Source organism: Streptomyces sp. NPDC047515, assembly GCF_040643055.1.
In the GTDB taxonomy this organism is placed as follows: domain Bacteria; phylum Actinomycetota; class Actinomycetes; order Streptomycetales; family Streptomycetaceae; genus Streptomyces.
The window spans coordinates 1-56,921 of record NZ_JBEYTM010000017.1 but is presented as its reverse complement, the minus strand read 5'-3'; the positions used below and the strand labels follow the sequence as shown (position 1 = coordinate 56,921).

The 56,921-nt window shown below is 71.2% G+C and carries 50 protein-coding genes and 1 pseudogene (1 of these 51 running past the window's edge); 25 read left to right on the top strand and 26 right to left on the bottom strand.

Annotated features, from left to right (window positions below; genetic code table 11):
* The 4 genes from ABZ826_RS16800 to ABZ826_RS16785 form a co-directional block, all read left to right on the top strand.
* Positions 1-1,097 carry the 3' end of a bifunctional YncE family protein/alkaline phosphatase family protein gene (locus ABZ826_RS16800; protein ID WP_361447898.1) on the top strand. 1,726 nt of this gene lie to the left of the window's left edge, so only the last 1,097 of its 2,823 coding nucleotides appear in the window; its start codon lies off the left edge, out of view; its stop codon occupies positions 1,095-1,097.
* A gap of 308 nt (positions 1,098-1,405) precedes the next feature.
* Complete coding sequence (gene tdh, locus ABZ826_RS16795; RefSeq protein WP_361447895.1) at positions 1,406-2,434, top strand: L-threonine 3-dehydrogenase; 1,029 nt, start codon at positions 1,406-1,408, stop codon at positions 2,432-2,434.
* A gap of 37 nt (positions 2,435-2,471) precedes the next feature.
* Positions 2,472-3,665 carry a glycine C-acetyltransferase gene (locus tag ABZ826_RS16790; RefSeq protein WP_361447892.1) on the top strand — a complete coding sequence of 398 codons (1,194 nt, stop codon included), beginning with the start codon at positions 2,472-2,474 and terminating at the stop codon, positions 3,663-3,665.
* A gap of 109 nt (positions 3,666-3,774) precedes the next feature.
* A complete protein-coding gene (locus ABZ826_RS16785; protein ID WP_361447889.1) occupies positions 3,775-4,707 on the top strand; it encodes a LysR family transcriptional regulator in 933 nt (310 codons plus the stop codon).
* A gap of 122 nt (positions 4,708-4,829) precedes the next feature.
* Here the strand turns inward: ABZ826_RS16785 and ABZ826_RS16780 are convergent, their stop codons facing one another.
* Positions 4,830-7,406 (bottom strand): FtsX-like permease family protein, encoded by a 2,577-nt coding sequence (locus tag ABZ826_RS16780; protein WP_361447886.1) that lies wholly within the window; start codon positions 7,404-7,406, stop codon positions 4,830-4,832.
* A gap of 53 nt (positions 7,407-7,459) precedes the next feature.
* Entirely contained in the window at positions 7,460-8,182 is a 723-nt protein-coding gene (locus ABZ826_RS16775; RefSeq protein WP_361447883.1) for an ABC transporter ATP-binding protein, read from the bottom strand.
* Between the two features lie 168 nt (positions 8,183-8,350).
* Between ABZ826_RS16775 and ABZ826_RS16770 the strand changes: the two genes are divergently transcribed.
* Both ABZ826_RS16770 and ABZ826_RS16765 read left to right on the top strand, forming a co-directional pair.
* Complete coding sequence (locus tag ABZ826_RS16770; protein WP_361447880.1) at positions 8,351-9,577, top strand: sensor domain-containing protein; 1,227 nt, start codon at positions 8,351-8,353, stop codon at positions 9,575-9,577.
* On the top strand, positions 9,565-10,221 hold the full coding sequence (locus tag ABZ826_RS16765; protein WP_361447877.1) for a response regulator transcription factor: 657 nt from the start codon (positions 9,565-9,567) through the stop codon (positions 10,219-10,221). The genes ABZ826_RS16770 and ABZ826_RS16765 overlap by 13 nt, the downstream gene beginning before the upstream one ends.
* A 19-nt stretch (positions 10,222-10,240) precedes the next feature.
* On the opposite strand, the gene ABZ826_RS16760 is transcribed toward ABZ826_RS16765, so the two are convergent.
* Positions 10,241-10,627, bottom strand: coding sequence for a VOC family protein (locus ABZ826_RS16760; protein ID WP_361447874.1), 387 nt, complete (start codon positions 10,625-10,627; stop codon positions 10,241-10,243).
* Positions 10,628-10,782: 155 nt separating this feature from the next.
* Between ABZ826_RS16760 and ABZ826_RS16755 the strand changes: the two genes are divergently transcribed.
* Together ABZ826_RS16755 and ABZ826_RS16750 are read left to right on the top strand one after the other, a co-directional pair.
* Positions 10,783-11,418, top strand: coding sequence for a nucleoside/nucleotide kinase family protein (locus tag ABZ826_RS16755; RefSeq protein ID WP_361447871.1), 636 nt, complete (start codon positions 10,783-10,785; stop codon positions 11,416-11,418).
* A 71-nt stretch (positions 11,419-11,489) separates the two neighbouring features.
* Positions 11,490-12,617 (top strand): aminopeptidase P family protein, encoded by a 1,128-nt coding sequence (locus tag ABZ826_RS16750; RefSeq protein WP_361447868.1) that lies wholly within the window; start codon positions 11,490-11,492, stop codon positions 12,615-12,617.
* Positions 12,618-12,802: 185 nt separating this feature from the next.
* Here ABZ826_RS16750 and treZ read toward each other — a convergent pair whose 3' ends face one another.
* The gene (gene treZ, locus ABZ826_RS16745) at positions 12,803-14,584 is read right to left on the bottom strand and encodes a malto-oligosyltrehalose trehalohydrolase (RefSeq protein ID WP_361447865.1); all 1,782 of its coding nucleotides are present in this window, start codon (positions 14,582-14,584) and stop codon (positions 12,803-12,805) included.
* A gap of 169 nt (positions 14,585-14,753) precedes the next feature.
* Between treZ and ABZ826_RS16740 the strand changes: the two genes are divergently transcribed.
* Positions 14,754-16,151: a GH1 family beta-glucosidase gene (locus ABZ826_RS16740; RefSeq protein ID WP_361447862.1), complete on the top strand. Its 1,398-nt coding sequence runs from the start codon at positions 14,754-14,756 to the stop codon at positions 16,149-16,151.
* Here ABZ826_RS16740 and ABZ826_RS16735 read toward each other — a convergent pair.
* Positions 16,140-17,369, bottom strand: a complete 1,230-nt coding sequence (locus ABZ826_RS16735; protein ID WP_361447859.1) for an MFS transporter — start codon at positions 17,367-17,369, stop codon at positions 16,140-16,142. The genes ABZ826_RS16740 and ABZ826_RS16735 overlap by 12 nt on opposite strands.
* Before the next feature lie 96 nt (positions 17,370-17,465).
* Here ABZ826_RS16735 and ABZ826_RS16730 point away from each other — a divergent pair, with 96 nt between their 5' ends.
* Positions 17,466-18,596, top strand: coding sequence for an alpha-L-fucosidase (locus ABZ826_RS16730; protein WP_361447851.1), 1,131 nt, complete (start codon positions 17,466-17,468; stop codon positions 18,594-18,596).
* Between the two features lie 50 nt (positions 18,597-18,646).
* Here ABZ826_RS16730 and ABZ826_RS16725 read toward each other — a convergent pair whose 3' ends face one another.
* Entirely contained in the window at positions 18,647-19,600 is a 954-nt protein-coding gene (locus ABZ826_RS16725) for a GNAT family N-acetyltransferase (RefSeq protein WP_361447848.1), read from the bottom strand.
* Between the two features lie 180 nt (positions 19,601-19,780).
* Here ABZ826_RS16725 and ABZ826_RS16720 point away from each other — a divergent pair, with 180 nt between their 5' ends.
* Positions 19,781-20,347 carry a DUF1707 and FHA domain-containing protein gene (locus ABZ826_RS16720; protein WP_361447845.1) on the top strand — a complete coding sequence of 189 codons (567 nt, stop codon included), beginning with the start codon at positions 19,781-19,783 and terminating at the stop codon, positions 20,345-20,347.
* A 27-nt stretch (positions 20,348-20,374) separates the two neighbouring features.
* Here the strand turns inward: ABZ826_RS16720 and lpdA are convergent, their stop codons facing one another.
* A complete protein-coding gene (gene lpdA, locus ABZ826_RS16715; protein WP_361448094.1) occupies positions 20,375-21,778 on the bottom strand; it encodes a dihydrolipoyl dehydrogenase in 1,404 nt (467 codons plus the stop codon).
* Positions 21,779-21,958: 180 nt separating this feature from the next.
* Here lpdA and ABZ826_RS16710 point away from each other — a divergent pair, with 180 nt between their 5' ends.
* Positions 21,959-22,861: a LysR family transcriptional regulator gene (locus ABZ826_RS16710; protein WP_361447842.1), complete on the top strand. Its 903-nt coding sequence runs from the start codon at positions 21,959-21,961 to the stop codon at positions 22,859-22,861.
* 125 nt (positions 22,862-22,986) lie between these two features.
* Positions 22,987-24,150, top strand: a complete 1,164-nt coding sequence (locus ABZ826_RS16705; RefSeq protein ID WP_361447839.1) for a cytochrome P450 — start codon at positions 22,987-22,989, stop codon at positions 24,148-24,150.
* Here the strand turns inward: ABZ826_RS16705 and treY are convergent.
* Positions 24,110-26,506, bottom strand: coding sequence for a malto-oligosyltrehalose synthase (treY, locus tag ABZ826_RS16700; protein ID WP_361447836.1), 2,397 nt, complete (start codon positions 26,504-26,506; stop codon positions 24,110-24,112). The two genes, ABZ826_RS16705 and treY, sit on opposite strands and share 41 nt — an antisense overlap.
* 211 nt (positions 26,507-26,717) lie before the next feature.
* Complete coding sequence (gene glgX / locus ABZ826_RS16695) at positions 26,718-28,883, bottom strand: glycogen debranching protein GlgX (protein WP_361447833.1); 2,166 nt, start codon at positions 28,881-28,883, stop codon at positions 26,718-26,720.
* A gap of 357 nt (positions 28,884-29,240) precedes the next feature.
* On the opposite strand from glgX, the gene ABZ826_RS16690 reads away from it, so the two are divergent.
* Both ABZ826_RS16690 and ABZ826_RS16685 read left to right on the top strand, forming a co-directional pair.
* Positions 29,241-30,473 (top strand): SAV2148 family HEPN domain-containing protein, encoded by a 1,233-nt coding sequence (locus ABZ826_RS16690; protein WP_361447830.1) that lies wholly within the window; start codon positions 29,241-29,243, stop codon positions 30,471-30,473.
* A 78-nt stretch (positions 30,474-30,551) separates the two neighbouring features.
* The gene (locus ABZ826_RS16685) at positions 30,552-31,280 is read left to right on the top strand and encodes a 3'-5' exonuclease (RefSeq protein WP_361447827.1); all 729 of its coding nucleotides are present in this window, start codon (positions 30,552-30,554) and stop codon (positions 31,278-31,280) included.
* Positions 31,281-31,367: 87 nt separating this feature from the next.
* Here the strand turns inward: ABZ826_RS16685 and ABZ826_RS16680 are convergent, their stop codons facing one another.
* Positions 31,368-32,234, bottom strand: a complete 867-nt coding sequence (locus tag ABZ826_RS16680; RefSeq protein WP_361447824.1) for an aminoglycoside phosphotransferase family protein — start codon at positions 32,232-32,234, stop codon at positions 31,368-31,370.
* Positions 32,235-32,359: 125 nt separating this feature from the next.
* On the opposite strand from ABZ826_RS16680, the gene ABZ826_RS16675 reads away from it, so the two are divergent.
* The 6 genes from ABZ826_RS16675 (at position 32,360) to ABZ826_RS16650 (ending at position 38,179) form a co-directional block, all read left to right on the top strand.
* The gene (locus ABZ826_RS16675) at positions 32,360-33,310 is read left to right on the top strand and encodes a sugar ABC transporter permease (protein ID WP_361447821.1); all 951 of its coding nucleotides are present in this window, start codon (positions 32,360-32,362) and stop codon (positions 33,308-33,310) included.
* Complete coding sequence (locus ABZ826_RS16670) at positions 33,307-34,146, top strand: carbohydrate ABC transporter permease (protein ID WP_361447818.1); 840 nt, start codon at positions 33,307-33,309, stop codon at positions 34,144-34,146. Before ABZ826_RS16675 ends, ABZ826_RS16670 begins: the two co-directional genes overlap by 4 nt.
* Positions 34,146-35,444, top strand: a complete 1,299-nt coding sequence (locus ABZ826_RS16665; RefSeq protein ID WP_361447816.1) for an extracellular solute-binding protein — start codon at positions 34,146-34,148, stop codon at positions 35,442-35,444. The genes ABZ826_RS16670 and ABZ826_RS16665 overlap by 1 nt, the downstream gene beginning before the upstream one ends.
* A 442-nt stretch (positions 35,445-35,886) precedes the next feature.
* Entirely contained in the window at positions 35,887-37,089 is a 1,203-nt protein-coding gene (locus ABZ826_RS16660; protein WP_361447813.1) for a S8 family serine peptidase, read from the top strand.
* Positions 37,090-37,211: 122 nt separating this feature from the next.
* Complete coding sequence (locus tag ABZ826_RS16655) at positions 37,212-37,787, top strand: DUF1697 domain-containing protein (RefSeq protein WP_361447810.1); 576 nt, start codon at positions 37,212-37,214, stop codon at positions 37,785-37,787.
* Positions 37,784-38,179, top strand: coding sequence for a nuclear transport factor 2 family protein (locus ABZ826_RS16650; protein WP_361447807.1), 396 nt, complete (start codon positions 37,784-37,786; stop codon positions 38,177-38,179). Before ABZ826_RS16655 ends, ABZ826_RS16650 begins: the two co-directional genes overlap by 4 nt.
* A 246-nt stretch (positions 38,180-38,425) precedes the next feature.
* Here the strand turns inward: ABZ826_RS16650 and ABZ826_RS16645 are convergent, their stop codons facing one another.
* Both ABZ826_RS16645 and ABZ826_RS16640 read right to left on the bottom strand, forming a co-directional pair.
* A complete protein-coding gene (locus ABZ826_RS16645; protein ID WP_361447804.1) occupies positions 38,426-39,280 on the bottom strand; it encodes an ATP-binding cassette domain-containing protein in 855 nt (284 codons plus the stop codon).
* Between the two features lie 14 nt (positions 39,281-39,294).
* Positions 39,295-40,164, bottom strand: coding sequence for an aldo/keto reductase (locus tag ABZ826_RS16640; protein WP_361447801.1), 870 nt, complete (start codon positions 40,162-40,164; stop codon positions 39,295-39,297).
* Between the two features lie 39 nt (positions 40,165-40,203).
* On the opposite strand from ABZ826_RS16640, the pseudogene ABZ826_RS16635 reads away from it, so the two are divergent.
* From ABZ826_RS16635 to ABZ826_RS16625, 3 genes and pseudogenes are all read left to right on the top strand, one after another.
* Positions 40,204-40,579, top strand: a pseudogene (locus tag ABZ826_RS16635) (ketopantoate reductase family protein); the annotation flags it as partial.
* Positions 40,580-40,650: 71 nt separating this feature from the next.
* Positions 40,651-41,235 (top strand): TIGR03086 family metal-binding protein, encoded by a 585-nt coding sequence (locus ABZ826_RS16630; protein ID WP_361447798.1) that lies wholly within the window; start codon positions 40,651-40,653, stop codon positions 41,233-41,235.
* Positions 41,236-41,303: 68 nt separating this feature from the next.
* The gene (locus ABZ826_RS16625; protein ID WP_361447795.1) at positions 41,304-41,936 is read left to right on the top strand and encodes a DsbA family protein; all 633 of its coding nucleotides are present in this window, start codon (positions 41,304-41,306) and stop codon (positions 41,934-41,936) included.
* Positions 41,937-42,028: 92 nt separating this feature from the next.
* On the opposite strand, the gene ABZ826_RS16620 is transcribed toward ABZ826_RS16625, so the two are convergent.
* The 14 genes from ABZ826_RS16620 to ABZ826_RS16555 all read right to left on the bottom strand — a co-directional run bounded on the left by ABZ826_RS16620 (position 42,029) and on the right by ABZ826_RS16555 (position 55,618).
* On the bottom strand, positions 42,029-42,781 hold the full coding sequence (locus ABZ826_RS16620) for a sirohydrochlorin chelatase (RefSeq protein ID WP_361447792.1): 753 nt from the start codon (positions 42,779-42,781) through the stop codon (positions 42,029-42,031).
* 8 nt (positions 42,782-42,789) lie between these two features.
* Entirely contained in the window at positions 42,790-43,668 is an 879-nt protein-coding gene (locus ABZ826_RS16615; RefSeq protein ID WP_361447789.1) for an ABC transporter permease, read from the bottom strand.
* Positions 43,655-44,443: an ABC transporter ATP-binding protein gene (locus ABZ826_RS16610; protein ID WP_361447786.1), complete on the bottom strand. Its 789-nt coding sequence runs from the start codon at positions 44,441-44,443 to the stop codon at positions 43,655-43,657. The genes ABZ826_RS16615 and ABZ826_RS16610 overlap by 14 nt, the downstream gene beginning before the upstream one ends.
* A gap of 35 nt (positions 44,444-44,478) precedes the next feature.
* Positions 44,479-45,594: an aliphatic sulfonate ABC transporter substrate-binding protein gene (locus ABZ826_RS16605; RefSeq protein ID WP_361447783.1), complete on the bottom strand. Its 1,116-nt coding sequence runs from the start codon at positions 45,592-45,594 to the stop codon at positions 44,479-44,481.
* A gap of 283 nt (positions 45,595-45,877) precedes the next feature.
* Complete coding sequence (locus tag ABZ826_RS16600) at positions 45,878-47,230, bottom strand: GTP-binding protein (protein ID WP_361447780.1); 1,353 nt, start codon at positions 47,228-47,230, stop codon at positions 45,878-45,880.
* A 1-nt stretch (position 47,231) separates the two neighbouring features.
* Positions 47,232-48,167: a sulfate adenylyltransferase subunit CysD gene (gene cysD / locus ABZ826_RS16595; protein WP_361447777.1), complete on the bottom strand. Its 936-nt coding sequence runs from the start codon at positions 48,165-48,167 to the stop codon at positions 47,232-47,234.
* Positions 48,164-48,709 (bottom strand): adenylyl-sulfate kinase, encoded by a 546-nt coding sequence (gene cysC / locus ABZ826_RS16590; protein ID WP_361447774.1) that lies wholly within the window; start codon positions 48,707-48,709, stop codon positions 48,164-48,166. Before cysC ends, cysD begins: the two co-directional genes overlap by 4 nt.
* 23 nt (positions 48,710-48,732) lie before the next feature.
* Positions 48,733-49,446 carry a phosphoadenylyl-sulfate reductase gene (locus ABZ826_RS16585; RefSeq protein WP_361447771.1) on the bottom strand — a complete coding sequence of 238 codons (714 nt, stop codon included), beginning with the start codon at positions 49,444-49,446 and terminating at the stop codon, positions 48,733-48,735.
* Complete coding sequence (locus tag ABZ826_RS16580) at positions 49,443-49,622, bottom strand: hypothetical protein (protein ID WP_361447768.1); 180 nt, start codon at positions 49,620-49,622, stop codon at positions 49,443-49,445. The genes ABZ826_RS16585 and ABZ826_RS16580 overlap by 4 nt, the downstream gene beginning before the upstream one ends.
* The gene (locus ABZ826_RS16575; RefSeq protein ID WP_361447765.1) at positions 49,619-51,316 is read right to left on the bottom strand and encodes a nitrite/sulfite reductase; all 1,698 of its coding nucleotides are present in this window, start codon (positions 51,314-51,316) and stop codon (positions 49,619-49,621) included. The genes ABZ826_RS16580 and ABZ826_RS16575 overlap by 4 nt, the downstream gene beginning before the upstream one ends.
* A 114-nt stretch (positions 51,317-51,430) precedes the next feature.
* Positions 51,431-51,514 carry a putative leader peptide gene (locus ABZ826_RS16570; protein ID WP_311203059.1) on the bottom strand — a complete coding sequence of 28 codons (84 nt, stop codon included), beginning with the start codon at positions 51,512-51,514 and terminating at the stop codon, positions 51,431-51,433.
* Positions 51,515-51,682: 168 nt separating this feature from the next.
* On the bottom strand, positions 51,683-52,276 hold the full coding sequence (locus ABZ826_RS16565; protein WP_361447762.1) for a GNAT family N-acetyltransferase: 594 nt from the start codon (positions 52,274-52,276) through the stop codon (positions 51,683-51,685).
* 82 nt (positions 52,277-52,358) lie between these two features.
* Positions 52,359-53,603: a GAF domain-containing protein gene (locus tag ABZ826_RS16560; protein WP_361448090.1), complete on the bottom strand. Its 1,245-nt coding sequence runs from the start codon at positions 53,601-53,603 to the stop codon at positions 52,359-52,361.
* Positions 53,604-53,980: 377 nt separating this feature from the next.
* Positions 53,981-55,618 carry an acyl-CoA dehydrogenase family protein gene (locus tag ABZ826_RS16555; RefSeq protein WP_361447759.1) on the bottom strand — a complete coding sequence of 546 codons (1,638 nt, stop codon included), beginning with the start codon at positions 55,616-55,618 and terminating at the stop codon, positions 53,981-53,983.
* A 17-nt stretch (positions 55,619-55,635) separates the two neighbouring features.
* Here ABZ826_RS16555 and ABZ826_RS16550 point away from each other — a divergent pair, with 17 nt between their 5' ends.
* Positions 55,636-56,814: a YihY/virulence factor BrkB family protein gene (locus ABZ826_RS16550; RefSeq protein WP_361447756.1), complete on the top strand. Its 1,179-nt coding sequence runs from the start codon at positions 55,636-55,638 to the stop codon at positions 56,812-56,814.
* The last annotated feature ends 107 nt before the right edge of the window (positions 56,815-56,921 follow it).

The window sequence follows — 56,921 nt, the reverse complement described above, 5'->3', positions numbered from 1 at the left end:
CCTGGTACCGCAGTTACCCCTCGCTCGGCAACGACGCACTCGCCTACCAGCGCAGCGGATTCCTCTGGAACACCGTGGAACGGGCCGGCAAGTCCGTCGACAACTTCAGCGAGTACGCGGGCAACATCGCCCTCCCGGCGACCGGCGCACCCACCTGGGCGCAGTGGTACCACGACTCCCAGGTGCTGGAGGGCAAGGAGACCGGGGAACTCAACACCCCCATCGGGGCGTACCCGTCGACCTCCGACGTCCCCTCCGTCAACAGGATCAACCACCCGGAGTACCCGACCTTCGACACCGACATCCCCGACCAGTACCGGGTCGACATCTGGCAGCGGTACTTCAAGGACTACGAGAAGAAGGGCGAGCTGCCGAACTTCACCATGATGGCGCTGCCGCAGGACCACACCAACGGCACCAGCGGCATCGACCCGTACCCGACCGCCATGGTCGCCGACAACGACCTCGCCGTCGGCCGGGTCGTCGACACGATCTCGCACAGCAAGTTCTGGAAGGACACGGCGATCTTCGTCGTCCAGGACGACTCGCAGGCCGGTGTCGACCACGTCGACGGACACCGCGCGCCCCTCTGGGTGATCAGCCCCTACGCCAAGCGCGGAGCGGTCACGTCCACGTACTACACCCAGATCAATGTGGTGAAGACCATCGAACAGATGCTCGGCGCCCAACCGATGAACCAGATCGACCGGGCCGCCGAGCCCATGCGCGACCTGTTCACCGAGAAGCCCGACTTCACGCCGTACAACAGCCTGCCCAACCGGATACCGCTGGACTACGGCCTCAAGAAGCCCGCCTCGGCGGCTGCCGCCAAGGCGGCGGACAGCGGTGCGCAGCGCCCGCAGGTGCCGGCACATCTGCGGGAGGTCGCCGCGCAGTGGGAGGCCTGGAGCGCGATCCAGGCGAGGAGCACGGGGGGTTCCCACCCCGTCGAGGACCAGGTGAACCCGGCGCAGCTGAACCGGATCACCTGGTACGCCTCCACCGGATGGACCAAGCCGTACCCGGGCGACAGCCGCGTCCTGGCGCCCAATGAGGTGCCGGGCCGCGACAACCCGCCGCAGGAAATCGGCGACTGATCACGAGGAGGTGCGAGGGCCGGTCGCCTGTTCGGGGCGGCCGGCCCTTGCGGCCGTGCCGTACGGAGAGCAACCCGTACGGAGGAACCGGGCATGAAGCACAGCTGCGGGCGCGCTTAAGAAAACCTCGATGGACCTGTGGCGCGGGGTGCGGCAGATTTCTCGGTGACGGAAGAGGATGGTGCGCGGCAGCCGATCGACGCGCGCTGCCATGCCGTCCCTCTCATTCCTCCCCGGGCCGCAGGCTTCCCCCAAGGCTGCCCCCGGCCCGGGGTACACCACGCCGTACAGCGCAGGGAGCCGCAGCCGTGAAGGCACTCGTGAAGCAGAAGGCCGAGCCGGGACTCTGGCTGATGGACGTGCCCGAGCCGGAGATCGGCCCCTCGGACGTACTGATCAAGGTGCTCCGCACCGGCATCTGCGGCACCGATCTGCACATCCGGAACTACGACGGCTGGGCCCAGCAGGCGGTACGCACCCCGCTCGTCCTCGGGCACGAGTTCGTCGGTGAGGTCGCGGAGACCGGCGCCGATGTCCTCGACATCAACGTCGGCGACCTGGTCAGCGGCGAGGGACACCTGGTCTGCGGGAAGTGCCGCAACTGCCTGGCCGGACGCCGCCACCTGTGCCGTTCCACGCTCGGGCTCGGCGTCGGCCGGGACGGGGCGTTCGCCGAGTACGTCGCCCTGCCCGCGTCCAACGTCTGGGTGCACCGGGTCCCCGTCGACCTCGACGTCGCCGCGATCTTCGACCCGTTCGGCAACGCCGTGCACACCGCGCTGTCGTTCCCGCTGGTCGGCGAGGACGTACTGATCACCGGCGCCGGACCGATCGGCATCATGGCCGCCGCCGTCGCCCGGCACGCGGGCGCCCGTCACGTCGTCATCACCGACGTCAGCGAGGCCCGGCTGGAACTGGCCCGGAAGGTCGGCGTCAGCCTCGCTCTCAACGTCAGCGAGCAGACCATCTACGAAGGGCAGAAGCGCCTCGGACTGCGCGAGGGCTTCGACATCGGCCTGGAGATGTCCGGGCGGCCCGAGGCGATGCGCCACATGATCGAGAACATGACGCACGGCGGCCGGATCGCCATGCTCGGGCTCCCGTCCGAGGAGTTCCCCGTCGACTGGTCCCGCATCGTCACCTCGATGATCACCATCAAGGGCATCTACGGACGCGAGATGTACGAGACCTGGTACGCCATGTCGGTACTGCTGGAGGGCGGCCTCGACCTCGCCCCCGTGATCACCGGCCGGTACGGCTACCGCGACTTCGAAGCGGCCTTCGACGACGCGGCGAGCGGCCGCGGCGGCAAGGTCATCCTCGACTGGACCGCCTGACCTCGACCGCCTCCGTACTCAGCTGGGAGACACCCTCATGTTCGAATCCGTACGCGACGACATGCGCACCACCCTCGACGAGATCCAGGCCGCCGGACTCCACAAGCCCGAGCGCGTGATCGGCACCCCGCAGTCCGCGAGCGTCGCCGTCACCGCGGGCGGCCGGCCCGGTGAGGTGCTCAACTTCTGCGCCAACAACTACCTGGGCCTCGCCGACCACCCCGAGGTGATCGCCGCCGCCCACGAGGCCCTGGACCGCTGGGGCTACGGCATGGCCTCGGTCCGCTTCATCTGCGGCACCCAGGAGGTCCACAAGGAGCTGGAGCAGCGGCTCTCCACGTTCCTCGGCCAGGAGGACACGATCCTCTACTCCTCCTGCTTCGACGCCAACGGCGGTGTCTTCGAGACCGTCCTCGGCCCCGAGGACGCGGTCATCTCCGACGCCCTCAACCACGCCTCCATCATCGACGGCATCCGCCTCTCCAAGGCCAAGCGCTTCCGCTACGCCAACCGCGACATGGCCGACCTGGAGACGCAGCTCAAGGAGGCGTCCGGGGCCCGGCGCCGACTCGTCGTCACCGACGGCGTCTTCTCCATGGACGGCTATGTCGCCCCGCTGCGCGAGATCTGCGACCTGGCCGAGCGCTACGACGCCATGGTCATGGTCGACGACTCGCACGCCGTCGGCTTCGTCGGCCCCGGCGGACGCGGAACGCCCGAGCTGCACGAGGTGATGGACCGCGTCGACATCATCACCGGCACCCTCGGCAAGGCGCTCGGCGGTGCGTCCGGCGGCTACGTGGCGGCCCGCGCCGAGATCGTCGCGCTGCTGCGCCAGCGCTCCCGCCCGTACCTCTTCTCCAACTCGCTCGCCCCGGTCATCGCGGCGGCCTCGCTCAAGGTCCTGGACCTGCTGGAGGCCGCGGGCGACCTGCGCGAGCAGCTCAATGCCAACACCGCGCTCTTCCGTACCCGGATGACCGAGGAGGGCTTCGACATCCTGCCCGGCGACCACGCCATCGCCCCCGTCATGATCGGGGACGCGGCGAAGGCAGGCCGGATGGCGGAACTGCTCCTGGAGCGCGGTGTGTACGTGATCGGGTTCTCGTACCCGGTCGTCCCCCAGGGTGCGGCCCGGATCCGCGTCCAGCTCTCCGCCGCGCACTCCACGGCGGATGTGAACCGGGCCGTGGACGCGTTCGTCGACGCGCGGGCCGCGCTGGGGGAGTAGCGGTGCCGAGGGCGGGGCGCCGTACGGCGCCCCGCCCGCGTCCTCGTCCTCGTCCGGGAGCCTCACCCGGGCGGCCGGGTTCCCTCCGTGACCTGGGACAATGGGGCACATGATCGATGCACGGCGGCTGCGCATTCTCCGTGCGGTGGCTGACCACCGCACGGTGACCGCCGCAGCCGCCGCGCTGTACCTCACGCCCTCCGCGGTCTCCCAGCAGCTCGCCGCACTGGAGCAGGAGACCGGGCACCGACTGGTCGAACGCAACGCGCGCGGCGCCCGCCTGACCCCCGCCGGGGAGATCCTGCTGAACCACACCAACGCGGTGCTGGCCCAGCTGGAACGGGCCGAGGCGGAGCTCGCCGCGTACAGCGCGGGGGACGCCGGTACGGTCACGGTCGCCGCGTTCGCCACCGGCATCGGCCTGGTGCTCGCCCCCGCGATCGCCGAACTGACCCTCACCGCACCCGGCATCCGGGTCCGTGTCCAGGACGCCGAGGGCGATGCGAGCGTGCCGATGGTGCTGGACCGGCAGGTGGATGTCGCGGTCGCCGTCGAATACCGGGGCGCGCCGGGCGAGGACGACCGACGGCTGACCCGGGTGCCGCTCTACTCGGAACCGTTCGACGCGGTGCTGCCGGTGGGGCACCGGCTGGCCGACCGGGAACAGGTGGCGATCGCCGACCTGGAGAAGGACCCGTGGATCGGCCCGTACCCCGGCAATCCGTGCCATGACGTGGTGGTCCTGGCCTGCGAGTTCGCCGGGTTCCAGCCGAGGCTGGAGCACTCCTCGGACGACTTCCGCGCGGTGGTGGCGCTGGCCGGCGCGGGTGCCGGGGTGGCACTGGTGCCGCGGTCGGCGTTGCAGGGGATGGAGCTGACAGCGGTGGTGGTGCGCCCGGTGGCGGGCAGCGCCCCCACCCGCCGGGTCTTCGCCGCGGTGCGGCACGGGGCGGAGGGCCACCCGCTGATCGCGCCGGTGCTGGACGCGTTGGCCGCGGCGGCGGTACGGGAGGGGGCCCTGCTCCTGCCGGTTTCGACGTGACGCGCGCCGGGGCGGGCACGTCGAGCGCCTTCCCCGGCACGCGCCCACGGCGGGCGTCGCCCTCCATCGCGGGACGGGCCCGATCTGCGTCGGTGGGTGGGGCCCGGTCGTGCCGTACGGGCTCACCCGCGGCGCTTGAGGACGGAGCGGCCGCCGGACGGGCCCGGCCACATCGTTCCCGCACCCGCCGCCACCGCCACGGCCAGTACCAGCACCCCGTACCGCACCGGTGGCAGGTAGGGCAACGAACCGGTCGTCGACACGGCGAAGGCCACCAGCGGGACCGCCGCGACCAGCGTGCCGATCGCCAGGCCCGTCACCGTCACCAGACCGGTCTCCAGGACCACCATCCGCCTCACCTGCCGACGGCCCGCGCCGACCATGCGCAGCAGGCGGAACTCCGCGCGGCGGCCCACCGTGATCAGGGACAGCGTGCTGATCACCGCGAGCAGCGCGAAGCCGCCGATCACCCCCACACCGATGACGGTCAAGGCGTTCTTCCCGCCCGTGGCCGACGGGGCGATCCGTATGTCGTCCGCCGTCGCGGCACGGACCTGTACACCCGCGTACGGGGCGAGCGCACGGCGCACCCCCGAAGCCGAAGCCGCTCCGCCGTCCGCCGTGCGTATCAGGATCCGCTGGTCGCGCGGGGCCGAGACATGCCCGGCCAGGGTCTCGCGCGGCAGCATGAACTCACCGATCCCCAGCGCCCGTTCGTAGATCGCCACCACGCGGAGCCGTACCTCCGTACCGTCGCCGAGACGGAGCTTCACCGTGTCGCCGGTGCCCACGCCGATATCGGCGGCCCGGTCCTTGCCGACCGCGACCGTGCCCCGGCCGGTGAGGTCCGTCAGATCGCCCGCCGTGACGTGCGGATCGAGCGTGCCGGACAGCTGGTCCGCCGTCACGCCCAGCACGGGGAGCCGGTCCAGCTTCGGATCGCCCACCTCGCGACGGGCGAGGACGACGGTCGACCGCAGCACACCGGTCGCCGCCGTCACTCCGGGCGCCTCCCGCACCACCTGTGCCGCAGTGGGCGGCAGTCCGGTGGAGGGACCCGTCACCACCAGGTTCGCCCTGAGTGAGGCAGCGGCCTGCTGGTCGGCGGCCCGCTCCATGGTCGAGTCGGCCGCCAGCTGTACGCAGACGAAGGCGACGACCAGCACGATCGGGGTGATCGCCGCACCGAGGCGCCGATGGTGCGCGGCGGCGGACTTGGCGGCCAGGAATCCGGAGACCCCGCCCACCCGCCGTATCGGTGTGCCGAGCACTCGCATCGCCGTCCGGGCGATCCACGGACTGAGCAGCGCCACTGCGATGATCAGCGAGGTCGCCGCACCCGAGGCCGCCACCGCGCCGGCCTGCCCGCCGTGTACCGTCGCCGCGCCCGCCGAACCGACGCCCGCGAGGGCCAGCACCGCTCCGGCGCCCGTACGCACCCGGCCCGGCTCGCCCGGCTCGGGCGCACGGGCCGCGTCCAGCGCCGCGGCGGGCCGCAGCCCGGTGATGGACTTGGCCGCGAGCATCGCCACCGGACGGGCCGCGAGCGTGACGAGCACCGCGCCCACGGCGCCCGCGACGAACGACAGCCACACCGGTACGGGCAGCGGCAGCGGGTCCGTGGCCAGCAGGGACCGCACCAGCAGCCCCAGCGGAACGGCTCCGATCCCGCCCAGCACCGCCGCGGCGCCGGCCACCCGGCTCGTCTCACGGCCGACGGCCGACCTGAGCTGACGGGGCGTCGCCCCGACCGCACGCAGCAGAGCCAGTTCGCCGGAGCGCTGGTGGACCGCCTGAGAGAGCGTGGTGGCGATCACCAGGAGCGCCACCATGAAGACCGTTCCGGTGATCGAACTGAGCATGTTCAGCAGATCGCCGCGCCTGCCGAGCGCGTCGAGGTACTCGGCCTGCCCGCGCTCCGGACCGGTGAGGACCCGTATCTCGTGGTCGCCGTGTGTGCGGTCGGGCAGCGTTCTGTCCAGTGACGCCCGCAGCGCGTCCGCGGACACGCCCTTCTCGGCGACGATGCCGATGGCATCGACCGTGCCCGGGTGCCCGGCCAGGGCGGTCAACCGCCGTTCGGTGAAGAAGACGGCGGGGGTGCCGCCGCGGTGACCGGTGTCGGCAACGCCGCTGACGGTGTACGGCCGCGGAGCCCCGTCGATCTGCAAGGTCACCCGGTCGCCCGGCTCGTTCCCGGCGGCCGCCAGCGCGCTGTCCATGACCACTTCGGTGGAGGTCCTCGGCGCGTGCCCTTCGGCCAGCCGGTACGGAGTGAGCGCGGCGGACGCCCAGGAACGGCCGACAGCCGAGGCTCCGCCGCCGGTGCCTCCGCTCCCGCCGCCCACAGCCACCGGAACCGAATCGTCGGCGACGGCCTTCGCGACCCCGTCGGCGCCGGCCGCCTTCGCCACCACCGAGCGGTCCAGACGGACCCGTTCCGCCAGATACGCCGTCGCGGTCTTCGGCTTACTGCCCCACGGCTTCACCGTGTACGTCACCTGCTGGTCGGCCGCCACCACCGCGTCGGCCCCGGCATGGCGCTCCAGCGGCGGCTTCGCCAGCAGCAGCGAACCGATGACGAAAGCGAACGCGCCGATCAGTGCGGCGGTGGCCGTCGTCGCGGCGAACACCGCGGTCCAGGCCCGGCGATGGGTCTTCAGCGAACGCCGGGCGAGGAACGCCGAAGCCCGCCGCATCCCGGATCGCGCGTCCTTGTGCGGCCTCTGCGTGTCCGCCGGTGTGACCGTGCTCATCGCAGCCGGCCGCCGTCCATCATCAGCACGGTGTCCGCCCGGCTCGCTGCCATCGGATCATGGGTGACCATGACGACCGTACGGCCGTCGACCCGCACCGCGTCCCGCAGCAGACCGAGCACCAGCGCCGCCGACTCCGGGTCCAGGGAAGCCGTCGGCTCGTCCGCGAAGATCACATCGGGCTCGGTCACCAGGGCCCGTGCCACCGCGACCCGCTGCTGCTGGCCGCCCGAGAGCGTCGCGGGGCCCTGCGCACCGCGACCCGTCAGGCCGACCCGGGCCAGCAGATCCCGGCCGCGGGTCAGCACCCGCTCGTCCGCCGGATCGGCGCCCGCCAGCACCAGAGGCAGTACGACGTTCTCCTCGATGCTCAGCGAAGGCACCAGGTTCAGGGCGTGGGACTGGAAGACGAAACCGATCCGGTCCCGGCGCAGTCGCGTCAGCGCGGCTTCCGACAGCGAGCCGAGATCGGTGCCCCCGATCCGTACCGTCCCCGATGTCGGGCGGTCCAGGCCCGCCGCGCACTGAAGGAACGTGCTCTTTCCCGATCCCGAGGGGCCCACCACCGCGGTGAAGCTCCCGGCCGGGACCGTACAGCTCACCGCGTCGAGCGCGGTCGCCTCCTGGCCGCCGCCCCGCCGACCGTAGCGTCGGCTCACCGACTCCAGACTCAGCGCAGTTGCCCGTGTCGCTGTGATCGTGTCCACCGTCGACTCCACCGCATGCACCTTCTCCGCCTATGCCTTCTGACCTGCGTAGACGCTATGCGGGTGAGAATGCTCGCGCGAGGGTGTGCGCTCCCGCGAACGGGGTGCAGCCAGCTTCACCAGGGGTGGGGGGAGAGCCCCACTGCGGCGGTGGCCGAACCCCCCGTAACGTGGTGCGTCATGAGCACCACTCCTCCGCTGACGGCCGCCATCCGGCGCTCGTGGGATGCCTCGCGCTATCTCTTCGTCGGCGTTCCGATCGCGTTGGCCGCGTATGTGGGCACGTTCCTGGTGGTGGCGGCCCTGCTGTTCGCCGTCGTGCTCATCGGGCTGCCGGCCCTGCCCGAGGCCGCCAAGGTGCTGCGCCGGTTCGCGGAGTTCGAGCGCCGCAGGGCGGCAGCGCGGCTCGGTGTTCCGTTCACGCCGACGCCGTACCTCCCGTTGGACGGCGGTGAGCTCTCCGAACGGGTCCGTTGCGTCCTCACCGACCCGACGGTCTGGCGCGACGCGCTCTGGCTGCCGATCCAGGCGCTCATGGGCAACGTCCTCGGCTACCTCGCCATGGTGCTGTGGCCGGTCGGGCTGCTCGTGGACGGAGCCGCGCTGTCCGTGGCACATCTGCTGGACCGGCGGTCCGCCGACGAGTACGGCACGCCGCAGCCCGTGCGCCAGGGGTGGGTGCTGCGCTGGCACGCCGTACTCGCCGATCTGTCGGCGACCTGGACCCGGTCCCTGCTCACCCGGTCGCCGTCCAGCGCCCTCGCCGACCGGATCGCCCAGCTGACCGAGAGCCGGGCCGGGGCGGTCGAGGCGCACGGTGCCGAACTGCGCCGCATCGAACGGGATCTGCACGACGGCGCCCAGGCCAGGATCGTCGCCCTGTCGATGCGCATCGGCCTCGCCAAACAACTCCTCGACCGCGATCCGTCCGCCGCCCGCGTCCGCCTCGACGAGGCACAGGACGGCGCGGAGGAGGCCCTCGCGGAGCTGCGGCACGTGGTGCGCGGCATTCATCCGCCCGTACTGACGGACCGTGGACTGGCCGGCGCGGTACGGGCGTTGGCCGCCGGTGCCGGCGTGCCCGTCACCGCGCAGCTCGACGGTGTCGAGGACGGGCGACGGCTCCCGGCCGCGATCGAGGCCGCCGCCTACTTCGTGATCGCCGAGGCCCTCACCAACATCACCAAGCACAGCGGCGCCACGGCCGCCACCGTGCGGATCGACCGGGCCCCCGCCACCCTGCGGGTGGTCATCGGCGACGATGGGCACGGCGGCGCGGACGAACGCGCCGGCAGCGGGCTGGTCGGTATCAGGCGACGGATCGCCGCCCTCGACGGCGCCACCCGCATCAGCAGCCCCACCGGGGGGCCGACGAACATCGAAGTGGAGCTGCCGTGCGGATCGTGATCGCCGAGGACAACGCGCTGTTGCGCGAGGGCCTGATCCTGCTGCTCACCAGCTCGGGCCATGAAGTGGTGGCCGACGCCGCGACCGGGCCCGAGATCCTGCCGGCCCTGCTGGAACACCGCCCGGACGCCGCAGTGCTCGACGTGCGGCTCCCGCCCACCTTTCGCGACGAGGGGCTGCGCGCCGCGATCGCCGCCCGCGCGGAGCTGCCCGACCTGCCGATCCTGGTCCTCTCGCAGTACGTCGAGGAGACGTACGCCGCCGAGCTGCTCGCCCGGGGCGCCCGGGGCATCGGCTATCTGCTCAAGGACCGGGTGGGCCGGGTCGACCAGTTCCTCCAGGCGCTCGACCGGGTGGCGGGCGGCGGCACGGCGCTCGACCCCGAGGTCGTGACCCAGCTGCTGACCCGCAAGTCGTCGGCCGAACCCCTGCAGAGCCTCACCCCGCGCGAGCGCGAAGTCCTGGAGCTGATGGCGCAGGGCAAGGCGAACGGCACCATCGCCGGCGAACTCGTGGTGACGGAACGGGCCGTGAGCAAGCACATCGGCTCGATCTTCGCCAAGCTCGGCCTGGAACCGGACGACGGCACGGTGCACCGGCGGGTGCTCGCGGTACTGGCGTACCTGGAGGGCAGCACGCGCTGAGCGCGCCGGGGCGGTTCCCTCACTCGGGCTGGAGCAGATCCCAGCGGTTGCCGTACAGGTCCTCGAAGACCGCCACCGATCCGTACGCCTCGTGCCGCGGCTCCTCCAGGAACCGCACCCCGGCGGCCAGCATCCGGGCGTGGTCGCCCGCGAAGTCCTCGGTGTGCAGGAAGAAGCCGACCCGGCCGCCCGCCTGCGCACCGATGCTCGCCCGCTGCGCCTCGTCCTTGGCGCGGGCCAGGAGCAGCCCCGTCCCCTCGGTGCCGCGCGGCCGCACGACCACCCAGCGCGAGCCGTCGCCCCGGTCGGTGTCCTCCACCAGTTCGAGGCCGAGGGCGTCCGTGTAGAAGGAGATGGCCTCGTCGTAGTCGCGGACGACCAGGGTGACCAGGGCGATGTGCGGCATGGGACTCCTCGCAGGGGAGCGGGCAACGGTGTGGCGAGCCGGTTGGTTATACGTAACACTATCCGCCTCCGGGGAAACCGCGTAGACCGCGCCACGACGACACCCGCCGTGACCCGCCATGACATCCGTCGGGCGCGTGGCAGGACAATGCCCGCATGGACATCAGCGACCTCACCGGGCCGGCGGCCCGCGCCCGGCGCCTCGCCGTCCCCGGCCACCGCCGCATCCTCGGTATCGCCGGACCACCCGGGGCCGGGAAGTCCACCTTGGCCGCACGGCTCGTCGAGGCGCTCGGCGGTCTCGCCGTCCTCGTCCCCATGGACGGCTTCCACCTCGCCGGTGCCGAGCTTGAACGGCTCGGCCGAGCCGGGCGCAAGGGCGCCCCCGACACCTTCGACGCCGCCGGGTACACCGCCCTGCTGCGACGCCTGCGCCGCCCGGAACCGGACACCGTCGTGTACGCCCCCGCCTTCGACCGGGTCCTGGAGGAGCCGATCGCCGGGGCCGTACCCGTACCCCCGGACATTCCGCTCGTCGTCACCGAGGGCAATTACCTCCTGCACGACGAGGGAGCCTGGGCATCCGTGCGCGGGCTGCTGGACGAGGCGTGGTTCCTGGAACTCGAACCGGCCCTGCGGGTACGCCGGCTCGTCGACCGGCATGTGCGGTTCGGCAAGCCGCGGCCCCGCGCGGAGCGCTGGGTGGCCGAGTCCGACGAGCCGAACGCGCGCCTGGTCGAGCGGGGGCGTTCGCGCGCCGACCTCGTGGTGCGGGCGAGGCCGGAAACCTGATTCCCGCTCGCGTGGAGCGGCGCGCACGGGCAGGATGCTGTGTGCCGTGTAGCGCCGCCAGGAGGTTTCGCATGTCCACCCCGCACCAGCCCGTACCGTTCACCGCCGACGACTACCGGGCCCGGATGGCGCGTGCCGCCGAGAGCGCCGCCGAGGCCGGGCTCGCGGGAGTGCTGGTCGCCCCGGGACCAGACCTCGTCCATCTCACCGGCTACCAGCCCGTGAACACCGAACGTCTCACCGTCCTCGTCCTCAGGGCCGGTCAGGACCCCGTCCTCGTCGTCCCGACCCTGGAGGCCCCGGACGCCGAGAAGGCCGTCGGCGCACCTGCTCTCACCCTCCGGGACTGGACCGACGGCAAGGACCCGTACGCCGTCACCGCCCCGCTGCTCGACGGCCGGGGCCGGTTCGCGGTCAGCGACAACGCCTGGGCGATGCATCTGCTCGGACTGCAGCGGACGCTCCCGGACACCTCGTACGTCTCCCTCACCGACGCCCTGCCGATGCTGCGCGCGGTGAAGGACGCCGCCGAGCTGGAGCGGCTCGCGGCAGCCGGGGCCGCCGCCGACGCCACGTACGGCGAGATCCTCAAGGTGCGCTTCGCCGGCCGCAAGGAGACCGACATCGCCGCCGAACTGGCCGCCCTGCTCAAGCGGTTCGGGCACTCCCAGGTCGACTTCACGGTCGTCGGCTCCGGTCCGAACGGCGCCAATCCGCACCACGAGGCGGGCGACCGCACCATCGAGCGGGGCGACATGGTGGTGCTCGACTTCGGCGGTCTCAAGCACGGCTACGGCTCCGACACCTCCCGTACGGTCCACGTCGGCGAACCCACCGCGGAGGAGCAGCGGGTCCACGACATCGTGCGAGCGGCCCAGGAGGCGGGCTGCGACGCGGTCCGGCCCGGCATCGCGTGCCAGGAAATCGACCGGGCGGCCCGCGCGGTCATCACCGAATCCGGCTACGGCGAACGCTTCATCCACCGCACGGGCCACGGCATCGGCGTCACCACCCACGAGCCGCCGTACATGATCGAGGGCGAGGAGCAGCCGCTGGTGCCCGGGATGTGCTTCTCCGTGGAGCCGGGCATCTATCTGCCGGGCCGGTTCGGTGTCCGGATCGAGGACATCGTGACCGTGACCGAGGACGGCGGCCGACGCCTCAACAGCACCGCACGCGAAATGGCGATCGTCGAGTAGCGGAACGGGGGCGCGCCGAGTGGGTGCGCCCCGTCTCTGCCGGTCGGCGCGGGTCCCCGCTCCCGTGCCGACGTCGGCCGCCGCACCGTGTTCGTCTTCGTCCAGGCTCGCTCCCGCCCCGCCCCGCGCCGTCGCGGTCAGTCCCGCGGCTCGCGGGCGCGGAAGCGGTGCAGGATGTCGTACGGTCAGTCGTCGGCCAGCACCACGCACGACTCCGGCGGCAGATGCAGCAGTCCGTCGCCGTCCGGCGCCGCCACTGGCTCCCACGCGGCCACCACCCTGCCTCCGGCGCCACGGCGTCGGCCGCTGCCCAGCGCGATCACGGCCGGCTTCTCGTCGAGGTTGACCGCGATCCGCAGATCGCCCCTGCGGTACGCCAGCCAGCGCGCCTGCTCGTCGTGGGCGGTGCGCACCGACGCCAGATCCGGGTCGGAGAGGTCGGGCAGCGTACGGCGCAGGGCGATCAGCTCGCGGTACCAGGCGTGCAGCCGGGCGTGCGGCTCCCGCGCCGGTTCGCTCCAGTCCAGGCAGGAGCGGTTGCGGGTGGCCGGGTCCTGCGGATCCGGGATGTCGTCCACCGCCCAGCCGTGCGCGGCGAACTCGCGCCGCCTGCCGCCCCGGACCGCCTCGGCGAGTGCCGGATCGGTGTGGTCGGTGAAGAACTGCCAGGGAGTACGGGCGCCCCACTCCTCGCCCATGAACAGCATCGGGGTGAACGGCCCGGTCAGCACGAGGGCCGCGGCGCAGGCCAGCAGGCCGGGGGAGAGCGTGGCCGAGAGCCGGTCGCCCAGCGCCCGGTTGCCGATCTGGTCATGGGTCTGGGCATAGCCGACGAAACGGTGGGCCGGGGTGCGGGCGATGTCGACCGGACGGCCGTGGGTACGGCCGCGAAAGCTGGAGTACGTGCCGTTGTGGAAGAACGCGCTCGTCACGGTCTTGGCGACGGCGGCCAGCGGAACGGCGGCGAAGTCCGCGTAGTAGCCCTGCGACTCTCCCGTCAGCGCGGTGTGCAGGGCGTGATGGAAGTCGTCGTTCCACTGGGCGTGCAGTCCGATGCCACCCGATTCGCGCGGTGTGGTCGTCCGCGGGTCGCAGAGGTCGGACTCGGCGATCAGCGACAGCGGGCGGCCGAGTTCGGCCGCCAGCGCGTCGGTCGCCGCGGCCAGTTCCTCCAGGAAGGTCAGTGCCCGGGTGTCGGCCAGGGCGTGGACGGCGTCCAGCCGCAGCCCGTCGAGCCGGTAGTGCCGCAGCCAGGCGAGCGCGCTGCCCAGCAGATACGCCCGCACCTCGTCCGAACCGGGGGCGTCGAGATTGACCGCCGCGCCCCACGGGGTGTGATGGGTCTCGGTGAAGTACGGCCCGAACGCCGGGAGGTGATTGCCGGACGGACCGAGGTGGTTGTGGACCACGTCCAGGAGGACCGCGAGCCCGAGACCGTGCGCCGTGTCGACGAAGCGCTTGAGCCCTTCCGGTCCGCCGTACGGCTCGTGCACGGCCCAGGGCGACACCCCCTCGTACCCCCAGCCGTGCGTGCCGGGAAAGGGGCAGACCGGCATCAGCGACACATGGGTGATGCCCAGTTCGGCGAGGTGGCCGAGGCGGGCCGCCGCGGCGTCGAAGGTGCCCTCGTCGGTGTACGTACCGATGTGCAGCTCGTACAGGACGGCGCCGGGCAGCCCACGGCCCGCCCAGTCGTTGCGCCAGTCGTACGCCGAGTGGTCGACGACGGCGCTCTCGCCGTCCGGCCCGTCCGGCTGGCGGCGCGACCGCGGATCGGGCAGCACGGGCCCGCCGCTCGCGCCGTTCTCGCCCGCGTTCAGGACGAAGCCGTAGCGGTCCCCGTCCGACGCCTCCGCCTCCACCGTCCACCAGCCGTCCCGCAGGGGATCGCGCCCCATCGCCCGCGGCTCACCCCCCAGCCGCAGTCCGACCGAGTCCGCATCCGGTGCCCATACCTCGAACAGCATGCAACGCTCCTCGTCTCATCGCCCCCGTGCCCCATGGTCGGCAGTAGCCGCGACGGCTGACTCACGACACTGGATCGAGCCCGTTACTGGCGATTAAGGTCTGGTTCTGATCATTGCCCCGCCAGGTTCTGCTCAATACGCACTCCCTCTTACGGCTGTGGAGGCCGAGATGAATGTGCCGTCGTCGAATGCGCCGTCGTGGGACGTGCCGTCGTTCCCGCCCGGATTCCTCTGGGGAGCGTCCGCCTCCGCGTTCCAGACCGAAGGGGCGTCCGACACCGACGGCAAGGGCCCCTCGGGCTGGGACGCCTTCGCCGCCCAGCCCGGACGGATCAAGGACGGTACCGACACCACCCGGGGGACCGGCTTCCACCAGCACTACCGCGAGGACGTCGCCCTCCTGGCCGGCCTCGGCGCCGACGCCTTCCGGTTCTCCATCAGCTGGCCGCGGGTGGTGCCCGGCGGCAGCGGACCGGTCAACCCACAGGGGCTGGACTTCTACGACCGGCTCGTCGACGAACTCTGCGCCCACGGCATCACCCCGGCCCCCACCCTCTACCACTGGGACACCCCACTGCCGCTGGAGGAGGCGGGCGGCTGGCTCAACCGGGACACGGCCTACCGCTTCGCCGAGTACGCGGGCATCGTCGCCGAGCGCCTCGCCGACCGCGTACCGATGTGGATCACCCTCAACGAACCTGCCGAAGTGACGCTGCTCGGCTACGCCCTGGGTGAGCACGCGCCGGGCCGCACCCTCCTCTTCGACGCCCTCCCCGCCGCCCATCACCAGCTCCTCGCCCACGGCCTGGCCGTCCGCGCCCTGCGCGGCGCGGGCGCGGACAACATCGGCATCGCCGTCTCGCACACCCCCGTCTGGACCGCCGGGGACACCGACGAGGACCGCTTCGGCGCGCAGCTGTACGACACGATCACCAACTGGCTGTTCGCCGATCCGATCCTCACCGGGCGCTACCCCGACGAGAACTTCGCCGCGCTGATGCCGGGCCCGGTCGAGGACGACCTGTCGACCATCTCCACCCCGCTCGACTGGTACGGGGTCAACTACTACAACCCCACCCTCGTCGGCGCTCCCGACGCGGAGGCCCCGGGCTCCTTCTCCGGCTTCGAGATGCCCGCCGAACTCCCCTTCGGCATCCGCGAGATAGAGGGCTACGAGAAGACTGACTTCGGCTGGCCCGTCGTCCCCGACGGCCTGCGCGAAACCCTCGTCCAGCTCCGCGACCGCTTCGGCGACCGGCTCCCGCCGATCTACATCACCGAGAATGGCTGCGCCGTCGACGAACCCGCCCGGGACACCCGACGCATCGCCTACCTCGAAGGACATCTGAAGGCCCTGCGCACGGCCATCGACGCGGGCATCGACGTCCGCGGCTACTTCACCTGGTCGCTCACCGACAACGTCGAATGGATCGAAGGGGCCGGCAAACGGTTCGGCCTGGTCCACATCGACTACGAGACGCTGCGCCGGACCCCGAAGGACTCGTACGCCTGGTACCGCGATCTGATCCGAGCGCAGAAATCCGGCACCGGCGGATCAGTTAACTGACCTGATGCGCCACACCAGAACCCCGCCCACCACCGTCACCACGGTCGACGCCAGATACAGCCCGGCATAGCCGCCCGCGTACGCCACGACCGGCGCGGCCAGTGCCGGGCCCAGCACCTGCGGCGCGGAGTTGGCGATGTTGATGACCCCCAGGTCCTTCGCCCGGTCGACGGCCGCCGGAAGGACCTGGGTGATCAACGCCTGGTCGACCGCCACGTAGATGCCGTAGCCGAGCCCGAGCACCACCGCGGCCACCATCGCCGCGGGCCAGGTGTGCCGGAACGTCAGCAGCAGCGAACCCGCCGCCATCACCATCGAACAGACGCTGACCATCATCTTGCGCTTGCCCAGCCGGTCCGAGACGACTCCGCCCGCCACCGCCGTCACCACCACACCGCCGGTGTAGAGCAGCGTCAGGTACAGGACGCCCATGTCCGGATCCGGATAACGCACCGCGTCCTTGAGGAAATACAGCAGATAGAGCGTGCCGATCGCATTCCCCAACTGCACCAGGAAACGGGTCAGCCACGCCCACCCGAAATCGGGATGCAGCCGCGGACTCACCCAGAAGTCCCTCGGCCGGACCGCCGGCCCTCGCACCCTGCCCGGCACGACCGGGTCGCGTGTCAGCAGGACGAACGGCAGCGCGCACAGCACCACGAGCCCCGCCAGCACCAGATAGCCCGGACCGGTTCCGGTCACCGCCACCGACACCAGCAGCACCCCGAAGACCAGCCCCAGTGTCTGCGGTATCCCGATGAACCCCGACACCGCCGCCCGCTGCCGCACCGGCACCTGGTCGGGAACCACCGCGTTGGTGCCGGCCAGCATCGCGTTCAGCCCCAGTTGCGCCAGACACCAGCCGAGCGCCACCCCGACCACCGTGGTCTGCGCCGCCGTCACCACCAGACCCACCGCGCCGACCAGCGCACCGCCGAGGATCCACGGGTGCCTGCGGCCGAACCGTCCGGCCGTACGGTCCGACAGCGCCCCGGCGACCGGGTTGGCGATCACCGCGACCAGCGCCCCCGCCCCGGTCGCCCAGCCCAGCGCGACCTCCTTGCCGGACGAGGACAGGGCATCGATCTGCTGCGCGAGCAGCACCTGGATCGGGGTGAGGAAAGCCATGTACAGGCCCAGGTTGGCCAGCACCAGACCACCGATCCAGCCACCTCCGACGCGTTGCCGCGGTTCCGTACGGGGATCGTCCAGGATCATCGGGCGCTCGCCATCAGCTCGTAAGGGTCCGGCACCGTGCCCCCGGAGGTGCCCGGATCTTACGAACGGCCCCCTGTGTGATCAATACTTCGCGCCATGGTTGCTTCATGGTGGTCCCGGGCCCGACTGGGGATCTTTGTGCACTGGACGCCCGCCTCCGTTCCGGGCTGGGCCCCGCCTTACGTTCCGGCGGACGAACTGCCCCTGGCGGGCCGCCGCTCGCCGCTCGGCTGGACGTCGTACGCCGAGTGGTACGAGAACGCGCTGCGCTTCCCCGGCAGCCCTGTCTTCGCCCATCACCGCGCGACGTACGGCACCCGCCCGTACACCGCCTTCGGGGGCGACTTCAACGACGCCCTGGACAACTGGGACCCCGCCGCCTGGGCCCGCGGCTTCCGCGCCGCGGGCGCCCGCTACGCCGTCCTCGTCACCAAGCACCACGACGGGTTCTGCCTGTGGCCCTCCGAGGTGGAGAACCCGCACCGCGCCGGCTGGCACACCACGCGCGACGTGGTCGGTGAATTCGCCGAAGCCGTACGGGCCGAGGGGCTCCGCTTCGGTGTGTACTACTCCGGCGGACTGGACTGGACCTTCGACGACCGTCCCATAGGCACCGGCGCGGACACCGTGTCCGCGGTCCCGCGCGGCAGCTACCCCGCGTACGCGAACGCCCAGCTGCGCGAGCTGATCCGCCGCTACCGCCCCGACATCCTCTGGAACGACATCGCCTGGCCCGCCTCCCGCACCGAGGTGCAACGGCTCGTCGCGTACTACCGCTTCACCGTCCCGCACGGAGTCGTCAACGACCGGCTGTTCCCCTATGCCCCGATGTGGCGCGCGCTGCAACTGCCCGGCGCCAAGGCCCTGTACGACCGCTGGGAACGCCGCACCATCGCCCAGGGAGAGGGCTTCGTCCCGCGCAAACCCCCCTACTACGACTTCCGCACCCCGGAATTCGCCCGCTACACCGGACCCGACCCGTACGAAATCACCCGTGGCATCGACCACAGCTTCGGCTACAACCGCAACTCCCCGCCGGAGGCGTATCTCGGCCGGGACGCGCTGGACTCGCTGGTGCGGGGGACAGCGGCGGCGGGCGGCAACCTGCTGCTCAACGTGGGGCCGCGCGGCGAGGACGCGACGATCCCCGCCGAGCAGCAGCTCCGCCTGGACTGGCTGGCGGAACTCACCCCGCAACCCGCACCGGACGGACACGTTCACGGCTGACGCGATGGCCGGCCCGCGCGAACGCGGCCACCATCGGGCAGCGGCCGGATTCAGTCCCAGACCATGTCGAAGGCGCGCTCGAAGTTCACATACCCGAGACGTTCGAAGGACTTCGCCATCGGGACGTTGCCGAGATCGGTGGCGGCCCGGATCCGTTCCACACCCTCCTGCGCGGCCAGCACGCGGGTGCCCTCGGCGAGGAGGTCGTCGATGTAGCCCCGGCCGCGCCGGTCGGGCAGCACGCCGATGTAGGCGATGACCGGGTTGTAGCTGTTGCGTGCCGGGATCACGAACCCGACCGGCTCACCACCGGGAAGTTCCCCGACGCGCCACCACTCCCGCGGTGTCGTGTACCCCGCCAGCTCCTCGTCGTAGTGCTTCTCGGCCGCCTCGCGGGCGCTGAGCCCGCAGGCCAGATCCGCCCGGCCGTGGGCGTCGAGGGTGCCCTCCATCACCGGGGTCATCAGCGCGAGCAGATCGTCCCGTCCCTCGACCGGGCGGAACCGCAGCCGCCCGCTGTCCGCGGGGACCGGCGTACCGGCGCGCCACTCCAGGCGCAGCCGCTCGACCAGCATCCGCGCGCCGGAGCGCTCCATCACCCGGATCCGGGCCTCCACGACGTCGCGGGCGGCCGGGTCCTCACGCCAGTCGGGCGGCACGAACCGTCCGTACTCGGGCCGCGCGGCACCGACGGGCACGACCGCAGCCGTCGCCTCCTCCAGCAGCCGCAGCCCCGCCTCGCCGCGCTCGGGCTCGGACAGGGTGTCGTCGAGGTCGAAGAAGTCCAGCAGCAGGGGTACCGCGCCGTCCCGGCTCCACCACGCGATCCGCGCCACCAGGCGCTCGCCGCGCAACGCCACCCACATCCACTCGGGACGGCGACGCCCGCTCTCCAGGTCCTCGGCGAGCTCGTCGTCGAGGACGTACGACAACCGGCGGAAGAGCCCCAGCTCCTGCGGGCCGCGGAGCGGACGGACGGTCAGTTCCGGTGCTGCGGGGGACATGCGGTCTCCTCGAAGTGCGCGACAGGCGTCCCGCCTGTGCCGGGCCGCCGGCGGGAGACAGTAGCAACGTCTTTTCCACATCGCCCCGGAATCGCGGGCCAGGTGCTCCGCGCAGGTCGGGAGCGCGGAAAGCCGGCCCGTTCTGGACACTCCGGGGCGGTCGCCCCGACAATTGGTGCCGTGACGTCCTCCTTCGAGTCCCACACGTATCCCGTGCGGCTGTCCGACGCCCAGCGCGACCGTGTTCTCGGCGTACTCAGAGACGGCGCGGCCCAGGGCATGCTGTCCCACGACACCTTCATGCGACGCATGGAACTGGCGCTCATCGCCCGGCACCCGGAGGAGCTGGAGGCGCTCACCGCCGACCTGGAGAGCAAGGGCCGCTGGTCGCGGCGGATACTCCGGGTCGTGAGCGGGGTGTCCGGCTTCCCCGGCCGGGTGCGCCGGGTCTGGCAGACCGAACGGCTCCCGAAGCTCCTGCTCCCCGCTCCCAGCCCGCACCCCCTGCGGATAGGCCGCGATCCGGGCAACGGGCTGCGGCTCAACCATGAGACGGTCTCCCGGCTCCACGCCGAACTCACCGCGCAGGGCGGACACTGGCTGCTGCGCGACCTCGGTTCGACCAACGGCACCTGTGTCAACGGACAGCGGGTCATCGGTACGGTCCCGGTCCGCGAGGGGGACCAGGTGAGCTTCGGCCGGATGAGCTTCCAGCTCTCCGCACCCGTCCTCGGCCCCCCTTCCTGAACCCGCCGGGCCCCGGCGGCCGCCGGATCAGGACTGCTGGTGCAGACCACGTCCGGCGAGGGTCAGGAACGCTTCGCCGACCGCCTCGGAGAGCGTCGGATGCGCGTGGACGTGCCGGGCCACATCGGCCGGTTCGGCGTCCCACCCGACGATCAGCTGGCTCTCGGCGATCATCTCGGAGACGTGCGGACCGACGAGATGCACCCCGAGCACCCGGCCACCCCGCTCGGAGACGACCTTCACCATGCCGCCCTGTCCGTGCACCATGCCCTTGGCCACGGCCGTCAGCGGCATGGTGTTGACCACGACATCGTGTCCGGTGTCACGGGCCTGCGCCTCGGTCAGACCCACCGCGGCGGTCTGTGGGGACGAGTAGGTGACCCGCGGGACGGCCGCGTAGTCCACCGCCGGCGAGCCGAGACCGGCCAGGGTCTCGGCGACCGCCAGGCCCTCGGCGAAGGAGGCGTGGGCCAGGCCCGGGGACGGCGGCGGCAGCAGATCGCCCACCACGTGGATGCCCGGCACGGACGTTTCGAGACGGGACCAGTCGGCGGGCGCCACATGGCCGCGGTCGTCGGTGGCCAGACCGGCCGCCGCGAGCCCGAGGCCGTCGGTCGCCGGGGCCCGCCCCACCGCGACGAGCAGCCGCTCGGCCCGTGCTGTGCAGGTCTCCCCGCGCGCGGTGCGCACGGTCGCCCGTACCCCGTCGTCCAGTACGACCACGTCCGACAGCCGGGCCCCTGTCAGCACATCGATGCCGCGCTTCTTCAGACCGCGGGTCAGATGACGCGACACATCGACGTCCTCCAGCGGCACGAGCCGGCCGGCGGCCTCGACCAGGGTGACGTCCGCGCCCATCGACCGGTGGAACGAGGCGTACTCGACCCCGATCGCCCCGCCGCCCAGCACCAGGACGGACCGTGGCAGCTCCGGCGCGAACAGCGCGTCGTCACTGGTGACCACGCGCCGCCCGTCGGCGCTCAGGCCCGGCAGCATGCGCGGCCGCGACCCGGTCGCCAGGACGATGCCGCGGCGTGCGACGACCTCCCCGCGCCCCGTGATGCGGGCGGTGCGAGGCCCGGTCAACTCGGCGCTCCCGTGCACCACTTCGACCGCCGCGTGCGCGAGCCGGCCCACCACGCCCCGGTGGTTGCGCGCCACGATGTCGTCCCGGGTGGCGACCAGCGCCGACCAGTCGACGGCCTCCAGGGTCGCCTTCACACCCCACCGCTCCCGCGCCTCCGCGACGCCGTCCACGAGTTCGGCGGCGTGCAGCATCGCCTTGCTGGGGATGCAGCCTCGGTGCAGACAGGTGCCGCCCACCTTGTCGCGTTCCGCGAGCACCACCTCCAGACCGAGGGCCGCCGCCCGCAGTGCCGTGGAGTATCCGCCCGTGCCACCGCCGATCACCAGCACATCGGTCTGGTTCATGTGCGCGTCCTCGTTCCCTGCCGTCGTCCCGGTCATGGCCCCAGCCTTCGCTCCGTCCTAGCCATGAGTCCAAGGCAATGTTTCTGTGGATCCCATGCACAGAATTCATGGACTGCTTCATGGGTACGGTCCACGAGTACGGTCCACGAGTTCTTGGGTACGGTCGACGAGGAGAGCGCGATGAGCCTGCGGCAGATGGAGTACTTCGTCACGGTCGTCGAGGAGTCGTCGTTCACCCGGGCCGCCGAGCTCCTCCACGTCACCCAGCCCGCGCTGTCCCACCAGATCAAGGCCCTGGAGAAGAACGTCGGCGGCGCCCTGCTCGAACGGCTGCCGCGCGGCGTGCGCCTGACCCCGATGGGCCGCGCCTTCCTGCCGCACGCGGAACGGTCCGTGCGCAGCGCCGCCCAGGCCAGGCGCGCGGCCCGTGCCGCGGCGGGCGCGGAGGGCGGCGAACTGCACCTCGCGACGGTGCACGCGGTGGCCGTCGGCATCCTCCCGGAGGTCTTCGCCCAGTGGCGCCGTGCGCATCCCGGGGTCGGGCTCGTCCTCCACGAGTACGCCACCACGGAGTCCCTGGAGGAACAGATCGAACGCGGCGCCGCCGACCTGGCCGTCGGCCCGGCGCCGGCCGACTGGACCGGACCCGTCGTCCCGGTCGGCGCGGAGGACATCGTCCTGGTGGTCCCGTTCGACGACCCGCTCGCCGGACGCGCCTCGGTCCGCCTCCAGGAACTGGCCGACCGGTCCTGGGTGCGCTGCGCGATGGAACCCGTGGTCCAGGGACAGGCGTTCCTCGACCGGGCCTGCGGGGAGGCCGGCTTCACCCCCCGTACGGCGGTCCGCACCGAACACACGTCGACGGCGGTACGGATGGCCGCCGCCGGGGTCGGAGTCGCCACGGCGCCCGCGCACATGGTCCGCGGAGCGGTCGGCGAGGACTGCGCGGCCCTCACCGTCGACCCGCCGTGGCGTCGCCGGCTGGCGGTCTTCTCCCGCGTCGAGCTCACCGGGGCCGCCGCCGCGTTCACGGAGCTGCTCGGGGCCTCCCGGCCGTTCGGCCGCCGGGCGCCCGCGGACTGAGGTCCGGCCGTCCGGGTACCGCGCCGTCACCCGGACGGCCGTACGCCGACTGCGTGACGCCTGGGTCAGTGATCCCCTTGTGAGAACCGCGCCGTACACCGGCGCCCTGACGCCCGGGGGTACGGATGCAGGACGACGCGCCCGAAGGCATACCGGCACCCGGCCGCCGGACCGGCCGGACGGCGCGCGGACCCCGCCCCGGCACCGGTCCCAGCCTGCTCGCCCCCGGAGCCGCGCACGACCCGTACCGGCTCTACCGTGTCCTGCGCGAGGAATACCCGCTCAGCTACGACGCGCCCCTGGGCGCCTGGCTGGTCAGCCGGTACGCGGATGTGGCCATGGCCCTCGGCGACCCCCGGTTCACCGGATTCCCGCACGACGGTGCGCCGCGCGGCGGCCCCGCACCCCTCGGGCTCTGCCACGGCAACCACCTGTGCACGCCGCACGGACAGCGCGGGACCACGACCGGACCGGTACCACGTCACATCGCAGACCCCGGAACGGTGCAACGTGACATGGCGGGCCCGGGAGCGGTGCAACGTGACATAGCAGCTCCAGGATCGGTGCCACGTCACATGGCAGACATGGCAGACATGGCAGACGCCGGACCGGTACCACGTCACATGGCGGCGCGGATCGAGCGCACCGCCTACGTACTGGCGCGGCGCATCGCGGGCCGTCGGCAGGCCGACCTCGTCGAGGAGTTCTGCCGCTGGCTGCCCGCCGGATCCACCGTCGGAGCACCCTCCCGCACGTACGTCACCCGGCTGCCCCGCACCGGAACAGGGAGCACCGCCACCCCTTGCGTCCGGCACACCGGACTCCGCGAGACGGCGCTCGCCTCCTTCCTGGCCAACCTCCTGGACGCCCCCGATCTCCTGGCCGCCCTGCGCATCGAACCGGCTCTGGCCGACCGGGCCTGGACCGAGTCGCTGCGCCGCGACCCGCCCGTGCAGATCGTGCTGCGCCGCACCGTCACCGAGGTCACCCTCAGCGGCGGCACGCTGCCCGCCGGGGCCGCCGTCGCCTGTCTGATCGGCTCGGCGGGCCGCGATCCGGAGCGGTTCTCCGCCCCCGACCTCTACGACCCCTTCCGCCATGACCAGGGAAGTTCCCTCACCGGACCTGCCGACTGCCCGGCCGTCGTGCTCGGCCGGCTGGAGGCGCGGCAGGGCCTGCGCGCCCTGCTCGACGCGATGCCCCGGCTCCGCTGGGCGGAGGGGTTCCGCCCAGCCGGCACCGGCCTGCTCACGCGCGGTCCGCGGGCCCTTCTCGTCCGGCCCGGCTGAGCAGCGCCACCGGACGTTCGGCGAAGAGCTCGGCCGCCGCGACCGTGACCCCGGTGAACTTCCGGCCGGGTGCCAGCAGATCGGTCCACGGCCCGACGTCCGGCAGCGTCAGCTCCGTCCCGCGCCAGCCGCCCGACTCCGCCAGCCGCAAGGAGAGCCTGGTCACCGCGGTGACCACGTCGCCCGAGCGACAGAAGGCCAGACAGTGCGCGGCCGCCGGTCCACGGGCATTCAGCGGGGCGTACGCACCTGACTCGCCGAACACCTCGGGCCGTTCGCGCCGCAGCCGCAGCGCCGCCGCGGTGAGGTCGCCCTTCTCACCGAGGGACCATTTCTCGGAGGGGTGGTCGAACGGCCGCCGGTTGTCCGGGTCGACCAGCGCCACGTACTCCCGCTCCGTGCCCTGATACAGGTCCGGCACCCCCGGCATCGTCAGCTGGACCAGCGCCGCGCCGAGCACATTGGCCCGGACGTGCGGATCGAGCGCGCCCGCGAACCGCTCCAGCGCCTCGCGCGCCGGACCGGAGTCGGCGGCCGGTCCCGCCGCGACGAAGTCCGTCACCGCCCGCTCGTACACCGGATCAGGCTCCGTCCAGTTGGTGAAGAGTCCCGCCTCGCGGACCGCCTTGAGCAGGCTGGGCTCCAGCCGGCCCGCGATCTTTCGGGCCGGCACCGTCGCGCATCCGAAGGCGGTCTGCCAGGCCTGCCAGGCGAACTGCGCGTCGGGCGCGGTCGCAGGAGTCAGCCGCCCCAGCTCCACCAGCAGCTCGGCCCACTGCTCCGGACACTGGGTCAGCACCGCGATCCGGGCCCGTACGTCGGCGCTCCGTTTGGTGTCATGGGTGGTCAGAGCCGTGCCCGTGGCCGACAGGACGCGCGCCTGCCGGGCACAGAACGCGTGGAACTCCTCCGGCGTCACCGCCGGCCGCCCGGGGTCGCCGCCCACCTCGTTCGCCGAGATCAGCGGTACGTACCGGTAGAACGCCATGTCCTCGACGGACTTGGCGCGCAACGCGGACGCGGTCTGGGCGAACCGGGCGCAGAACGCTGCCTGATCGGCCCCCTCGCCCAGCCGCCCCAGCGCCAGCTCCCGTACGACGTCGACGGCCGACGCCTCCTCCGCAACGGAGAACACCGCCTTGGCGTCCCGCACGGCCGAATCCGGGAGCGCCGCCTCGGCCGTCTCGGTGCGGGAGCCCCCAGCCGTCGCGTACGGGCGGTAGACGGGCACCCGTACGAGCAGTTCGCGCACGGCGGTGTGCAGCGTCCACGGGGCGTGGTCGCGCAGGGCGGGATCCTCGGCGCAGACGCGCACGGCGAGCCGGGTCAGCAGCGCGGTCTCGGCGGCCAGCTCGTGCGTCACCACCCGGTACGCGGCCCGGCGGACCGTCGCCGCCCAGTCACCGCCGCGTCCCTCGGCGGGGCGCGCGTACGCGCGGTAGTGGCCGACCAGCTCCGCGGCGCCCATCGGGTCGACGAAGACCCCGTCGACACGGTGCAGCGCGTCGTAGCCGGTGGTCCCCGCGACCGTCCAGTCCGCGGGCAGCGGTTCGGCGCCGGCGAGGATCTTCTCCACCACCGTCCACCGGCCGCCGGTCGCCGCCGAGAGTCGCTCCAGATAGGCCGCGGGCTCGGCGAGCCCGTCGGGGTGGTCGATGCGCAGCCCGTCGACGACCCCGTCCCGCACCAGTTCGAGGATCTTGTCGTGGGTGGCGGCGAAGACCTCCGGGTCCTCCACCCGCACTCCGATGAGGTCGGAGATGGTGAAGAACCGCCGGTAGTTCAGCTCGGTACGGGCCAGCCGCCACCAGCCGAGCCGGTAGTGCTGGGCATCCAGCAGCTCGGGCAACGGCAGGCGGGCGGTACCGGCCCGGAGCGGGAACTCCTGCTCGCCGTGGCGCAGCACCTCGCCGTCGACCCGGAGCCCGTCGAGCTCGTCGCCGATCCGCCCGGCGAGCACCGGCAGCAGCACCTTGCCGCCCCCCGCCGCCCAGTCGATGTCGAACCAGTGGGCGTACGGGGACCCGGGACCCTCGCGCAACACCTCCCACAGGGCGCGGTTGTGGCGCGGGACAGCAGCCATGTGGTTCGGCACGATGTCCACCACCAGCCCGAGACCGTGCGCGCGCGCCGTACGGGCCAGCTCCCGCAGCCCCTCCTCACCGCCGAGTTCGGCGCGTACCCGGCTGTGGTCGACGACGTCGTATCCGTGTCTGGAGCCGGGCACGGCTTCGAGCACGGGGGAGAGATGCAGATGGGAGACGCCGAGCGCGGCGAGATACGGCACGGCGTGAGCGGCGGCCGAGAACGGGAAGTCCGGCTGGAGCTGGAGCCGGTAGGTGGCGGTGGGCGTCATGCGCCGTTACGTACCCAGCACGCGGCCTTCTGTGTCACGGAACGCCGCAAAGGGCTCGACCGGCGGTGTGGCCGATCACCGGACGGACCGTCGGTCCCGGAGCCGGCACCCGCGAGTGCCGCCGGGCCGATCACCTGACGGGCCTTCGGTCCCGGTGCAGTCACCCGCGGGCCGCCGGGCTCCGGCCGACCGCGGGCCGTCGTCCCCGGCCCTACGCGGGGCGCTGCAACACCGCCATGCTCCGCCCGACCAGCGTCACCCGTTCGCCCGCCGACACCTTCGGCCCCGAGCGGGGAAGCACCCCGGCCGGGCGTGCCGTGTCGACCACCACCGTCCACTGCCGGCCGTGATTCACCGGAACGGAGAACTCCAGCGTGTCGGCGCTCGCGTTGAACATCAGCAGGAACGAGTCGTCGGAGATCCGCTCGCCGCGCGGCCCCGGCTCCGAGATCGCGTGACCGTTGAGAAAGACCGTCAGCGCCTTGGCGTGCGCGGCCTGCCAGTCCCGCTGCGTCATCTCGCCGCCCTCGGGCGTGAACCACGCGATGTCCGAGAGCTCGTCGTGGGTGCCCTCGACCGGACGCCCGTGGAAGAACCGGCGGCGCCGGAAGACCGGATGGTCGCGGCGGAGCCAGACCATCGCCCGGGTGAACTCCAGCAGGCTGCTGCCGAGACCGTCCCCCTCGTCCGGAGCGTCCTCGTCCGCGTCGCTCCCCGTGGCTTCGGCCGGCGCGGGCCAGTGCACCCACGACAACTCGCTGTCCTGGCAGTACGCGTTGTTGTTGCCCCGCTGCGTACGCGCGAACTCGTCGCCGTGGCTCAGCATCGGTACGCCCTGCGACACCATCAGCGTGGCGATGAAGTTCCGCATCTGCCGCATCCGCAGCTCCAGCACCTCCGGCTGGTCCGTCTCGCCCTCCGCGCCGCAGTTCCAGGACCGGTTGTGGCTCTCGCCGTCCCGGTTGCCCTCGCCGTTCGCCTCGTTGTGCTTCTCGTTGTACGAGACCAGGTCGTGCAGCGTGAATCCGTCGTGGCAGGTGGTGAAGTTGATCGAGGCGAGCGGCCGCCGACCGTCGTCCTGGTACAGGTCCGACGAGCCCGTCAGCCGTCCGGCGAACTCGGCGAGGGTCCTCGGCTCGCCCCGCCACAGGTCCCGCACGGTGTCCCGGTACTTGCCGTTCCACTCGGTCCACAGCGGCGGGAAGTTCCCCACCTGGTAGCCGCCCTCGCCCACGTCCCACGGCTCGGCGATCAGCTTCACCTGGCTGACCACCGGGTCCTGCTGCACCAGGTCGAAGAACGACGACAGCCGGTCCACCTCGTGGAACTGCCGGGCCAGAGTGGCCGCCAGGTCGAAGCGGAAGCCGTCCACGTGCATCTCCGTGACCCAGTACCGCAGGGAGTCCATGATCAGCTGAAGTACGTGCGGCGACCGCATCAGCAGGGAGTTCCCGGTCCCAGTGGTGTCCAAGTAGTACCGCTGGTCGTCTGCGAGCCGGTAGTACGAGGCGTTGTCCAGGCCCCGGAAGGAGAGTGTCGGACCCAGGTGGTTGCCCTCCGCGGTGTGGTTGTAGACCACGTCGAGGATCACCTCGATGCCGGCCTGGTGCAGCGCCCTCACGGCCTGCTTGAACTCCAGCACCTGCTCGCCGCGGTCGCCCCAGGAGGCGTACGCGTTGTGCGGGGCGAAGAATCCGATGGTGTTGTAACCCCAGTAATTGGCCAGCCCCGCGTCCGCCAGCCGGTGGTCCTGGACGAACTGGTGCACCGGCATCAGCTCGATCGCCGTGACCCCCAGTTCCGTCAGATGGGCGATCACCTCGGGATGGGCCAGTCCCGCGTAGGTGCCGCGCAGTTCCTTCGGCAGCCCCGGATGGAGCATCGTCAGACCCTTCACGTGGGCCTCGTAGATCACCGTGCGGTGGTAGTCGGTACGGGGGCGCCGGTCGTCGCCCCAGTCGAAGTACGGGTTGACCACGACCGAGGTCATGGTGTGCGGTGCCGAGTCGAGATCGTTGCGGGCGTCGGGCCGGCCGAAGGGATAGCCGTACACCGCCTCGCCCCACCGGATCTGCCCGGCGACCGCCCTGGCATAGGGGTCGAGCAGCAGTTTCGCCGAGTTGCAGCGAGCGCCGCGCTCCGGTTCGTACGGTCCGTGGACCCTGAATCCGTACCGCTGACCGGGCATCACCCCGGGAAGATAGGCATGGCGGACGAAGGCATCGGTCTCCCTGAGCTCCACCGCCGTCTCGGAACCGTCGTCGTGCAGCAGGCACAACTCGATTCGGCCGGCGGCCTCCGAGAAGACCGCGAAGTTGGTCCCGGCGCCGTCGTACGTGGCGCCGAGCGGATACGCCTGTCCCGGCCAGACCTGCATAGGTTCGACTCTTCCACTTCTGATCCGGGTGCTTGGGGCTTGCGGGCTGCTTGAGCCAGATCTTCCCCGAAAGAGGTGCGGCTACCTAGGACGTCGCGCGGTCCGGTCAACATCGGGCCTCTCCGTGTCGCCCGAAACCGGAATCAGAGGCGCCGAATCGACCCCAGGTCCCGCACAGGGCCCCGGACGAGGTGCTCAATCACTATGAATCCGCTCACTACGGCAAATCTCGCCTCCAGGAACATGCGTATGTCCCAGGGGAGTTGAGGAAGCAGCCTGTGCATCCGGCTGCACCGGATCCCGCTCGCGGAGTACCCTTCCTTGATCGTTGGTGGGGGAGTGGAAGGCGGTGCGCGGTTGAGCTCGGGAGGGTTCGAGCTGCCCCCAGGTGACCCAGGTCACGAGGGGGACTCCACCGATGCTCCGCCCGGGGCGGTGTCACTTGCGCGGCCCATGGAGATCGGTGCGGAGCTGGACTGGGGAGCGGACGCCTGGAAAGAGGTACGCACGCGCGCCCAGCGGGCCGGGCGGGCCTACATCTGGCTGAATCTCGTGGAGCAGCGGCTGCGCGCCGTGGTCGCCGCGGTGCTCCGGCCCATCTACGAGCCCGTCCACGGCGAGGACTGGGTGGTGGCCGCCGCCGGACCCGCCGGGCAGGAGTGGGTGCAGCGCGCCGTCGCCGTGCGCGAGGTCTCCCGCCGCAAGGGTTATCTGCTGGACCCGGCCGACGACAACGTTCTCAGCTTCCTCACGCTGCCGCAGCTGCGCGAGCTGATGGTCCAGCACTGGCCGTGCTTCGAGCCGTACTTCGACGACCGGCGCGAGGTCGAGCTGGCGCTCGACGAACTGGAGGTCGCCCGCAATGTGGTCTCCCGCAACCGCGCCCTGAACGAGGCGGTTCTCGCCCAGGCCGAGCGCGCCTCCGCCCGGCTCCTGGAGATCCTGGGCAACGGCGCCGCGGTCCCGTCGTCCGACCGGCTGCCGGTCGACGCCGTCGAAGAGCTGGTCGGCGACCGGTACGCGGACGTGGTCTCCGTCCACTCCGACCGGGTGCGGCTCCAGCGCCAGCTGCCCGCCGAGGACCTCTTCGGCGGTTCGCGCCGTCTCGACGCGATCGGCATAGGACTCAACCTGCTCGTGCAGAACTTCTCCGGCCGCAGACTGATCCGGCTGGCCGAGTCGGGCTGCCGGGTCCGGCTGCTCTTCATCAATCCGGCGAGCAGCGCGGTCAAGCGCCGGGAACGGGAACTGGGTCTCAAGAAGGGCGAGCTGAGCCGGTCGGTGGAGATGAACATCCTCCACATGCGCCGGGTCCGCTCCAAGCTCCGTGACCCGGGTGCCTTCGAGATCCATGTCTTCGACGAGACGCCACGCTTCACGGCCTATCTGGTCGACGGCGACGGGACGGACGCGGTCGGGGTCGTCCAGCCGTATCTGCGGCGCGCACGCGGCATGGAGGCGCCCGTGCTGGTGCTGCGGGGCGGCGGGCGTGCGGTGGTCCGGGCGGGGCAGGACAACGAGCACGGGCTGTTCGAGACGTACCGCGAGGAATTCGAGTCCGTGTGGACGGACTCCCGGCCCGTCTCCTGAGGGGCTGTCGCTCCGTTGTCAGTGGTGCGTGCGAGGGTGGTCGTCACCTGGGGGAGAGCACCACGAAGGAGGTACGGAATGAGCTGGCACCGGGAGGCGCTGGTCGGCTTCGACCTGGAGACGACGGGCACGGAACCGCTGGAGGCCCGGATCGTGACAGCCGCGGTCGTCGGCGTCCGCGGCAGGGACGGGGAGCCGGTGCGGCAGCGCACCTGGCTGGCGGATCCGGGCATCCGGATTCCGGCACAGGCCTCGGCGATCCACGGCATCAGCAGCGAGCGGGCGGCGGCGGAGGGCCGGCCGGTGCGCGAGGTGGCCGACGAGATCGCCGAGACACTCACCGGCTACTGGCGCCAGGGGGTGCCGGTCGTCGCGTACAACGCGGCCTTCGACCTGACGCTGCTGACGGCGGAGCTCCGGCGGCACGGGCTGCCGTCGCTGAGCGACCGGCTCGACGGGGCGGGGATCGGACCCGTCATCGACCCGTACACCATCGACCGGGCCGTCGACCGCTATCGCAAGGGCAAGCGCACCCTCGAAGCGGTCTGCGTCGAGTACGGCGTGGTGCACGGCGGCGCCCATGACGCGGGGGCGGATGCGCTGGCCGCGGTCCGGGTGGCGTACGCGATAGCCGAACGGCACGCCTCGGTGGCCGGGCTGACCACCGCCGAGCTGCATGAACGCCAGGTGGAGTGGTACGCGCAATGGGCGGCCGACTTCCAGCAGTTCCTGCGTCGCAAGGGCACGGCGGACGCGGTGGTCGACGGTCACTGGCCCCTGCGGGAGCCGGCCCGGGTGACGGGCTGAGGTTCTGGGCGCGTCCGGCCCGGGGCCTGTTCTGAGCCCGTCCGGTGGCCGGGGGCGCGGCGGCCGTCGGACGGTCCGGTCACAGCGTCAGAACGGATACCACCGCACCGCGGTGTCGCCGTCGCGCAGCGACGCCACCCGGCGGCGGAACTCCGCGAGGGCCTTCGGGTTGGTCGGCGCGTGCTGGGACACCCACGCGCAGCTGGCCGTCTCGCGTGCCCCGCGCAGCACCGCGCAGCCGTCCCATGCGCGGACGTCCCAGCCGTAAGCGGCGGTGAAGGCGTCGTAGGCCTCGGCCGCCAGCCCGTACCGGTCCCGGGACAGGGCGAGCACCACCAGATCGTGCTCGCGCAGATCCGTGGAGAAGGTCTCCAGATCGACCAGCACCGGCCCGTCCGGGCCGACGTGGACATTCCGGGGGAGCGCGTCGCCGTGGATCGGGCCGGGCGGCAGATGGGGGACCAGCGCGGCCGCGGCCGCGGCGAAGCCGTCGCGGCGCTCACGCAGATAGTCGGCGTCGGCCGGGTCGATCGCATCGCCCGCGAGCCGCAGCCAGCGCTCGACCCCGCCCAGCAGCTCACGGCGCGGCAGGGTGAAGCCTTCCGGGGCGGGCAGCGCGTGGACCAGGGTGAGCAGGTGCGCCAGATCCCGCGGCTCGGCCGGGCGCACGGCGTCGGGCAGCCGGTGCCAGAGGGTCACCGGGTGGCCCTCCACCAGCCGTGCCCCGGGCTCCGCGGCCCGTACGGCGGGAACCCCGGAGGCGGCCAGCCACCGCGCGACAGCCACCTCGCGCTCGGCCCGGTCCCGAAGTTCCGGGTTCCGTACGGCGTCCCGGCCGACCTTGACCACCAGGTCGTCCACGGCGAACACCGCGTTCTCACCCAGTGCGAGCAGCTCCGCTCCGCCGGACAGCCCGGCAGCGGCCAGCACCTCGCGCGCACGCATCTCGTTCATGTCTCCGATTTTCGCATCCGCGCAGGCCCGCTTGACGAACCGACGGACCGTCAGCACGATGACGAGGGCCACCTGAGCGGCCAGAACGGTATAAAACCGATCGAATGACGCAAGGGGGCGAATCCATGACATTGGCGACTGCAACTGTACGAACCGGGAGCCGCGGCCCGACCGGTGGCCCGCACGGCAAGCGGATCCGGACGACCGGCCGGAGCGCGGGCACCTGGTTCCTGGTGCTGCCCGCGCTGATCCCGATCCTGATCCTCAGCGTCGGCCCGCTCCTCTACGGCATCGCGCTGGCCTTCACCGATGCCCAGTCCGGCCGCACCCGCTCCACCCAGTGGGTGGGCGGGCTGAACTTCCAGGACCTGCTGCACGACGCCCTCTTCTGGGACTCGTTCCGCATCGGCCTGCTGTGGGCGCTCGGCGTCACCGTCCCGCAGTTCGTACTGTCACTCGGCCTCGCCCTGCTGCTCAACCAGAATCTGCGGCTGCGCTGGCTGGCGCGGGCGCTGGCGATCATTCCGTGGGCGATGCCGGAGGTGGTCGTCGGCATCATGTGGCGGCTCGTCTACCACCCGGACGCGGGCGTTCTCAACGAGACCTTCCGCGATCTCGGCCTCGGCGACGGCCGGGACTGGCTCACCGGACTCGCCACCGCCCTGCCCGCCGTGATCGTGGTGGGTGTCTGGGCCGGCATGCCGCAGACCACCGTCGCCCTGCTGGCCGGACTGCAGAACACCCCGCACGAACTCCACGAGGCGGCCGCACTGGACGGAGCGGGCGCCTGGCGCCGCTTTCGTACCGTCACCTGGCCCGCGCTCAGACCGGTCGCGCTCTCCATCACCGCGCTCAATTTCATCTGGAACTTCAATGCCTTCGCCCTGGTCTACGTGCTGACCAGCGGCGGACCCGGTGGCCGGACCCGGCTGCCGATGCTCTTCGCGTACGAAGAGGCCTTCCGCTACGGACAGTTCGGCTACGCCGCCGCGATGGGCTGTGTGATGGTCGCGGTGATCTCCGTGATCCTCGCGGCGTTTCTCGTCGGCCGACTCGGAGGAGGCGAGGACCGGTGAGTGTACGTGCCGGCGGATCCGCGCGGGCCGGACACTACGTCGCGCTGCTCGGCTATCTCGTCTTTCTGGCGTTCCCGTTCCTGTGGCTGATCTCCACCGCCTTCAAACCGGCGCGGGAACTGGGCTCCCTGCATCCGACCTGGATTCCCGAACACCCGACGCTGGACAACTTCCGCAAGGCGTTCGACGAACAGCCACTGCTCCAGGCCGGCGTCAACTCACTGATCGCCGCGCTCTGCGCCGCCCTCATCGCGGTCGTCATCGCCACGCCCATGGCCTACGTGACGGCGCGCCGTCGCTCCAGGCTCTCGACGGCCACCACCGGCTGGGTCGTGATCAGCCAGGCGTTCCCGTTCGTGCTGCTGATCACCCCGCTCTTCCTGATCCTGAAGCATCTCCATCTGATCAACTCCCTGTGGGGTCTGGTCATGGTGTACGTCGTCTGGGCGCTGCCCTTCGCGCTGTGGATGCTGACCGGCTACCTACGGGCCGTGCCCGCAGAGCTCGAAGAGGCCGCCGCCGTCGACGGTGCGGGCCGGCTGCGGACACTTGTCTCGGTCACCGCCCCGCTGCTGGCCCCCGGCATCGTCGCCACCGCGCTCTTCGCGTTCATCACCGCGTGGAACGAGTTCTTCTTCGCACTCGTCCTGCTCAAGACACCGGAGAAACAGACCTTGCCGGTTGTGCTGACCCACTTCATCGGCGCGGAGGGAGCGGCCGATCTCGGGCCGCTCGCCGCAGCCGCGTTCCTCGCGACCCTGCCCTCGCTGGTCGTCTTCGCGATCATCCAGCGGCGGATCACGGGCTCCCTGCTGGCCGGGGCGGTGAAGAGCTGATGCGTGCTCCCGTACGGACGGCGGCCGCCGCCGTCGCCACCGCGCTGGCCCTGCTGCTCACGGGCTGTGCGGGGACGGGCGACGGTACGGACGGCAGTGGACGGACCGAGCTCAGCTTCCAGTCGCTGGCCTGGCAGAAGGAGTCCGTCGATGCCAACAAGCAACTGGTGAGGGAGTGGAACGAAACCCACCCCGACATCCATGTCACCTATGTCCAGGGCAGCTGGGACACCGTGCACGACCAGCTGCTCACCTCCTTCGAAGGCGACGAGGCGCCGGACGTCATCCATGACGCCTCCGACGACCTCGCCGACTTCGCCTATGGCGGCCACCTCGCCGATCTGCGCACGCTCCTCCCGGACCGGCTGACCGCCGACATCCCGCAGCAGAGCTGGCAGACCACCACCTTCGGCGACGGCGTCTACGGTGTGCCGTTCCTCCAGGAGCCCCGCGTCCTGATCGCCAACAGCCGGATACTCAAGGAGTCGGGCGTCCGTATCCCGACCCCCGACAGCCCCTGGAGCTGGACCGAGTTCCGTCAGGTCACCAAGGAGCTGACGGGCAACGGGAGGTACGGCGTCGCCTGGCCGCTGAAGGAGCCGGTCTCGGTCACCCTCAACCTCGGGCTCTCCGCCGGCGGCCGGCTCTTCCACCGCGGAGCCGACGGCAAGGTCACCATCCGTTCGGACAAGGGCGACCAGGTCGTCCCCGACACCATTCGCGACCAGGTCGAAACCGATCGAAGCGCCGCCCGCACCGCGCTCGGCATGGGCGGCTCCGACACGCTCCCCGGATTCTTCGGCGGCAAGTACGCGATGGTTCCGCTCGGCTTCTCGTACCGTCAACAGGTCGTCGAGCAGGCTCCCGAGGGCTTCGAGTGGACGGTCCTGCCGGCCCCCGCGGGCAGCAAGGGCATTGCGCAGGGGGTGAGCCCGCAGACCCTCTCCGTCTCGCAGGCCAGCCCGCACAAGAAGGAGGCCGCGCGGTTCATCGACTTCCTGCTGTGGCCGCGGAACATGGTGCGACTGGCCAAGGGGGACTGGATGCTCCCGACCGGCACCGATGCCCTCGCGGACCCGGCCCTGCACACCGGCAAGGACGGCTGGGCGACCGGTGTCGCGGTCGCGAGGAGGCTCCGCCCGGCCCCCGCGCAGTCGGTCCGCGGTTACCCGGAATGGAAGGACAAGGTCGCCACGCCGGCCCTCCAGGAGTACTACAGCGGGGCGATCGGTACCGAGGAGCTGAGGAAGCGTCTGGTGGACGACGGAAACCGGGTGCTGGCCCGCTATCAGCGCTGACGCGTCAGGTGCGGCCAAGGCCCCTCGTTCGGATCACGCCGGGCTCGCGTGATCCGAACGAAAGGCCGTAGCGGCCGAGACGTCCTGACGGTGAGGCATGACCGATCCTCCCGATATCTGCCGGCGGACGCGCGGGGGCGGAATCAGGTCGACTCCTCGTCCCTCCGGGTCCGCCGACGGGGTCCGCCTTCCCTCTTGCGAAGAGCGCCGGTCGTCGTTGCGGGAGCGGCGGGCCCCGCCCGCGCGGCGAAGGCCGCGGAGGCGGTGTCCGACTTGAACACGGCTGGCCGGTTTCTTATTACGAAACCTTGTTGTGTAAGTCACAGCCGGATGAAGGACTTGATCTGAGCGCGTCAATGAGTGAGGGTTTCGAGCCAGCCCCCGGAGATCTTCCGGCCGGGGGTCAATCCCCCCACAAAGAATGACGAGGAGACCCCTCTTCATGGCAATTCACAAGCGCGCACGTCGGATCAAGCTGACCGCCGCCATAACCGCGGTGGCCGCGGCGGCCGGAGTCACCCTGCTGGGCAGCCCCGTAGCCGGAGCCGCACCCGCTCCCGCGATGGGCACCGTCTACGGCGCGGACGCGGCGACCGCCGTCTCGGGCAGCTACATCGTGATGCTGGACCACAAGGCCGACAAGGCGAAGCTCGCCGAGCAGTACGGCGGCAAGCTCAAGCGGAACTACAGCTCCGCCATCAACGGCTTCTCCGCCAGCGGTCTGTCGTTGACCGAGGCCAAGCGCCTGGCGGCCGACCCGGCCGTCTCCAAGGTGGTCCAGAACAAGAAGTTCCACATCGACGCTACCCAGGACAACCCGCCGTCCTGGGGGCTGGACCGGATCGACCAGACCGAGACGGCCGGCGACCACGCGTACACCTACCCGGACAGCGCGGGCGAGGGCGTCACCGCGTACGTCATCGACACCGGTGTCCGCACCACGCACAACGAGTTCGAGGGCCGAGCCGACTCCGGCTACGACGCGGTGGACGACGACGACAGCGCCGATGACGGCAACGGCCACGGCACCCATGTGGCAGGCACCATCGCCGGTGCGACGTACGGCGTCGCCAAGAAGGCGAAGATCGTCGCCGTGCGGGTCCTCGACGACTCCGGCTCGGGCACCACCGAGCAGGTCGTCGCGGGCATCGACTGGGTCACCGCCCACCACGAGGGCCCCTCCGTCGCCAACATGAGCCTCGGCGGCGGCGCGGACGAGGCGCTCGACTCGGCGGTCCAGAAGGCCATCGCCTCCGGAGTCACCTTCGCGGTGGCCGCCGGAAACGACTCCTCCGACGCGAGCGAGACCTCCCCGGCCCGCGTCCCGGAGGCCATCACCGTCGCCTCGTCCACGGTGGACGACGAGCAGTCCTCGTTCTCCAACTACGGCTCGATCGTGGACATCTACGCTCCGGGATCGGACATCACCTCGTCCTGGAACGACAGCGACGACGGCTCCAACACCATCTCCGGTACGTCCATGGCGACTCCGCACGTCGTCGGTGCCGCCGCCGTCTACCTCTCCGGACACCCGGACGCCACCCCGGCGGAGGTCGCCACGGCGCTGACCGACGGAGCCACCCCCGACGCGATCTCCAACGCGACCGCGGGTACGCCGAACAAGCTGCTGAAGATCGTCGAGTAACCGACCCCCGCGGTCGCGACCGGGCGGCGGACGCCCGGCGCGACGGAATCGGCGGCCGCCGCGCCCTCCCCCACGGGGCGCGGCGGCCGCACGGCGTGGACGGATCGTCCTATGGTGTGCCCATGACGATGTACGCGGCGCTGTTGCGCGGGATCAATGTGAGCGGCCACAAGAAGGTTCCGATGGCCGAACTGCGCACATTGCTCACCGAACTCGGCCACGGAGACGTCCGTACCCATCTGCAGAGCGGCAACGCCGTCTTCAGCAGCGCGTCGGACGACGAGAACGCGCTCGCCGCCGAGCTGGAGCAGGCCATCGAGAAGCGCTTCGGCTTCCCGGTCCCCTGTCTGGTCCGGGACGGCGGCTACCTCGCGGCAGTTGCAGCGGCCTGCCCGTTCCCGGCCGCCGAACTCGAAGGCAGGCAACTGCACATCACCTACTACGGGCAGCCGGTCGACGCCGAACGGTTCGCCGGGATCGACGCGGCGGCCTTCCTCCCCGAGGAGTTCCGGCTCGGCGACCGCGCGCTCTACCTCTACACGCCCGACGGGCTGGGCCGTTCCAAACTCGCCGGAGCCCTTTTCCGTCCCGCCCTCAACAAGGGGCGCATCGCCACTTCACGCAACTGGAACACCGTCGTCAAGCTCGTGGAGATGACCGCGTCGACCGGCACCGCACACGACGGAGCCCGCGCATGACCGAGCCGTCCCCCGGCGTGGCCGCGGCGGTGGAGGGCGAGCTCCGCCTCCTGGACCCGGTGGTACGCGCCTCCGCCGAACTCCTCACCCAGGTGCTGCACCCCGAGTACCGCGAGATCGACTCCGCCGGCCGGGTCTGGGACCGCGACGCGCTGATCGCCTCGCTCACCGGCGAGGACGCCCCGCGACCCGGGCCGCTCACCGCGTCCCGGATGCGCGGCCTCCAGCTGGACGCCGAACTGGTCCATCTCACCTACGACACCGAGACGAAAGGGCACCTCGCCCACCGCAGTTCGCTGTGGCGGCTGACCGGCGCGGGCTGGGTGCTCTACTTCCACCAGGCCACGCCGTTCGCCGTAGCCGCGAACGCCGCTCCCGACACCGACGACTGAGAGCTGTCCCGTAGTCCCTGGTGGATCAGCGCGCGGCGTCAGAAGCGGTGCATCGCAAGGCGGAGGGACGTACTGGATGTATGCGGACGTTCCGACAACGTGGCGAGGTGCTTTGGCTGTCGTCGCGCGCCCGCCAGGGATTACGGGACAGCCCTCAGGGTCGTCCGTTCGGATCAGGCCGGATCAGCGAGCCGTGCCGGGGCATGGGCGAGCCCGGCAGGATCCGCCCGAGAGGCCGTAGCCCGCTCAGCGACGGGTGACGCGCTGCGCCCGCGCCGTCCACCGGCCGTCCGTACGGGAGATCCGCACCGGATGTCCGAAGCAGTGGCTGACCTGATCGGTGGTCAGCACCTCGTCGGCCGGACCCGATGCCACACACCTTCCGCCGCGCAGCAGCATCGCGTGCGTGGTGGAGGCCGGCAACTCCTCCAGATGGTGCGTGACCAGGACCGTCGCCAGCTCCGGATGCTCCTCGCGCAGTGTGTCCAGGCTGTCGAGCAACTGCTCACGGGCGGCGAGATCGAGGCCCGTGGCCGGCTCGTCGAGCAGCAGCAGCTGAGGTCGTGGCATCAGGGCGCGGGCGATGAGCGTACGTCCCCGTTCCCCCTGCGAGAGCGCGGGCCAGCGCGATCCGGTCTTGCCGCCCATGCCGAGCATCTTCAGCAGCCGATCCGCCTGGGCTCGCTGCTCCGTGCTCGCGGACCAGCGCGGCACCGGCTCGACCGAGTTGGTCAGGCCGGTCAGCACGACCTCGCGCACCGACAGCGGGGAACGCAGCGGATGGCGCGGATTGACATGCCCGAGCATCGACCGCAGCTCCCGCAGATCGACCCGCCCCAGTGTGCGCCCCAGCACCTCGACCGAGCCCCTGGTGGGATGGTTGACCGCGCCGAGCAGCCCCAGCAGCGTGCTCTTTCCCGCCCCGTTCGCACCCAGCAGGGCCCAGTGCTCGCCGCTGCGCACGGTCAGGGAGACCGCGTCGAGCAGGACGGCGCCGTCCCGCACGAGCGAGACGCCGTCGGCCCGGATCACCGGGACGGCGGCGGGCGGACCGGGGGCGCCGACGGGGCCGGGCACTGCGGCCGTGGTGTGTGTGGTCATGTGCGGGAACTCCTTCATGCGGGTGCGAGCGCCTCCAGGCGGCTCATGTCCTCGGCCGACAGACTGATGTCACGGGCCCCCAGGTTCTCCGCCAGATGGGTGGGCGAACCGGTGCCCGGGGTCGGGCACAGCACGGGGGAGCGGTGCAGCAGCCAGGCGAGGGCGATCTGCCCGCGAGTGGCATCGTGTCGCTCGGCGATATCGGCGAGCGCCGTGGCTGCCTCGCCGGTCAGAGCGCCGTTGGCCAGTGGGAACCAGGGCAGGAAGGCGAGGCCGTGGGTCTCGCACATCTTCAGTACCGCGTCCGACGAACGGTCGAGGAGGTTGAAGCGGTTCTGCACCGAGGCGATCCCGGTCAGGGAGAGAGCCTGCTCCAGCTGGTCGGCGGTGAGGGTGTCCAGACCGATGTACCGGATCTTACCCTCCTGCCTCAACGTGTCGAGGGTGCCCAACTGGTCGGCCATGGGCACGTCCGGGTCCAGCCGGTGCAGCTGGTAGAGGTCGATCTGGTCCGTCCGCAGCCGCCGCAGACTGGCCTCGCACATCGCCCGCAGCTGCTCCGGACGGCCCGTGATGTGCCAGGTGCTGTCGCTGGTGCGCACCACCCCGCCCTTGGTTGCGATCACCAGTTCCCCGGGGTACGGGTGGAGGGCCTCGGTGACCAGTTCCTCGGCCAGCGCGGGGCCGTAGTTGTCGGCGGTGTCGATGAGCGTGACGCCCTGCTCGACGGCCGCCCGCAACACGGTCACGGCGTCCCTCCGGGCACCGCGCGGCCCCCAGTATCCGGGGCCGGTCAGCTGGGCGGTGCCGTAGCCGAGCCGACGTACGGGCAGCTCGCCACCGAGCAGGAACACATGGTCGAGAGGCTGTGACGTGGAAGACATGACGGGAACAGTAGTGTCAGAGGAGTTGTCGACCTCACAGGGACCGACGAGACGGCCCGGCTGATCGCCGCGGACCTGGAGAAGTCGAAGCTGCTCGCGCCGGTCGTGCCGGACGTGATGCGCTGGAAGTACGGCAAGCTGCACTCCAACCTCGCCGACGCGATCGAGGCCGTCACCGGCCGGCTCACCGAACCGGAAGCGTTCGCCCTGTTCGAGCGGGCGCTCGCCGAGGGCCGAGCCGTGCTCGCGGCCGACCATCTCAACGCCGAGATCGTGCTGCTCGGCCGGCTCCACGGCGTACCCACCGGTCAACGACGCACTCCGGCGCATCGCGAACATCTTCGCGAGCGAGCGCCGGGAACCCGGTTCGATGTCCGTGGCCGAGCTCGTCGCTCTCGTCGACGCCGCCTGCTGAATCCGCGGCTCCGCGGTCGGCGTCGCTTTTCTTCAAGACCGCTGTCAGCGGTCGGTCCTAGCCTGGAGCGCATGAAGAACGAACACGCTCACATGACCGAATGCGCTGCCGAGGCGGCCCGGATCGCCCGCTCCATCAGCGCCGAACAGCTCGACCTGTCCACCACCCCCTGCGGCGAGTGGGACCTGCGCGGACTCATCAACCACTGGGTGCTCTACACCTCGTACGGCCTGGAGCACCGCGCCCTGCGCAAGGACCTCCCCGACGAACTCGTCGACCGTGACTTCACCGCCGACGCCGACTGGGCGCAGACGTACGCGGCCCAGCTGGACCGCGCCGTCGCCGCCTGGTCCAACCCGGCGGTCTGGGAGGGCGAGATCGACCTGGGGAGTTCGACGACCCCGGCCCCCGAGATCGCCGCGATGCTCATCGAGGAGACGGCCCTGCACACCTGGGACGTGGCACGGGCCACCGGGCAGGAGTTCCGGCTGTCCGACGCGGCGGCGGCCTACCTCCTCGAAGTCGTCGACGGTTCCGCCGCGCTCTACCGGCAGTACAACGGCTTCGCCGACGAGGTGACGGTGCCCGGATCGGCTTCCGTGCTCGATCGGGCACTGGCCCTCAGCGGACGCGACCCACACTGGAGCCGGGCCTGAAAATGGCCCAGTCGACTGGTCGGTGAATGGCCCGGAAGGGTACGCCAATACGTGGCTAGGCTCGACGCATGACCACTCACCGCACCCCGGACACGGGCAGGACCGTCGTCGACTTCTACTTCGACCCGGCCTGCCCGTTCGCCTGGATCACCTCCCGCTGGATGCTGGAGGTGGAGCAGCAGCGGGACATCGAGCTCCGCTTCCATGTCATGAGCCTCTATCTGCACAACATCGGCAATGAACTCCCCGACTGGTACCGGGAACTGGTCGACAGGTCGATCGGCCCGGTACGGGTCGCTGTCGCGGCGGCGGCCGACCACGGCGACGCGGTGCTCCGCGATCTCTACACCGCCATGGGCAGCCGCATCCACCAGCAGAAGAACGAGGACTTCGACGAGGTGATCGTGCAATCCCTCGCGCAACTGGGTCTGCCCGCCGCGCTGGCAGCTGCCGCGCACTCGGGGACGTACGACGATGCGCTGCGGCGCAGCCACGACGCCGGCAAGGATCCGCAGGCGGACGCCTACGTCGGTACTCCCACGATCCACGTCGACGGGTCGGTCTGGTTCGGGCCGGTCCTGCGGGCTGTGCCGCGCGGCGAGGAGGCCGCACGCCTCTTCGACAGCTTCCGGGTGCTCGCCGGGAATCCGGATCTCTTCGAGCTCAAGCGCACCCGCACCGGCAGCCTCGATGTGGGCTGAGAGCCTGTCGGGCGGCCTCTGATCGGGCGTGGCCGCCCGACAGGCTCTGAGGCGCGGCACCGGGGCACGCGAGCCCCATGTGCCGGTCGGTCTCAGGCGCTGAGCGAGGCGGGCGGCGCGAGCGGAACGCGGGCCTCGTCGTACCGGGTCAGCAGCAGTCGCGCCAGCTCCGGTGACGCGCCCAGCACATCGGCCAGCACGTCCGCACCGGCGGCGCCCGCGGCGATACGGTCCGGGAGCCGGCCGGGTGCGATGACGTACGGGGCCACCGCCACCCGCCGCACACCCTCGGCCCGCAGGGCGCGTACCGCGTCCTCGGTTCGCGGAAGGGATGCGGAGGCGAACGCAGGCCGCACGGAACACCAACCGGTGTGCCGCAGCTCCCGCGCGATTTCAGCGATCACTGCGATCGCCTCCGGGTCTGTGGAGCCCGCCGAGGCCAGGACGAGCCCGGTCGAGCGCCGCTCACCGGGACGGATCCCGGCTTCGGACAGCCGCCGTTCCAGCGCCGAGTTCAGCAACGGCGACGGACCGAGCACCTCGGCCTGCACGATGCGCAGCCGGTGCAGGCGGGTCCGGGCCTCGTGCAGCACCGTGGGGACGTCGGACTTGGCGTGGAAGGCCCGCGTGAGGAGCAGGGGAAGCGCGATGACGTCCCCGGCTCCCTGGGCGGCCAGCCGCTCCAGCACCCTGGGTACCGAAGGCGCGTTGAAGTCCAGGAAGCCGGTCTCCACGCGCAGCCCCGGCCGCAGCGACCGCACCCGCGCGGTGAGCGCGTGCACGGTCGCTGCGTGCCGTGGGTCGCGGCTGCCGTGGGCGATGACGAGGAGGACCGGGGCGGGCATGGTGTGACTCAGTTCTTGACGAGGAGACCGCGGCTGCGCAGCACCCACCGCTCCAGCGGACTGAAGAACAGCAGATCGATCGCGATGCCGACGAACAGAATCAGGATGATGGCGAGGAAGATGCCGGGCATGTCCGCGTTGTTGCGGCCGTTCTCCAGCAGCTGTCCCAGCCCCAGCCCGAGGTCCGGGGAGGACGCGATGATCTCGGCGGCCATCAGCGAACGCCAGGAGAACGCCCAGCCCTGCTTGAGCCCCGCGAGATAGCCGGGCAGCGCGGCCGGCAGCACGATGTGCCAGGTCCCGCGCAGCCCGGTCGCGCCGAGCGTGCGGCCCGCCCTGAGGAACAGCGGGGGCACCTGGTCGACGCCGGACACCAGCCCGTTGGCGACCGAGGGGACGGCGCCCAGCAGGATCACCGCGTACATCATCCTGTCGTTCAGCCCGAGCCAGATCACGGCCGGCGCCACCCAGGCGACCGACGGCAGGGACTGCAGCCCGGACAGGATCGGGCCGATCGCCGCCCGTACGAACCTCACCCGGGCGACCAGCAGACCCAGGGGCGTGCCGATGACCACGGCCATCAGGAAGCCGAGCAGACCACGCGAGATGCTGGTCCAGACGACCTCCAGAAGCGTCCCCTGGAGCCACATGTCGGACGCGCTGTGCCACACCGCGGCCGGTGAGGGCAGCTTGTAGTCGTCGGTGACCTGGGCCTCGACCAGCAGTTGCCAGACGATGACCACCAGCGCCACCGCGAGCACCGGCGGAAGCACCTTGCGCAGCAGCACCTCGCGCACCGGGGTACGGCGCACCTGCACGGCGTCCAGCGCGTCGAGTCCGGCCTCCAGACCGGCCAGGTCGTCGGGCTTCGTGTCAGTGCTGGCCATGACGGCGGATCTCCCCACGCAGTTGTTCGGTGATCTCGACGGACAGTTCCGCGACGGCGTTGTCCTCGATACGGCGCGGCTGCTCGATGTCGACCGTCCATTCACGGGCGATCCTGCCGGGGCGGGACGACAGCAGGACGACCCGCTCGGCGAGCCGCACCGCCTCGCGCACGTTGTGGGTGACGAAGAGGACCGAGAGCTCCGTCTCGCGCCAGATCCGGGTCAGCTCGCCGTGCAGCACATCCCGGGTGATGGCGTCGAGCGCCGCGAACGGCTCGTCCATCAGCAGCAGTTGGCTGTCCTGGGCGAGGGCCCGTGCCAGGGCCACCCGCTGCCGCATCCCGCCCGACAGCTCGTGCACCCGCTTCCCGTACGCCCCGCCCAGCCGTACGAGTTCGAGCAGCCGCTCCGCCTCCGTGCGGCGCTCCGACTTGGCCACGCCGCGCAGCCGCAGCGCGAGTTCGATGTTCTTGCCCGCGGTCAGCCACGGGAACAGGGCGTGCTCCTGGAACATCAGGGCCGGCCGCCCGCCGGGGGTCTCGATGGACCCCGCGGTCGGGCGGTCGAGTCCGGCCACCAGGTTGAGCAGGGTCGACTTGCCGCACCCGGAGGCCCCCAGGAGGGTGATGAACTCGCCCGGTGCGACATCGAGCGTGATGTCGTCGAGGACGAGCTGCTGCCCCTCCGGCCCGCCGAAGGACTTGGAGACGTGCGTGATACGGGCGGCGTGCCCGACCGCTGTACGGTCCTCGGCCTTGGTGAGGGTGGTCGCCATGGTCGTCACCTCCTGGGAATCCTGGGTTCGGTGGCTTACTTGACGCCGAGACCGGCGTCGGCGACCTCGGGCCTGCCCGCGGCCTTCAGGACCTTGTTCAGCGGCTTCAGGTCGTAGATGCCGTTGAGGTCCGGCTTCTCCAGCAGTCCGGCCTTCACCGCGTGCGCGGCCTCCGCGTCCAGCGTGGCGGCCAGCGGGTCGTCGGTGATCCGGATCGACTTCCACGCCGGGTCGAGGACCTCGGGGGGCAGCGCCTTGCCGGTCAGCTCCTTGAGCGCGGCGTTGGCGGCGGCCTTGGCCTTGTCCGGGTTGGCGTTGATCCACGCGTTGGTCTTCACCGAACCGCGCAGCACCGCCTCGACGACGTCGGGGTGCTCGCTCAGGAACTGCTGCGACACGATGATGTTCGTGATCACGAACTTGTTGTCGGGCCACAGGGCCGACTCGTCGAGCAGTTCCCTGGCCCCCTCGGCGACCAGCTTGGACGCGGTGGGCTCGGGGACCCAGGCACCTTCGATGGAACCGGACCTGTAGGCGTCCGGGGTCACCTTGTTGTCCGTACGGATGACGGAGACGTCACCCTTGCCGCTCTGGGCGTCGACCTTCCAGCCCTTCTCGGAGATCCAGTTGAGGAAGGCCACGTCCTGCGTGTTGCCGAGCTGCGGGGTGGCGATCTTCTTGCCCTTGAGGTCGTCCAGGGTCTTGATCTTCTTCGGGTCGACGACGAGCTTCACCCCGCCGGAGGCGGAACCGCCGATGATCCGCAGGTTCTTGCCCTTGGACTTGGTGAATCCGTTGATCGCGGGCGACGGGCCGATGAAACCGATGTCGATCGACTTGGCGTTGAGCGCCTCGATCTCGGAAGGGCCGGCGTTGAACTGCGAGGTCTTGAGCCGGGTGCCGCCGAGTTCCTTCTGGAAGATCCCCTCCTGGTCGCCGACCAGTGCGGTGGCGTGCGTCAGGTTGGGGAAATAGCCGATCCGCACGGTGTCCGTGGAGAGCTTCTTCGCGTCGGCGGCGACGTCCGGCGTCCTGGAGTCGTCGTTCTTCGCCTCGGAGCCGTAGCCGCAGGCGGTGAGCGCGACGGCGAGCAGCGGCAGGGCGGCGACCGCGCAGAGACTGCGGCGCAGTGGGGTACGGGGAGCAGGCACGGGAGGCTTTCCTCTCGTTGGCCCGGTGCTCACATCCCTCGGAATCTACGGGGACGCGGCCGGGAGGTCGGCAGGTCTTCGTCTGAACTGGCCGTGCTGGTGGTGCGGTTGGTGCGAGTGGGCGCGCAGGCAGTGCGCGTACGTCATCGCGCACATCGCGCGACCCCGCCCTGGCCTCCCCCAAGTTCTCGAATCCGCTCGAACAGGGGGTACCCCCTCCCGAGGGGGCCGCTGCCGACGCGACCGCCCTCCTTGGCGAACGTGGAGTAGATGTCGATATTCATCAGAAGTCCCATTCGGCGTCGTCGTCGGCGGCCGTGACGGTGGCCTGGGGGCCGACCGCGGCGGCGAACGAGGCACCGGCCATGCCGGCCGTCAGCGTGGTGCCGTCCGCCGGGTCGATCAGCAGGAAGGAACCGGTGCGCCGGGAGTCCGCGTACGCGTCGAGGGCGAGCGGCTCCGCGGTGCGGACGACGATCCGGCCGATGTCATTGGCGACGAGCCGGCCGGGCGCCGGGTGCTGGGAGAGGTCGTCCAGCGTGAGGCGCGAGGGGATGTCCTTGACGATCGCCTTGACGGTGCGGGTGGTGTGCTTGAGCAGCACCCGCTGGCCGACGGTGAGCGGCTGGTCGGCGACATGGCAGACGGTCGCCTCGACATCCTGCGTGACCGCGGGCGCGTCGCCGGCCGGCGCGATCAGGTCACCGCGGGAGATGTCGATGTCGTCGGCCAGGCGGATCGTCACCGACTGGGGCGCCCAGGCGATGTCCACGCTCTCGCCGAGCGCGTCGATCGCGGTGACCGTCGTCGTACGGCCCGAGGGCAGCACGGTGACGGCCTCGCCGACACGGAACGCACCGGCCGCGATCTGTCCCGCGTAGCCCCGGTAGTCCGGATGCTCGGCGGTCCGCGGGCGGATGACGTACTGGACCGGGAAACGGGCGTGGCAGGCGGTGAGGTCATGGCTGACCGGCACCGTCTCCAGGTGTTCCAGGACGGTCGGGCCGCCGTACCAGTCCATTTCGGCGGACGGCTCCACGACGTTGTCACCGGCGAGTGCGGAGATCGGGATCGTGGTGATCTCGGGGACGCCCAAGGACGCCGCGTACGCGGTGAACTCCTCGGCGATGGTGGCGAAGACGGGCTCCGCGTAGTCGACCAGGTCCATCTTGTTGACGGCCAGCACCACATGCGGCACCCGCAGCAGCGCGGCGACCGCGGCATGGCGGCGGGTCTGTTCGACCACTCCGTTGCGGGCGTCGACCAGGACGACGGCCAGCTCGGCGGTCGAGGCCCCGGTCACCATGTTCCGGGTGTACTGCACGTGCCCCGGGGTGTCGGCCAGGATGAACCGGCGGCGCGGGGTCGCGAAGTAGCGGTAGGCGACATCGATGGTGATGCCCTGCTCACGCTCGGCCCGCAGCCCGTCGGTCAGCAGCGCCAGGTCGGGCGCCTCCTGGCCCCGGCTGCGCGAGGCGTGCTCGACGGCCTCCAGCTGGTCGGTGAGGACGGACTTGGAGTCGTGCAGAAGCCGCCCCACGAGGGTGGACTTGCCGTCGTCGACGGACCCCGCGGTGGCGAACCGCAGCAGGGTGGTGGTCGACAACTGCTCCGTGTGCCGGGTGGGTATGGTCATCCTAGAAGTACCCCTCGCGCTTGCGGTCTTCCATCGCGGCCTCGGACATCTTGTCGTCGGCGCGCGTCGCGCCCCGTTCGGTGAGCCGGGAGGCGGCGATCTCGGTGATCACGGCGTCCAGCGTCGTGGCGTCGGAGTCGACGGCGCCGGTGCACGACATGTCGCCGACCGTGCGGTAGCGGACCTGCCGGGTCTCGACCCGCTCGCCCTCCTTGGGGCCGCCCCAGTCGCCCGCGGTCAGCCACATGCCGGAGCGGTTGAAGACCTCGCGCTCATGGGCGAAGTAGATCTCCGGGAGCCCGATGCCCTCGCGGTCGATGTACTGCCAGACGTCCAGCTCGGTCCAGTTGGAGATCGGGAAGACCCGGACGTGCTCGCCAGGGGCGTGCCGGCCGTTGTAGAGCTGCCACAGCTCGGGGCGCTGGCGGCGCGGGTCCCACTGGGAGAACTCGTCACGCAGCGAGAAGACCCGCTCCTTGGCGCGGGCCTTCTCCTCGTCGCGGCGTCCGCCGCCGAACACGGCGTCGAAGCGGTGCTGCTGGATGGCCTCGGTCAGCGGCACGGTCTGCAACGGGTTACGGGTGCCGTCCGGGCGCTCGCGGAGCTTCCCGGCGTCGATGTACTCCTGCACGGAGGCGACGTGCAGCCGCAGCCCGTGGTGCGCCACCGTGTGGTCGCGGTACTCCAGCACCTCGGGGAAGTTGTGCCCGGTGTCGACGTGCAGCAGCGCGAACGGCACGGGCGCGGGCGCGAAGGCCTTGAGCGCCAGGTGCAGCATCACGATGGAGTCCTTGCCGCCGGAGAAGAGGATCACCGGCCGCTCGAACTCTCCTGCCACCTCGCGGAAGATGTGCACGGCCTCGGACTCCAGGGAGTCCAGGTGGCTGAGTGCGTACGGATTGCCGGTGCCGTCCGACACGGTCGCGACGGTCGTCACGCCGCCCCCCTCTCGCTCAGCAGCGTGTACAGCTCCGCCGCGGACTCCTGCACGGTCTGACGGTGCGACTCGATCCGCAGATCCGGCGACTCGGGCGCCTCGTAAGGGTCGTCGACCCCGGTGAGCCCGCTGATCTCGCCGGCCGCCTGCTTGGCGTAGAGGCCCTTCACATCACGTACGGAGCACACCTCGACCGGGGTCGCGACATGCACCTCCAGATATGCGGTCCCCTCGGCCTGGTGTTGCTTGCGTACCGCGTCCCGGCTGTCCGCGTACGGGGCGATGACCGGGACCAGCACCTTCACGCCGTTGGCCGCCAGCAGCTCGGCGACGAAGCCGATCCGCTGGACGTTGGTGTGGCGGTCCTCGCGGGAGAAGCCGAGACCCGCGGAGAGGAACTCCCGTATCTCGTCGCCGTCGAGCACCTCCACGCGGTGGCCCTCGCCGCGCAGCCGCCCGGCGAGTTCGTACGCGATGGTGGTCTTGCCCGCGCTCGGCAGACCGGTCAGCCAGATGGTGGCTCCCGTCTCCGTCACGCTCATCGAAGTCTCCTGATCAGTCGTCATCAGTCGTGCAGCCCGCACTCGGTCTTGCCCCGGCCGGCCCAGCGTCCGGCACGGGCGTCCTCGCCCTCCAGCACCCGGCGCGTGCAGGGTGCGCAGCCCACCGAGGCGTAGCCGTCCATCAGCAGCGGGTTGGTGAGGACACCGTGCTCCGCCGCGTACGCGTCGACGTCGTCCTGTGTCCAGCGGGCGATCGGCGAGATCTTGACCTTCTGCCGCTTCTCGTCCCAGCCGACGACCGGAGTGTTCGCCCGGGTGGGGGACTCGTCGCGGCGCAGCCCGGTCGCCCAGGCCGTGTACGAACTCAGGCCTTCTTCAAGGGGCTCGACCTTGCGCAGCTTGCAGCACAGGTCGGGGTCGCGGTCGTGCAGCTTGGGTCCGTGCTCGGCGTCCTGCTCGGCCACGGACCGCCGCGGGGTCAGCGTGATGACGTTGACGTCCATCACCGCCTCCACCGCGTCGCGGGTGCCGATCGTCTCGGGGAAGTGGTAGCCGGTGTCGAGGAAGACCACATCGACGCCCGGCAGGGCGCGTGAGGCGAGGTGCGCGACGACCGCGTCCTCCATGGAGGAGGTGACGCAGAACCGCTTGCCGAAGGTGTCGGCGGCCCACCGCAGGATCTCCGGTGCGGAGGCGTGCTCCAGCTCCCGGCCCGCCCGTCCGGCCAGCTCCTTGAGCTCCTTCGCGGTGTGCTGCGTTGTCCGAGTGTCCGTCATATCCCGTCCCTTTCCCCCTTGTCGTGCCGCAGCCCACGGGTCAGCAGACCCAGGAACTTCAGCTGGAACGCGCGGTTGCAGGAGGCACATTCCCAGGCGCCGTGCCCGGTCTCGTGCGGGCGCAGGTCCTCGTCGCCGCAGTAGGGGCAGTGGAACGGCGCGGCACGTTCGCTCATGACAACGACTCCGCACTGGCCCGCGCCGCCCAGGTGGCGAACCGCTCGCCGTCCTCGCGCTCCTCCTGGTAGCGACCCAGGACCCGTTCGACGTAGTCGGGAAGCTCGGCCGAAGTGACCTTCAGGCCACGGACCTTGCGGCCGAAGCCGGCCTCCAGTCCCAGGGCGCCGCCCAGGTGCACCTGATAGCCCTCGACCTGATTGCCGTCGGCGTCCAGGACGAGCTGGCCCTTGAGGCCGATGTCGGCGGTCTGGATGCGGGCGCAGGCATTGGGGCAGCCGTTGATGTTGATGGTGAGCGGCTCGTCGAAGTCCGGCAGGCGCCGCTCCAGTTCGTCGATCAGCGAGGCGCCGCGCGCCTTCGTCTCGACGATCGCCAGCTTGCAGAACTCGATGCCGGTGCAGGCCATCGTGCCCCGCCGGAACGGAGAGGGCTTCACCTGGAAGTCGAGCGCCTCCAGTCCGGCGACCAGGGAGTCCACCTGGTCCTGTGCCACGTCGAGGATGAGCATCTTCTGCTCGACGGTGGTCCGCAGCCGGTTTGAGCCGTGCGCCGTGGCGAGGTCGGCGATCTTGGCGAGGGTGGATCCGTCCACGCGGCCGACCCTGGGCGCGAAGCCGACGTAGAAGCGGCCGTCCTGCTGCCGGTGCACACCCACGTGGTCGCGCCAGCGGTTGCTGGGCTGCTCGGGCGCGGGCCCGTCGGTCAGCGGGCGCTTCAGATATTCGTCCTCCAGCACCTGGCGGAACTTCGCGGGGCCCCAGTCGGCCATCAGGAACTTCAGACGGGCGCGGGTGCGCAGCCGCCGGTATCCGTAGTCGCGGAAGATGCCGACGACTCCGGCCCAGACGTCCGGAACCTCGTCCAGCGGCACCCAGGCGCCCAGCCGCTCGGCCAGCCTCGGGTTGGTGGAGAGTCCGCCACCGACCCAGACGTCGAAGCCCGGACCGTGCTCGGGGTGGACCACGCCGACGAACGCGATGTCATTGATCTCGTGCACCACGTCCTGCACGGGTGAACCGGAGATCGCGGTCTTGAACTTGCGCGGCAGGTTGGAGAATTCCTTGTTGCCGATGTAGCGGTCGTGGATCTCGTCGACGGCGGGTGTGCCGTCGATGGTCTCGTCGGCGGCGATACCCGCCACGGGGGAACCGATGATCACGCGGGGGCAGTCGCCGCACGCCTCGGTGGTGGAGAGACCGACGGCCTCCAGCCTCTCCCAGATGGCCGGGACGTCCTCGATGCGGATCCAGTGCAGCTGGATGTTCTGGCGGTCGGTGATGTCCGCGGTGCCGCGCGCGTACTCCTGCGAGATCTCGCCGATGACCCGCAGCTGCGCGGTGGTCAGCCGGCCGCCGTCGATCCGCACCCGCAGCATGAAGTACGTGTCGTCCAGCTCCTCCGGCTCCAGGATCGCGGTCTTGCCGCCGTCGATCCCGGGCTTGCGCTGGGTGTACAGACCCCACCAGCGCATGCGCCCGCGGAGATCGTTGGGGTCGATCGAGTCGAATCCGCGCTTGGAGTAGATCGTCTCAATACGTGTCCGCACATTGAGACCGTCGTCGTCCTTCTTGAACTGCTCATTGCCGTTGAGCGGAGTGTGGTGCCCCACGGCCCACTGGCCTTCGCCACGGTGGCGTCCGGCCTTGCGGCGGGGCGTGGTGGTCGCAGGCTGTTCCGGGGTAGCGGCCATGACAGTACGTCCTTCGGGACTGCAGGAGGGCGGCTCTGAACTGCACACTCGCGCTGAGGCGCGGCGGTGCGCAGGGTTTGCAGAGAAAAGGGGAACGCGGCGGTGCTGGGACTCTCAGCTCGCCGGACAGATGGCGCTGGATACGCGGCCGAGGTCGACATGGCGTCGACTCACCAAGGCAATTCCAGTTCCAGACATGACGGAAGCGTGTCACGCGCATCTCGGAGCAGTCCACCACTATCCATGATGTGGACGAGAGTGTCCCGTCATGCGAGACGCGTGGCGCCCATCACCCCATCCGTGCGGTCCGGGGCGCCCGGAATAGCCGTATTCACCCCAGCCGGCGCCGGAGCCGCCCTCCTGGCGCTATCGCCCCGACCCCGGCCACGGCCCCGGTGTCGCCACCTCGGGCTCCAGCTCCACCTTCGTGTCGAAGACCCGGAAGCCGCGCCGCAGGTAGTTGTCCATCGCGTGCGGGCCGTCCTTGGAACAGGTGTGCAGCCAGACCCGCTTGGTCGGCGTCCGCTCCGGCCGGCGCTCGGCCAGGTCCCAGGCGCGGGCGACCCCGTACGAGAGCAGATGGCCGCCGATCCGGCGCCCCCGGAAGGCCGGTATCAGCCCGAAGTACATGATCTCGACCACTCCGTCGTCCTGCGGGTCCAGTTCGATGTATCCGGCCGGGGTGCCGTTGACGTACGCCACCCAGGTCTCCGCCCCGGGCCGGTCCAGGACCTCCTGCCACTGCGCGTACGTCATCGAAAGCCGGTCCGTCCACCGGATGTCGCCGCCGACCGCCGTGTAGAGGAACCGGCTGAACTCGGGCAGTGGTACCTCCGCGCGCACGATCCGCACGTCGCCCTCGGGGACCGCGGCAGGGCGCAGATCGTCGGGGGAGGTCTGTTCCAGGGACCAGATGGTCACCTCGGTGGTGGTGGCGGCGGTGCCTGCGGGGTTGTTCATGGCTGCCAGGGAACCATGCCGCGCAGGCCGGGCCCAAGCCGGTCCCGACGCTCGGGACGGCCGGGCGCCTTCGGCACCGGGCCTATCCGGCCGTACGCGCCCTGACCACCACCGGAGCGGTCGAGCGCGGCAGCAGATCGGCCGGGTGCTCGGGGTGGATCACCTCTACCTCGACCCCCTCGCCGAAGCGGTACGGACGGTGCGCCAGCACCTCCGCGAGATGGCGCCTGATCCGTGAGATCTCCGCCCGCACCGTCACCGTCCGGGTCGCGTCGCCGAAGATGTCCTGCGCCAGCTCCGATGCCGTACGCCCCTCGCGGTGCAACGCCAGGGCGTACAGCAGCTCCGCGTGGCGGGGCGAGAGCCGCTGCGTCCAGGTGCTGACGGCACTGGCCACATTGACCGTGAGACCGCGCGGCCGGCTCAGATCCAGCACCACCCGACGGCGCGACTCGTCCGCGGGCCCGTCCGTGACCTGGACCAGCCAGCCGCCGGGCAACGGCTCGATGCGGCACATGCCGAGCGACGGCAGCCACGCCCGGCCCGGCTGCAACGACTTGGGCAGCGGCAGCCGGTCGACCGGCGGCATCCCGGTCACCCCGGCGAGCCAGCCCTGGGTGTCCACCGCCAGCGCCCGGCCGCCCAGCCTGCACAGCAGCGGCGCCGCCACCGAACGCAGCCGGTCGATCGACTGTAGATGACGGTTCTTGATCTCGCTCTCGGCGAGCCGGGCGACCGAGCGGACCAGGGCGAGCGAGGCCGGATGGAAGGTGGACGCCGGACCGCTGAGGTCGACGATGCCGATCAGCCGGTTGTCCCGCGGATCACGCACCGGGGATGCCGCACACGTCCAGTTGTGCAGACTCCGCACGAAGTGCTCCGACGAGTGGACCTGGACCGGTGCGCGCGAGACGAGCGCCGTACCGATCGCGTTCGTCCCCGTGCTGGCCTCGGCCCAGGCCGCGCCCTCCGCCAGACAGATGTCGTCCGCCCGGCGCAGCACCCCCGTATTGCCCTGGCGCCACAGCACTCGGCCGTCCACATCGGTGACCACCACGATCTGCTGGGCGGTGTCCGCGAGGGAGACCAGACTCTCGCTCAGCAGCGGCATCACCTCGCCCAGCGCCGACGTCCGGCGCCGGCGCTCGATCTCGTCCGTCTCCAGCAGCACGCTGTCGGCGGACCGGTCCGGATCGACACCGCTGCGCAGTGCCCGGTCCCACGAGGCGCCGATCTCCGCCCTCGGGGCGGCCGGTGAACGCCCGCCGGAAAGTCTGGCCGCCCTGACCCGGTGGATCATGCGCAGGGCCTCGACGGACTGCGGCATGGCCGACCGCGTCACCTCGGCAGGGCTTGTCTCCACGCTCATTCCCCCCAGATGCCAGGGCCGGCTCGACGGCCCGCGGGCCCATCCTGCCCGCTGCGAGGGGACCGATACTGCGCACTCCGCACAATGGTTGCAACCCTTTGCAACTCTGGCGAGCGGGTGCGGGTCCGTACGAGAGTGGCGGAACGCCGTGCGACGGGGCCTGTGTCCCTGTTCGGTGTGCACAGCATGGAGGGTGGTGCCGTGTCGGCGCAGCACCACCTTCCGTTGCTGTACGTCAGTCTCGGGGACGCCAGTTCGACAGGAACGCCGGTCCGGCTCGGACCGGGGCGCGCCCCGGTCCCTGGGAGCCGTCCCGAGCCGTCGAACGAGCGGCCCTATCGCTCGACGGGCCGGGCCCGTTCCACGACCGAGGCCAGATCGAGACTGTGCGGCAACGTCCCGAACGCCGCGCCCCGGTCCCCGCCCAGCCGTGACGCGCAGAACGCGTCGGCCACCTCCGGCGGTGCCCAGCGCACCAGCAGCGAGCCCTGCAGCACGAGAGCCATCCGCTCGGCCAGCCGACGGGCCCGCGCCTCGATCCCGTTCAGATCGGCCAGCTCCGTCAGCATGTCCTTGATCGCGGCGTCCAGCCGGTGATCGGCACCTCGCGCCCTGCCGACCTCCTGGAGGAACGCGTTCAGCGCCGACGGCTCGCGCTGCAGCGCCCGCAGCACATCCAGCGCCTGCACGTTCCCCGAGCCCTCCCAGATCGAGTTGAGCGGCGCCTCGCGCAGCAGCCGGGGCATGGCGGACTCCTCGACGTAACCGTTGCCGCCGAGACATTCCAGCGCCTCGGCCACCATCGGTGTGCACCGCTTCGTCACCCAGTACTTCGCGGCGGGCACCGCGATCCGCAGGAAGGCCCGCTCGCTCTCCGAGTCGGCGTCGTACGCGGCCGCCAGCCGCAGCGCCAGCACCGTCGCCGCCTCCGACTCCAGCGCCAGATCGGCCAGCACATTGCGCATCAGCGGCTTGTCGATCAGCACCCCGCCGAAGGCGCTGCGGTACGTGCAGTGGTGGATCGCCTGTGCCACCGCCTGCCGCATCAGCGCCGCCGAACCGACCACACAGTCCAGCCGCGTCGCCGCCACCATCTCGATGATGGTGCGCACCCCTCGCCCCTCGTCGCCGACCCGGCGCGCCCACGTCCCGTCGAACTCGACCTCGCTCGACGCATTGGACCGGTTGCCCAGCTTGTCCTTCAGCCGCTGGATCGCGAACGTGTTGCGGGTGCCGTCGGGCAGCACCCGGGGCAGCAGGAAGCACGTCAGACCCCCCGGCGCCTGCGCGAGCACCAGGAAGCCGTCGGACATCGGCGCCGAACAGAACCACTTGTGCCCGGTGAGCAGGTACTCACCGTGGGCCGCCAGCGGCTCGGCCCGCGTCGTGTTGGACTGTACGTCCGTGCCGCCCTGCTTCTCCGTCATGCCCATCCCGAAGAGCACTCCGGCCTTCTGCGCGGCGGGCCGCAGCTCCCGCTCGTACACCGTCGACGTCAGCAGCGGTTCCCACTCGGCGGCCAGCGCCGGATCGGTCCGCAGCGCGGGTACCGCCGCGTGCGTCATCGACAACGGACAGCCGTGTCCCGCCTCCGCCTGCGTCCACACCAGGAAGCCGGCCGCCCGCCGGACATGACCGGCCGGCCTGCCCCAGGCGTCGGTCAGACCTGCGGAGACCGCATGGCCCAGCAGCCGGTGCCAGGCCGGATGGAACTCCACCTCGTCGATGCGGTTGCCGTACCGGTCGTGGGTGCGCAGCACCGGCGGATTCCCGTTCGCCTGCGCCCCCCACTCCTGCGCCTGCGCGGAGCCCGCGGCCCTGCCCAGCTCGCCGAGCTCGACCCGCGCCGTGGCCAGGAGCTCGGGTGGCATGTGACGTTGCACGGCCTCGGTGAGCGCGAGGTCGGCGGCGAAGACGTCGTAGCCGTTCAGCGGCGGTACCTGGTTGGACACTGTGTGGGTGGTGGCTGCCATGCCGATACGGTAAGGACGTGCAGGCAGCAAATGAAACACCCGAGCGGCCGGCGGGGCGGCTCCACCGCGCCCGAGTCCTCTACCGCAACGTATCCAAGCGGCAGATGGTCTGGCAGTTGCTCAAGGACACCATCAACTCGTGCATGGAGTACCGCATTCTGGGACTCGCCGCCGAGGCCGCGTTCTTCACCCTGCTGTCCCTGCCTCCGTTGCTGCTCGGCCTGATCGGGCTGCTCGGTTATGTCGACGAGTGGACCAACACCACCACGGTCGCCTCCATCGAACGGAACATCCTCAACGCCGCGCAGACGGTGCTCAGCGAGCGGGGCGTGAACGACTTCGCCAAACCGCTCCTCGCGGACGTCACCACCGGCGCGCGGCCCGATGTCATCTCGATCGGCTTCGCGATCGCGCTCTGGTCCGGCTCCCGCGCGGTCAACGTCTTCATCGACACGATCACGGTGATGTACGGCCTCGACGGCCAGCGCGGCATCGTCAAGACGCGGCTGCTCTCCTTCCTGCTGTACGTCGTCGCGCTGCTGCTCGGCGCCGTCGTGCTGCCGCTGCTCGTGGTCGGTCCGGACAGGGTCGTGGAGTTCATCCCGTGGGGGACCGAGCTCATAAGCGTGCTGTACTGGCCGCTGGTGATATTGCTGTCGATCGCGTTCCTGACGACGCTCTACCACGTGTCCGTGCCGGTCCGTTCACCGTGGATCGAGGACGTGCCGGGGGCGCTGGTGGCGCTCGCGATGTGGGTGCTCGGCAGTTTCCTGTTGCGGATCTACCTCACCAGTACGGTCGAGGGGCCCACGATCTACGGCTCGTTGGCCGCGCCGATCGCCGTCCTGCTGTGGATCGGTATCTCCGCGTTCGCGGTGCTGGTCGGGGCGGCGGTCAATGCCGCCATCGACCGGGTGTGGCCCTCGCTGGCGACGGCCGCCGCGCGCGCGGCCAACGACCGGGTACGGGCGGCCCAGGCCGCGGAGTTCGTGGCCCGGACGCAGGCGGAGAACCAGGACGGCGACCTGGACGACGACGGGGACGACGAGGACGGCGGCAGCCCCTACATGCCGTCCGAGTTCCCGGAACGCTGGTCGAGGTTCCTGCCGCCGGACGACGTGAAGTCCAGGCTGCAGCCGAGCCGCGACAAGGAGCCGGACAGGCCGGACAGGCCGGACACCCCCTCCGACGGGTGAGGACGACCGCCGACTAGTTCCGTACTTCGCGGGTGGCTGAGTCGGGTGGATTTGTTGCCTGGCCGTGTCCGGTCCGGGGGTGGTCGTGTTGACCGGGTGTGACGAAG

Coding starts and splice junctions, on each gene's coding strand:
- ABZ826_RS16675 (WP_361447821.1), top strand. CDS start 32,360: ATGACATTGGCGACTGCAACTGTACGAACCGGGAGCCGCGGCCCGACC.
- ABZ826_RS16680 (WP_361447824.1), bottom strand. CDS start 32,234: ATGAACGAGATGCGTGCGCGCGAGGTGCTGGCCGCTGCCGGGCTGTCC.
- ABZ826_RS16570 (WP_311203059.1), bottom strand. CDS start 51,514: ATGTCTGGAACTGGAATTGCCTTGGTGAGTCGACGCCATGTCGACCTC.
- ABZ826_RS16630 (WP_361447798.1), top strand. CDS start 40,651: ATGAAGAACGAACACGCTCACATGACCGAATGCGCTGCCGAGGCGGCC.
- ABZ826_RS16710 (WP_361447842.1), top strand. CDS start 21,959: ATGAGCCTGCGGCAGATGGAGTACTTCGTCACGGTCGTCGAGGAGTCG.
- ABZ826_RS16770 (WP_361447880.1), top strand. CDS start 8,351: ATGAGCACCACTCCTCCGCTGACGGCCGCCATCCGGCGCTCGTGGGAT.
- ABZ826_RS16665 (WP_361447816.1), top strand. CDS start 34,146: ATGCGTGCTCCCGTACGGACGGCGGCCGCCGCCGTCGCCACCGCGCTG.
- ABZ826_RS16760 (WP_361447874.1), bottom strand. CDS start 10,627: ATGCCGCACATCGCCCTGGTCACCCTGGTCGTCCGCGACTACGACGAG.
- lpdA (WP_361448094.1), bottom strand. CDS start 21,778: ATGAACCAGACCGATGTGCTGGTGATCGGCGGTGGCACGGGCGGATAC.
- ABZ826_RS16650 (WP_361447807.1), top strand. CDS start 37,784: ATGACCGAGCCGTCCCCCGGCGTGGCCGCGGCGGTGGAGGGCGAGCTC.
- ABZ826_RS16625 (WP_361447795.1), top strand. CDS start 41,304: ATGACCACTCACCGCACCCCGGACACGGGCAGGACCGTCGTCGACTTC.
- ABZ826_RS16615 (WP_361447789.1), bottom strand. CDS start 43,668: ATGGCCAGCACTGACACGAAGCCCGACGACCTGGCCGGTCTGGAGGCC.
- ABZ826_RS16755 (WP_361447871.1), top strand. CDS start 10,783: ATGGACATCAGCGACCTCACCGGGCCGGCGGCCCGCGCCCGGCGCCTC.
- ABZ826_RS16660 (WP_361447813.1), top strand. CDS start 35,887: ATGGCAATTCACAAGCGCGCACGTCGGATCAAGCTGACCGCCGCCATA.
- ABZ826_RS16600 (WP_361447780.1), bottom strand. CDS start 47,230: ATGACCATACCCACCCGGCACACGGAGCAGTTGTCGACCACCACCCTG.
- ABZ826_RS16750 (WP_361447868.1), top strand. CDS start 11,490: ATGTCCACCCCGCACCAGCCCGTACCGTTCACCGCCGACGACTACCGG.
- ABZ826_RS16655 (WP_361447810.1), top strand. CDS start 37,212: ATGACGATGTACGCGGCGCTGTTGCGCGGGATCAATGTGAGCGGCCAC.
- ABZ826_RS16580 (WP_361447768.1), bottom strand. CDS start 49,622: ATGAGCGAACGTGCCGCGCCGTTCCACTGCCCCTACTGCGGCGACGAG.
- ABZ826_RS16555 (WP_361447759.1), bottom strand. CDS start 55,618: ATGGCAGCCACCACCCACACAGTGTCCAACCAGGTACCGCCGCTGAAC.
- ABZ826_RS16785 (WP_361447889.1), top strand. CDS start 3,775: ATGATCGATGCACGGCGGCTGCGCATTCTCCGTGCGGTGGCTGACCAC.
- ABZ826_RS16685 (WP_361447827.1), top strand. CDS start 30,552: ATGAGCTGGCACCGGGAGGCGCTGGTCGGCTTCGACCTGGAGACGACG.
- ABZ826_RS16640 (WP_361447801.1), bottom strand. CDS start 40,164: ATGTCTTCCACGTCACAGCCTCTCGACCATGTGTTCCTGCTCGGTGGC.
- ABZ826_RS16610 (WP_361447786.1), bottom strand. CDS start 44,443: ATGGCGACCACCCTCACCAAGGCCGAGGACCGTACAGCGGTCGGGCAC.
- ABZ826_RS16620 (WP_361447792.1), bottom strand. CDS start 42,781: ATGCCCGCCCCGGTCCTCCTCGTCATCGCCCACGGCAGCCGCGACCCA.
- ABZ826_RS16725 (WP_361447848.1), bottom strand. CDS start 19,600: ATGTCCCCCGCAGCACCGGAACTGACCGTCCGTCCGCTCCGCGGCCCG.
- ABZ826_RS16740 (WP_361447862.1), top strand. CDS start 14,754: ATGAATGTGCCGTCGTCGAATGCGCCGTCGTGGGACGTGCCGTCGTTC.
- ABZ826_RS16585 (WP_361447771.1), bottom strand. CDS start 49,446: ATGACGGACACTCGGACAACGCAGCACACCGCGAAGGAGCTCAAGGAG.
- ABZ826_RS16705 (WP_361447839.1), top strand. CDS start 22,987: ATGCAGGACGACGCGCCCGAAGGCATACCGGCACCCGGCCGCCGGACC.
- ABZ826_RS16780 (WP_361447886.1), bottom strand. CDS start 7,406: ATGCGGCGGGCTTCGGCGTTCCTCGCCCGGCGTTCGCTGAAGACCCAT.
- ABZ826_RS16735 (WP_361447859.1), bottom strand. CDS start 17,369: ATGATCCTGGACGATCCCCGTACGGAACCGCGGCAACGCGTCGGAGGT.
- ABZ826_RS16645 (WP_361447804.1), bottom strand. CDS start 39,280: ATGACCACACACACCACGGCCGCAGTGCCCGGCCCCGTCGGCGCCCCC.
- ABZ826_RS16730 (WP_361447851.1), top strand. CDS start 17,466: ATGGTTGCTTCATGGTGGTCCCGGGCCCGACTGGGGATCTTTGTGCAC.
- glgX (WP_361447833.1), bottom strand. CDS start 28,883: ATGCAGGTCTGGCCGGGACAGGCGTATCCGCTCGGCGCCACGTACGAC.
- treY (WP_361447836.1), bottom strand. CDS start 26,506: ATGACGCCCACCGCCACCTACCGGCTCCAGCTCCAGCCGGACTTCCCG.
- ABZ826_RS16565 (WP_361447762.1), bottom strand. CDS start 52,276: ATGAACAACCCCGCAGGCACCGCCGCCACCACCACCGAGGTGACCATC.
- cysC (WP_361447774.1), bottom strand. CDS start 48,709: ATGAGCGTGACGGAGACGGGAGCCACCATCTGGCTGACCGGTCTGCCG.
- ABZ826_RS16790 (WP_361447892.1), top strand. CDS start 2,472: ATGTTCGAATCCGTACGCGACGACATGCGCACCACCCTCGACGAGATC.
- ABZ826_RS16560 (WP_361448090.1), bottom strand. CDS start 53,603: ATGCCGCAGTCCGTCGAGGCCCTGCGCATGATCCACCGGGTCAGGGCG.
- ABZ826_RS16575 (WP_361447765.1), bottom strand. CDS start 51,316: ATGGCCGCTACCCCGGAACAGCCTGCGACCACCACGCCCCGCCGCAAG.
- treZ (WP_361447865.1), bottom strand. CDS start 14,584: ATGCTGTTCGAGGTATGGGCACCGGATGCGGACTCGGTCGGACTGCGG.